The sequence below is a fragment of the Paenibacillus sp. CR_12 genome (assembly GCF_041953985.1).
Taxonomy (GTDB): domain Bacteria; phylum Bacillota; class Bacilli; order Paenibacillales; family Paenibacillaceae; genus Paenibacillus_AQ; species Paenibacillus_AQ lautus_A.
In genome coordinates, this window is the sequence record NZ_JAVFHO010000013.1 from 57672 (window position 1) to 115342 (window position 57671).

Consider the following 57671-nt stretch of genomic DNA (forward strand, 5'->3'; position numbering starts at 1 on the left):
GGACGACTCCACGTTGGTCAATTCGGCAGCTTCGCCGATTGTCATATGCGCCTTCAGCTTTTTATCCCTGATGCTGTCAAGCCCGGGATTCTCAAGCAGGGCAAGCGTTTCGTCCGCAATGGTCTTTTCCTGCTGCAGTTTGACCTGCTCCCCGTTCACGAGCCAGAGGGCTTCATCCATCTCCCTCTTCTGGATATGGCGAATCACATCATAGGTTACGGCATAACCGAACCCGGGGAACATGGCCCGCAGACACCGGAAGTAGGCGAGATGCATCTTCGTGTATAGACGGTACCCCTTCTCGTTCCGCTCAGGTGAGGGCACCACTCCCCAAGATTCGTAATGCCTTAAAGCACTCGTACTGATATGCAGCTCTTTGGCGATGTCTTTCGGCTTGTAGTAATGCATGCCGTCCCCTCCCCGACCACGATTGAGAACCTACTTTACCAGAATCGCGGGCCATTGGCAAACCTTAAATTAAAACATTAAAGCGCTCTGATAAGGTTTGTGCAGCATCAACAAGAGTGCTGGCGAATTCGCCGCCCGGCAGCTTCCCACTTGCATCAATGTAGTATATTGGTTGGTGTAGAGGCAAGTTGAACGTATTCTTAACAGCGGGAGGCTGATCAATGATGAATATGCACATAACCGAGGAAGTTCCACAGCTTAAGGAATATATCGATCTCCGATTCGATGCAGGGCTGCCTGAGGTCGAGGAATCGATCGCAGAGACGGCTCTCAACCGCAGCCTGCTCTCCGTCCTTGTCCGGGACGGCAATGACCGGCTGATCGGTATGGGAAGGGTGATCGGCGACGGCGCTTTGTATTTTCAACTGGTAGATGTTATGGCCGCGGCATCCTATCGGGATCAAGGGCTTGAAGAAACGATCGTGTCCGAACTGCTCGCCCGCCTGAAAAAAATAGCGCCAAGCGGAGCCGAGGTCACCGTCATCACGGACGTTCCCGGAATCAAGCTGTATCAACACGCCGGCTTCAAGCTGCTGTACCCTGAACGATACGGTATGGCCGGATCTGTGTGAGAGATATCCCAACAAGCGGCTTAAGACGGCAATCCTGCCGCATCTTCACGTTAAAGGTCTCCGCACGGGGGCCGTCGGTCCGCACACATGGCTGGATTAACTACTCCATATTTTCATTTATTTAATTTCACCGTCATCCCTGCCACCGCCACACGGACTCCCTCCGGCAGAGGCAGCTCTTTCCGAACGTCGACGTCATGCGACATATGGGTATACACCGTTTGGCGAGGTTTCACCTCGGCGAGCAGCTCTGCCGCTTCCTTCATGTCATAGACGGAGCGGGTCTCGAATTGGGCGGTTTCATGAACAAAGCTGGTTCCCAGAACCAGGAGATCCACGCCTTTCAGCGGCTCCTTTTCCTTCGGGCTGAGATCAATCGAATCCGAATTGTACACCCATGTGTACCCGTCCTTCTGGAACCGGTAGGCGTAGGAGTACCCGTTTTTGCCATGGTTTACTTTCCAGCACGAAATCTCCCAGCCAGCCAATGTAAATCCATCATCGACTGGCGTCATCTCCATCTGCCGCGGAAGCCACGGATACTGGCGGACAATCTGTTCCAGCACCTCGGCTGGGGCGTATAGCCGGCCTTTTTCCCTCTGCCATCTGCAGGCATCGCTCCATTCCGGAAGGCCTCCGATATGATCAAAGTGGGCGTGCGTAATCAGCATGTCGCTCATTTTTCGAATCCCGAGCCCCTCCATCATGCCGCGCCAATCCGGACCGCAGTCGATCATAAAGGACGTTTCGCCGCACTCCACCATCGCCGAGGAGCGCAATCGCCGGTTCACGCCCGTACTCCTCGCTTCCGTGCATACCCCGCAATCGCAATATACCCGCGGGACGCCCATCGCATCCCCGGTTCCCAGAAAAGTTAATGTATCTCCGCTCACACGCATCCCCCATTATTATGTATTGATTCCTTCACGGTTAAGCAAACCTTGTCCCTTTATTGTATTAGCGCACGAAGAAAAAAACAAAGACCGCCGGGCTCATCCCGGACGGTCTTTCGTCATTCCTGCCATACGATACGTTTATGATAGCAATTCATTAAGCAAACGAGGGCTTATTATCGTCAACAGCTCCGCTGATGACCTTGACGTACTTCTTATCCACGCCTTCCACGGAAGGACCGACATATACACTGCTCTTGCTTGAGCGTCTGACCGAGCGCTTCCGGGATTTCAGCGTACTCATCATCGGTACGGGCCCCCGAACCACCCAGCTGCTGCCATTGGCGGACCCCTGCGGATGACCTGACGTTCTCTTCTTCTCATTCCTGCTCACGACGAATCCCCTCCAACTAAATGCCTGATGGTACGAAGCAGCTCACGATTCTGTTCCACAACCTCCGCGAGATCTTCATCCGTAAGAATCTCATGTCCCGTAAAATGCACGGACAATACATGATTTACACCTAAAGGATAGCAGAACACATACACCTGCGCAACTTCCTCTTCGTGATAAAATGCCCATTTTCCACTATTATAGACATCAATCACGTAAATCGACTGGTTGCTTGGCGAATGATCCTTTTTCCCATCGAACGGGAAATACCGTCCTTTACCTACATTACCCCCAATTTGGGCAATGCCTTCATCCCTTCGCCCCCAAAAGGCTGCGCCGGTCACCCGGAAATCCCCTGCAGCCGGCGGGAGCAAGGAGTTTCGGACGGCTTCACTCAGTGCATGATATTTTTCCGCTTCATCGCTCACATGCACGTTTCGGTTATATTCCCAGAAAAAATGCAGCACGCTTTGCTTGCGTCTCAGCTCCGCATCCTTCTGTTCAATCAATGTGCTCGGGTTGTTATAGAATCCTTCGGTTTCGATCGCGCTCAGAATATGTCCGCAGGCGACATCGACGGCAGATTTGTAATCATCGTCGCTTCGAAGCTCGTATTCGAGCAGCGTAATGCCCTGCAGGTCGGAGAGTAGGTGATAATCCTTAACGATCACGTCTTGAACGGAACTGCTGTCTGCCTCTACCTGATCCGGAATGATGCAGTATACCCTTCGCCGTCCGAGCCTTCCCCAGTACAGCCCCATCTCAAACAACGTGTTGTCGCGGGTAACAAATACATGTTTGCCTCGAATGAGCGCCACATCATCCGGAGAAAAGACGAACACACCAAAATCACTGGACGCCAGCTGCTTCTCCAAAGCTTCCATCGTATACATATTCGCCCCGAACGTACCCCCGTACCAAGGCGTCACTTGGGCGGAGCGTTTGAGCTGTTCGTGGATCGCCCTTGCATACTTGATGGCCTCTCTGGAAGAACCTATGAATAAATTCGGCTTCGGTATGGTCATAGGCACATCCTATTCTCCCTTTGTTATACATTTTAGTCTTATTCGACCATTATAACAAAGTTGCCTATTTTTGGGTGAAAATTATGGCAGGCGCATGTTGGTATAGTATATGCTACGGTTTCAAAACAGACCCCATAAATAACCATGCACCCGTGTCCCGATCTTCAATGGCAAAGAAAAAAGGGCGGTTGATCTTCATGGCGATCGGCTCGGTAGGCTCGGCGCTTTCCGTTATTCCCACCGCTGTCACAGCTGCGGCCTTTGTCCCTTTTTCGCTGACATCGACAATCGTATGGTGTGTGACATGATCGATCCAAAATCCGTCTCCTTGTTCGGCCAATTTGCTAAAATCAGCCTCGGCGGCGTCGAATGCCTTGACCATGCCGAGGCTCTTAAGGGCATCCGGAAGCTCGAAGCTCTGCTCCGCCTTAAACTTGGGCAGACTGAGCTGAACCGTTTCGAACGAGTAATCGCCTTTCCAGACGGACGCATCCTTCCACAGCTGCCGATGCAGCTTATCGATCGTGGAGGATTCCTTCGGCAGGATGACCAGCATGTGCATGCGGCCATCTCCATATGGAATGCGGATGGCCTGCCAGGACTCTCCTTCTTTATAGCTGTATCTATCTTCCCTCTTCATCATCGGGACTTGTTGAGTGGTGCCGTCAGATAGCGTAAATTCTTCATCCACGGTATTTGCCGGATCAAATTCATCCGTCCACCCGCCGTTGAAATATATGGCATTGATCAGGACCGCAACGCCGCCTGGCGGCTCATGATATATCTTAGGGATCATGCCGCTGGTTTTGTCTTTCACCCATTGGTTAATTGCATGCATCGCGTCCTCCCGCTGAAGGTCCGTCTCCCTGACCTCCGCACCGTAACTGTCCTTTACGGCTTCCGCATAAGCCACCTTCAGCTTAAGACCTGGCCGGTGCCAAACGGAATTGGCCACGTTCAGCACGACGCCGCCTCCGTTCTCCAGCAAGGAGCGCAGCTGGCGGTTGCCTTCATTGATGCCTGCATCATTCATGCCCCTCCAGCCCAGCATATCGGCCATCTCGGCAGCCGTATCGCCCGCGGTCCCGTTATAAGCCAGTGCCAAGGCCTGCGTGATGCTGTATGGAGAAATAATCAGGTTATCGCTCGTGTACTCAGGGTTATCCGATAACGCCTGGTGCAACCGTAAACCAAAATCATTCTGCGCTTTCACCATGCCGGCATCCACCTTGCCTAATACCTCTTTGCGTTCCTGCGCCGACAATTCCTTCACATTGGTCTGCTTATGCGCAATGCCCTGCGATTCCCCCGGCTGGATCCCGCTGTCCTGAGCGCAGGCGGTAAGCCCAACAAGCAAGCATAGGCCTGTGAGTATCTTTTTTTTCCGCATCACCTTGTCCCCCTTCAATGCCAGATTTTTGATCTATCTGCTATTGACGGAATCGACACTCCTAATGTTTCATATAAAGGATCATTTATCCAAATTCAGTTGGCAATCCACTTCATCACCGCTACAATGAATAGATGAGTTCCAGCAACATACCTAAAAGACATGCAAAGCGAAAGGAATTTCTACATATGCAAAAAATTCGTCTTGAAGGCAGCAGAGTGACGCTGCGATCCAGGAAACCCGAGGATACCCCTGTTCTATATAATCTGATCTATGGCACGAAGAACCCGGAATGGAAAAAATACGACGCCCCTTATTTCCCGCTCAAGCAGATTTCCTACGAAATTTTTGAAACGCAGTGGAACGCCGACTTCGAAACCGATCAATTTCCGAGCGATCTGCTCATCGAAGTCGAGGGCACAACGATTGGCATCGTCACGTTCTATTGGGAGCATGAGGCCTCGCGCTGGCTGGAAGCCGGCATCCTGATTTATGACCCGGGCCGTTGGAGCGGCGGGTACGGTACGGAAGCACTGTCGTTGTGGGTGGATTGCCTGTTCCAAAACCTCACCATCGCCCGTGTCGGCATTACGACCTGGTCCGGCAATCCGCGAATGATGCGCTGTGCGGAAAAGGTGGGCATGCAGCTCGAAGGCCGTATGCGAAAGTGCCGGTATTACGACGGCGTCTATTACGACTCCATTCGCATGGGCATTCTGCGAGAAGAATGGGAAGCGCGCAAAGCAACCGTATAGAGCAAGATGGTACGGAATAATCCGTATACGTGGCATATTTGCAAAATAGGAGGCGTCATTCAGACGAATGCTAATGTTCTGTACGTACAAATAAGCGAGCCGTTCAGGATATCCTGAACGGCTCGCTTTATCTCTTTTTTGTCGCCGACGGGCCATGGATGATACGCAACTCAGCACGCGACGCCCCCTCATGAACCTATCAATCGCTCCCTATACCACCAAGCATCACAGCCCTGCCAGCACCTGATACCAAACCCCTCGCTTCGAATACAGCGTCTCGCGCACCTGGTCCCATCCGCCCAGATACTCGATGTCGAACAGCCCCGGCGGGTTGGCAAACCGCTCCTTCGTCTGTTCATGCACCGATTCCTCGACGGGACGGAAGCCATGCTTCACGAAGATGTTCTGCGCCTCCGGCGTACGCAAGTACTCCACAAAAGCCGCCGATACATCCTCAGTGCCGTGTTTCTTCGCAAACCGCTCCACGACTGCGGCCGGATTCTCGATCAGCATCGTATGCTGCGGTACAACAATGTCATACTGGACGCCTTGGGCAATCCGGGCTAGCAGCTCGTTCTCATACGTAACGATCACATCCCCGACCCCGTATTCAAAAGCCGCCATCGAAGCCCGCCCGCTTTTATCGAGCGACTCCACATTGCGGTGAACCGCTTCAAGGAAGGCTTTCGCTTCGGCAGGATCACGCTTTCCATTCTCTTCCGATTGTTTCAGGCCGGCGCCGTAAATCGCGTTGATGTCCCACTGCGCCCCGCCCGAGGTCTTCGGATTCGGATACAGCACCTTGACGTCCGATCGGGTCAGATCGTCGAAATCCCGTATCCCTTTCGGGTTACCTGCGCGGGTACCGAGAACGACAATCGAGCGTGTCACCATGCCGTTATAAGGCTGGGATTTCCACTCCTTGTCGACGAGCCCCGCCCTGACGAGTTTATCGACATCCCCTTCCATGGCAAGCAGCGTGACGTCAGCCTCAAACCCGCCCGTAATGGCGCGCGCCTGTGTTCCGGAAGCCTCGTAGGATTCCTGAAAACGAATGGTTTCTCCCGTCTGTGCCTTCCACTCGGCTTGAAAAGCGGGAATAATCTCGGACAAGGCATCCCTGGCTACGCTGTACGCGCCCAGCACGATCGTTCGCTCGCCCGGCTGCGACATCGCATCTTCATTGACGGGCTGATCATCGGCACATCCTGCGATAAGCAAACTGAAGAGAAGCGCCATGCCCACTTGCAGGAATGAGGTTCGTTTCATATTCAAGATCCGCATGAATCCACTTCCCTTCGTTATTTTAGAATCATCAGATCATAATCGGCATCGGATCGACCTTCAGGCGATTTTCCTCGATCCAGCTGTGCTCGTCGTTAAAGAGGTATGCCCGGTGAACGAGGACTCGGACCTCTTGGCCCGGCTGCAGCGTTTCCTTCTCCAGCGACCGGTAGGTGATCAGTTTATGTCCCTTGACCTCCACCTCCACCAGCCACTCGCTGCCGCGGAAATGCAGATGACGGACGATCCCCGTCTCCGTGGCGGACAGTACGCTGAAATCATGCTCGCTTCCAATCTCGATATATTCCGGGCGAATTAATGCGCGCGTCGCATTCTTGTTAGCCGCTGCCTCAAATCCCTTCAGTTCGGCAGCGCTTGAAATCACGGTGGACTCGCCTATGAAGGAAGCGACAAACGGCGTCTTCGGCTCCTTGTAAATATCCCACGGCGTTCCCTTCTGCTCGACGCGCCCCTGATTAATGATCATGATTTCGTCCGCGACTTCAATCGCCTCATCCTGGTCATGCGTAACAAAAATCGACGTGATGCCGACCCGCTCGATCAGCTCGCGAAGCCAGGAGCGCAGCTCTTGGCGGATCTTCGCATCGATGGCGGCGAACGGTTCATCCAATAAGAGCAGCTGCGGCTCGGGCGCAAGCGCTCTGGCAAAGGCTACGCGCTGGCGCTGTCCGCCCGATAACTGGTGCGGATAACGGCTCTCGAAGCCTTTCAAGCCCGTCAGTTCCACCAGCTCCATCACCCGGTCTTTGATTTTGGCCTTGGCGGCCTTCTTCACCTTCAAGCCGAAAGCGATGTTGTCAAACACGGTCATATGCTTAAACAAGGCATAGTTCTGGAACACAAAGCCGATGCCGCGCTCCTGCGGCGGCAGGTCATTGACCACTTGGCCATGAAAGGAGATTTGTCCGGAATCCGGATTCTCAAGCCCGGCCAGCATGCGCAGGATGGAGGTTTTACCGCCTCCGCTGGGCCCCAGAAGCCCGATCAGATGTCCCTTTTCAATCTCGAAGCTGACATTCTTGACGGCGTGAAACGTACCGAAATGCTTGTTCAGATCGCGAACTTCCACATGCATATCAATGCACATCCTTTCTTTTTTTGGCCCATTCCATCAGCAGCAAGAGACCTACGGAGAAGGCGGCCAGTACCAGCGCCACTCCATTCGCCGCAGCCACGTTGAAATTCTCCACGTCCTGATACACAAGCGTCGTGGCCGTCTGGGTTTTGTTCATGATGTTGCCGGAGACCACCAGCACGGCGCCGAACTCGCCCAATGAACGGGCTACCGTGAGCACCAGGCCGTATACGACGGCCCACCGGATGGAAGGCCACGTTACTTTCACGAACGTGGTCCACCCGTAAGCCCCAAGCGTCGCGGCCGCCTGCTCCTGATCGTTTCCGATCTCCTGCAGGACGGGCATGACCTCGCGAACCATCAGCGGGAACGTGACGAAGAGCGTCGCAATCACCATGCCGGGGAACGCATACACCACCTTAAACCCGATCCCTTCAAAAAAACCGCCGATGATGCTGTCGGGTCCCAGCAGCAGCACAATCATCAAACCGCCGATGACCGGCGAAACAGCGTAAGGCAGGTCGACAATGCTGTTCAGAATGCCCTTGAGCTTTCGGCTGAGCCAATTTGCCCGCACCAGATACAGCGCCATCATGATGCCAAACAACGCATTCAAAAAAGTAACGAATACCACAATCAGACCCGTCATCATCAGGGCATGCAGGGCTTCCGGCCTGAGCAGCCCCTCCGCAAACCCGTCCAGCCCCTTATCGAACGCACCGATCGCAATTCGGGACAGGGGAATGATCAGCAGGATGATAAATACGGCATACGTAAGTCCGATCCATAATCGTTTCAAGCTCGTCTCCCCCTCTGCTGCACGGCATTGATTACCCAGAGGATCATGAAGGAGAGCGTAAGAAGCAGAATCGATACGGCAGCCGCTCCGGCCGGATTATCGCTCTCCACCTCGCCAAAAATAAATACCGATGCGATCAGCGTCCTGCCCGGAATGTTGCCGGCAACCAGGACGACGGCGCCGAATTCAGCCAATGCCCTAGAGAAGGCCAGCATCCCTCCGCTGATGATTCCCGGCAGCATCGACGGCAGGATGACTTTAAAAAAGGTTCTCGTTCTGGAAGCGCCCATCGTATATGCGGCCTCTTCCTCCAGCGGATCCAGCTCTTCCAGCAGCGGCTGAACCGCCCGGATTACAAACGGGAACGTGACAAACAGCATGGCGACCACGATCGCGGGCTGATGGAACACGATTTCAAAGCCGAGCTTCTCCGCCAGGCCTCCAAGCAAGCTCCCCGGCCCAAGCAGCAGCAAAATCATCAAGCCGCCAACGGCCGTCGGCAGCGCAAAAGGCAGATCCACCAGACTGTTCAGCAGCGTCCTTCCCGGAAATCGATACCGTATGAGCACCCAAGCAATCATCGTTCCGATAAGCACGTTGATGAAAGTAGAGATTAGGCCCAGTTTAATGGTAAGCAGCACGGCCTTCCAGGCGATCGGATCCATTACGCTTTCCGCAAAATGGCCCCATCCCGCAGAGAATGATTGCACATACACCCCAAAGATCGGCAGTACGATCAAGGCAAGAAAATAAAGCAGTACGGTGCTTCGAAAACCCCAAGTCCAACCTTTATGACGAATCCATGTTGTCATCTCGTATCCCTCCCGCCTCCGGATGGCATTCCGGTCGACTCCTCCACAAACCATCTTTATATTTCCTATTTGTATACTTGGTTTTACTTTACACATACTTTACCAAAAGCTGAATCCGATCGTCAATCCATCTTTTGCACTTTATCGGGTAAAATAAAAGAAATGGAAAAAGTTGAGGAGGTTATTGAGATGCTGTATACCGGTGAATTGGCTACGCAAGGACGCGATGAGATGAGGGATATTACAAGGGAGATCCACTCTTTCGTGAAACAAAGCGGAGTCCAGCAAGGAACGGTCCTGATTTATTGTCCGCATACGACGGCGGGAATCGCCATCAACGAAAACGCCGATCCCGATGTGAAACGGGACGTGCTGATGTCTTTGGATGAGGTCTATCCATGGAATCATCCCAAGTATCGCCATGCGGAGGGCAACACGGCCTCCCACCTTAAATCGATCACCTGCGGCCCTTCGCAGACCGTGATCATTCAGAACGGGCACCTGCTTCTTGGACGTTGGCAGGGGATTTACTTCTGCGAATTCGACGGACCGAGGCAGCGACAATATCATGTGAAGATCATGGAAGGATAAAACCGGGAACGGATGCCGACAGTCAAGCGAATGAAATGAAAGCACAAAAAGCAGACAGGTGCATGCAAGGGAGCGCGGACCTGTCTGTTTTATGGTTCATTAGGTGATTGACGTTTCAACGCTAGGCCGTTGTAACGGATTGAAGTGCCAAGCTGCGCGTCTTGGCAGCATGTAAACATCAGACCCTGCTGTACAGACTCCGGCATAACACTTTGATATGGGTAAGAGCGGCTGGTTTAATCTCATCAAAACCGATTCTGTCCTGAATATAATACGATATAAATCCATGCAGCGACAAAAACAAAGTCAGCGGAACGGTTCGCCGTTCTTCCTCGCTGTAATTCTCCTCCAGCAAATACTGACGGACCAGCATAGCAAACATTTCAAAACAGCGTCCCTGCTCAGAGCGACAGTAGGACAGCAGCTCTTCGTCCCGAATCATGAACATGATTTCGTACTGGTAAGGATTATCCAGACCGAAACGAACGAATTCCAGCATCAGCTGCTCCAGCTTCGATACCCCGTCACAGGGAGGCTTTACCGAGACCTCCAACAGCAAATCATTTAGATCATTAAAGTCCTTCATGACAATGGCGTAGAATAGCTCCGCCTTTTCCTTAAAGTGATAATACAAGGAGCCGTGGCTATAACCCAAATGCTGCCCGATGCTTCGCATCGAAATGGCCCTGTATCCTTTGGTTATGAACAAATGCCTGGCTGCTTCCAGTATCCGCTCTCTCGACAACTCGCGTTCGACTGCTCTTCTTGCCATATTATTTTATTCCCCTTCAATAAAATAAAGCCGCTCTCCCTCCGTGATCAAGGACTGCCCCTGTGTCAAATCCACCATCCAAGTCATAAAGCTCTCCGCATCACCATCGAGCGGCAAGCAGGTCAAAGTCACCGTGTCGGCAAAGTTTGTCTCTCCCATGCGTACGTTCCGGTTACGAAGCTCGTTCTCCACCTTACCCAGCCAGGTATAATCCAGCTCCACGAAAATCTCCCGGTGAAGAACCCTTGTAATCGGTCGGCCTGATTCGATCGCAGCCACGGCTCCGTCGGTGTACGCCCGGATTAATCCGCCCGCACCCAGCATAATGCCGCCAAAATAACGCGTGACCACGATAGCTACATTCTTCCGCCCCTGATTGCGGATCACCTCGAGAATCGGCTTGCCGGCCGTTCCGCTCGGTTCCCCGTCATCCGATTGCTTCTGAATCTCATCCCGCTCGCCAATCATGTAAGCGGAACAATTGTGCGTAGCATTCCAATGTTTTTTCTTGATCTCTTCAATAAAAGCGACGGCTTCCTCTTCGGTCTCTACCGGCATCACATGCCCGATGAAACGCGATTTCTTGATGACGATCTCCTTGGAGCCCGCCTGACGCACCGTTTTGTAACGATCCAGCATGAAACAACAACCACCTCTATATTGCCAAGAAAGCAGTCCACGGCAATGATATGCCAGCGGACTGCTTCCTTCAGCGTCTTACGTCTAATCCAATGAAAGTGTCGGGTTATTCGGAAAGTCTAGCTTCCAATTCGGCCTTCTCTTTCTCGTACCCAGGTTTGCCGAGCAGCGCGAACATATTTTTCTTGTACGCCTCTACGCCCGGTTGGTCAAACGGGTTGACACCCAACAGATAGCCGCTGATACCGCAGGCCTTTTCGAAAAAGTATACCAGATATCCGAACGAATAGGGAGTGAAATCTGGAATTGTCACAATCAAATTCGGAACTTGTCCGTCTGTATGGGCCAGCATCGTGCCTTGGAACGCCTTTTTGTTGACAAAATCCAATGTTTTCCCGGTCAGGAAGTTCAATCCGTCCAGATCGTCCGGATCCGATTCGATCGTAATATGCTCGGATACGTTCTCCACCTGAATGACGGTTTCGAAGATGTTGCGGCTGCCTTCCTGGATGAACTGACCCATGGAGTGCAGATCGGTAGAGAAATCGACGGATGCCGGGTAGATCCCCTTGTAATCCTTCCCTTCGCTCTCGCCGTACAGCTGCTTCCACCACTCCGATACAAAATGCAGGGAAGGCTCGTAGTTCACCAGGATCTCGATGCCTTTGCCTTTACGGTAAAGCGCGTTGCGAACCGCTGCGTATTGGTAAGCTTCGTTCTCGGCAACGTTCGGGCTGCTGTACTCCTTGGAGGCGTCAGCCGCGCCCTGCATCATCTCTTCGATGTTGATGCCTGCCGTCGCGATCGGAAGCAGACCTACTGCGGTCAGCACGGAATAACGTCCGCCCACGTCGTCAGGAATGATAAAGGACTCGTAGCCTTCCTCGGTTGCCAGCTTCTTGAGGGCGCCCTTCGCTTGATCCGTCGTAGCGTAAATGCGTTTGCGCGCTTCTTCCTTGCCGTATTTCTTCTCCAGCTCCGCACGGAAAATACGGAAAGCGATAGCCGGCTCCGTCGTTGTGCCGGATTTGGAGATGACGTTGACGGAGAAGTCTTTGCCTTCGATCAATTGAAGCAGATGCGAGACATACGTGGAGCTGATGTTGTTGCCCGCAAAGTAAATTTCCGGCGTCTTGCGCTGGTCCTTCGACAGCTCGTTATAGAACGAATGCGACAGCATTTCGATGGCCGCGCGCGCTCCCAGGTAGGAGCCTCCGATTCCGATTACGATCAGAACGTCCGAGTCGCTTTGGATTTTGGCGGCCGCTTTCTGGATGCGGGAGAATTCCTCTTTATCGTACTGAGTCGGCAGGTCGATCCAGCCCAAATAATCGGAGCCGGCTCCCGTACCGTTATGTAACTGTTCATGAGCTGTGCGGATCGGCTCAGCGAAATAATCAACTTCGTGCTGATTGACAAAGGTCAGTGCTTTACTGTAATCAAACTTGATTTTTTTAGACATGCCTTAAACCTCCTGTGAATTTAGAAATAGGATACTTTAATTTAATAAAGACCGCAAGTTTCACGGGCCAACTGTCATCTATTCTTCATGCGCGGGACTCCTTCCCGCTTCCATTCCCTGCAAAGACTGGCTTCGTTTCGGGAACCCGTGCTAAGATAGAGTGGATCAGGAATCCATAATCGAAGGTGATATAGACTATGAAAAAAATCGGGTTTATCGGACTGGGCACCATGGGAGCTCCCATGGCCTCCAATCTGCTGAAGCAGGATTACGATGTGACGGTATATAACCGCACCCACGAGAAATGCCGCCCGCTCGCCGAACAGGGAGCCTCCATCGCGGAGACGCCTCGGGAAGCGGCCGAAGGGCAAGATCTTGTCATTACGATGGTAAGCAACGACCAATCCATCCGGGATGTATTCTACGGAGAGAACGGCCTGCTTGGCTCCCTGACGAGCGGGATGACCGTCATTGACTGCAGCACGATCTCCGAAAGCCTGGTTAAGGAAATTGCCTCCGCCGTTTCCGGCCTCGGCGCTTCCTTCCTGGATGCCCCGGTAACCGGCAGCAAGCCTGCAGCGATTGATGGCACCTTGGTCTTCATGGTTGGCGGTGATGCCGCCGTCATCGAAGCGCAAGCCGACGTTTTTGACACCTTGGGCAAAAAGGTCATTCACATGGGGCCTAACGGAAGCGGCGCCGTGGCCAAGCTCGCGCACAATACGATTGTGGGCATTAACAACCTGGCGCTGGCCGAAGGCTTCGCCATCGCCGCGAAATCAGGCATACCGGCAGACAACTTCCTGGAGCTCGTGCAGCTGGGATCGGCCGGCAGCAAAGCGGCGGAGCTGAAGGGACGCAAAATCATCGAAGGCGATTTCAGCAACCAGTTCTCGCTGGCGCTCATGCTCAAAGACCTGAAGTTGGCCTCTTCGCTCACCGATGGCATCGGGATGCCGTCGCCCATGCTGAACCTGGCCAAGAGCCTGTTTCAAGCCGGTGCCAGCGAAGGCTATGGCGATGAGGATCTCTCCGCCGTCGCGAAGTGCTATGAGGCTTGGATCGGCCAGAAGATCGGCGGCCAGCAGCCATAATGCCAGACAAGCCATGCATCTATAACGGCTCCTTCTTTTTAGTTTTCGGTTCATCCGGACTAGGAGGAAGGAGCTATTTTTTTGGCCATTCCATCATTTTCCCCTCGGCAAGAAACTTTTTGCGTTTCACTTCCGTCTACTATGCAAAAGGAGGAATTTACAACATGAAATGGACCAAACGATTAAAAACAATGGCAGCCGCTGTCGTACTAACCGCTGTTCTGGCCCCTGCAATAGCCGTTTCGCCAGCTTCTGCAGCAGTTAAACCATCCGCTACCATTAACAACGTAACCGCAAGCGGCGACGTGCTGATCAGGCAGGGCACCACCTTTGTTACCCTTACCGATCTCAAGCCTCTGGGGAACTACGTCATGAAGTACGACAACCAGAAGAAACAGGTGACCATTCAAGGCGATAACCGAACGGTGATTCTCGCGGCCGGAAGCACCAGCATGGAAGTGAACGGCGTTAAGAAGGCGCTCCCTGCAGCCCCGCTGCTGCATAACGGCAAGACCTTGATTCCCCTAAGGGCCGTTGCCCAAGCCTTCGATGCCAGCGTCTATTGGAACGGCTCTTTAAAAACAGCCTATATCAATAAGGCAGATCCCGATATCATCGCAGACTTAAAGAGCTCCGATCTGGCCACCGCCCGGAACGCTGCAGCCAAGCTTCCTTATACATCCGAATTGAAAAAACCTGAGCTGGACATGCTGCCCGTGGAAATGCAAGGCGTGGATTATTATTTTCCCAAAGGCCAATCCCAACGCTTTTTCCTGGTAGATAACGATATCGCCAGTTATTTCGAAATCCGCTGCGGCGTCAAATACTTGAAATGGCAGGGCAAGCTGGATTATTCCGCCAAGGCACCGGCAAACCAAAAGCTGTTCTTCCTGCCTGCGTTGAAAGCGGAGATCGGCAAGCAGCCGGATACCGGCAATTGGACCCTTGCCAAATTCGTATTCCGCTACCCTTCAGGCGTCACCAGCTACCGCCTGCTCGATCGCGGCCAAGAATGGGGCGAAGGATACGTAGAGCTTGACAACCGGGCTCCCGGATATAAAGGCGAGATCGTGACGATCCCCGAGGAATAAGTCCATTATATCAACCGCCGTTAACGGCCTGCGTTGACATCCGGCATTGACAGTAAAGGCTCAGAGCCATCGGCTTTGAGCCTTTTTGGCGTATTCACGGATATGAATGCTTTAGGCGCCGCCTGCTACATCGTCGGATAAGAGCAGCAATAATCCGTCACGGTGCGGATTTCCAGCTTGAAGCTTGAATTGCCCGGCACGTTAAAGGTCGCGGGCTCTTGAATCTCCAACCACTCTTGCTCCCCGGGCAGCAGAACACGCAAATCGCCGGACAGGATTTCCATAATTTCAGGGCCGTCCGTGCCGAATTCATAGCTTCCCGGCAGCATGATGCCGAGCGTGACCTTTTCCCCATTCTCCAGCAGCACCGTGCGGCTGGTTACCTTCCCCTCATAGTACACATTGGCTGCTTTCGTGACGGTCGCATTCTTGAATTGAGACATCGATAACTCTCCTCCTCCAAAATATGTATGGCGCTTGATATATGGACGGCACCCGCATGATGCGGGTGCCGGAAAATCAATATGGAGTTAAATCAGGGTGTTGTTACAGCAAGCCTTTTACGCGGCTAACCACGTTCTCAACGGTAAATCCGTACTCGGCAATGACGCGGTCGCCAGGAGCGGAAGCGCCAAACGTGTTGATGCCGAGAATGTCGCCTTTGTCGCCCACGTAACGCTCCCATCCGAACGGATGAGCCATTTCAATGGCAAGACGGGCTTTAACGTCAGGAAGCAGCACGGAATCTTTGTAAGCCTGATCCTGGCTGTCGAACAGATCCCAGCTTGGCATGCTGATGACGCGTACGGCAATGCCTTCTTCGGCCAATGCCGCTTGTGCTTTAACGGCAAGCTGAACCTCGGAACCCGTTGCAATGATTTGAGCCTGCACGTTTCCATCTTTCGCGTCGGAAACAACATAAGCTCCGCGTTTGATGCCTTCACGTGCATGGTCCGCCGTGCCAGCGAGGATCGGCAGATTTTGACGAGTCAGCACCAAGGCTACCGGACGATCCGTGTTCTCAACCGCATAAGCCCATGCAGCGGAAGTCTCATTCGCATCTGCCGGACGGATAACGGTCACGCCTGGAATGATGCGCAGGGAAGCCAATTGCTCGATCGGCTCATGCGTAGGGCCGTCTTCGCCGACAGCGATGCTGTCGTGTGTCAGCACATACGTAACCGGCAGCTTCATGATCGCAGCCAGACGAATGGCCGGACGCAGATAATCGGTAAATACGAAGAACGTACCGCCGAAAATTTTCAATCCGCCATGGAGAGCGATACCGTTCATCGCGCCAGCCATCGCAAATTCGCGAACGCCATAATACACGTTGCGGCCTTCATAGCTCTCCGCGGTGAAAGATGCCAGGTCGTTCAAGTGAGTCATGGTGGAGCTTTCCAGGTCAGCCGATCCGCCAAGCAGCTGCGGTACGCCTGCCGTCAAACCGTTCAGCGCTTTACCGGAAGCCACGCGAGTGGAAACCGCTTTGTCGTCCGCGCTGTATTTCGGAAGGTCTTTGTCCCATCCTTCAGCCAATTCGCCGGATTCGCCGCGCTCGAATTGCGCAGCCAGCTCTGGGTAAGCCTCTTTGTATTTCGCGAACTGGTCCACCCACGCTTGATATGCAGCAATGCCGCGTTCTTTCACTTTGCCGAAATGCTCGCGCACTTCCTCCGGCACGTAGAAGTCCTCTTCATATACCCATTTATAGAATTCCTTGGTCAGCTTCGCTTCGTCGGCTCCGAGCGGAGAACCGTGTGTACCGCCATGGCCGCCTTTACCTTGTTTGTTCGGGCTGCCGTAACCGATGACCGTTTTCACTTCGATCAGCGTCGGGCGGTTCGAATCGCCTTTCGCTTCCTCGATCGCTTTCTCGATCGCAGGCAGATCGTTGCCGTCTTCTACGCGCAGCACTTGCCAGCCATATGCTTCAAAACGCTTCGCCACGTTCTCGGAGAAGGCCAGGTTCAGCTCGCCGTCAAGGGAGATATCGTTGGAATCGTACAGCATGATCAATTTGCCAAGCTTCAGGTGACCTGCCAGGGAAGCCGCCTCGGAAGCCACGCCCTCCATCATGTCGCCGTCGCCGCAGATCGCGTACGTATAGTGATCCACCACGTTGAAGCCGTCTTTATTGTAAGTCGCGCCCAAGTGAGCCTCGGCCATTGCCATACCTACAGCCATGGCCACGCCTTGTCCGAGCGGACCTGTCGTTGCATCAACGCCGGCCGTGTGGCCGAATTCCGGGTGCCCCGGCGTTTTGCTTCCCCATTGACGGAACTGTTTCAGGTCCTCAATGGACAAGTCATAGCCGCTCAGGTGGAGCAGACTGTAGAGCAGCATGGAGCCATGTCCTGCAGACAAGACGAAACGGTCGCGGTTAATCCACGCCGGCTGGTCCGGGTTATGATTCATCGTCTTCGCGAACAGCTGGTAGCCCATAGGCGCGGATCCCATCGGCATGCCCGGATGACCGGAGTTGGCTTTTTCGATCGCGTCGATCGCCAATGTCCGGATCGTTGCGATGGACAGGTTGTCGATCGTTTGGTTATGTTCAGTTGTCATGATTCGTCCTCCTCAAATCTTTTCCATAGTAAGCTTCGAAAATGAAGGCTTCTTACGTCCCTCCAGCCCCGATTCGCTTGGTATCAGAGCAGTTAGGAATGTTGAGAATATCATTTTGACTCTTATTGTATCACCACACGTCTTTCATTTCCATAACGTAATTGTCAATGTTGTGTAAAAGTCGTCAGGACTGCCGACATCCCTCTTGCATTATTTCCCTTATTAGTCCGGTTATAACCGGATTCGACATCCGTTAAACGATTTTGAGGACATCGGCGGCATGGAAAAAGTTACTGCATTCGGGCAAAGAAAAAGCTTCGGCCTAAGCTGCACATCGACAGCCGGACCGAAGCTTGCGGGGCACATCAACGCGTGCCGCGTTTTTTGGCTTTGAGGAGGCGATCCATGGAGGAGCCTCCTTCCGGAGCCGGGCCGGTCTCCCCGGGCCGGCCGCTGCCGTCCCCCTGCGCCTTCGGCGGCGGGGGTGGCGGCGTGGGCGCGCTTCCCTTGCGCGCGCCCTGGCTTGCGGCCGGCTTCGCCTGCGCCGGCCGCTCCTCCCGCAGCGGGGCATTCACCCGCTGCGTATCCCGCGCCTCCGGCGGGGCCTTGCGGCCCCCTGCCGGAGCTGCGCCGGGTGCCGGGGCAGGGCTTCCGCCCCCGGCACCGTGGCCCGCGCCGCTGCGCTCGCGCGCGGGCGGGGCCTGCGGCGGCGGCTGCGCGGAGCTGCCGCCGTAGAACTGGGCGGCGCGGGCTTTGCGCGCAGCCAGCCGCTCGAGGCCGGCGTCAGGCGCGGCCTCGCCGGCAGGGGCCGGCCGCCTGCGGAGCAGGGCGGCCATCCGTGCGCCGATGGCGCCCCATGGCAGAGCCAGGCGCCGCACGGCGATGTCGGCGACCCACAGCAGCAGGGCCGCCGCCAGCAGCGGGTAGCTCCAATCATGGAGCTGCATCCGCGAGGTCGCCTCCCGGTCGAACACTTCGGCCGGGTCATCCCAGGATAACACGCGGCCCCCGGTCGCTTCGGCCAGCCGTTTCATCGCTTCCTCGCCGCTGCCGGAAGATAGCCGGTATTCCGGCGAATACGGCACAACGAAGCCGGTACCCGGCGCAGCTTGCAGCGGCTCTTCCCCGCTCGCGTCCTCAAGGGACATGAGGAAGGCTCCCGGCTTGGAGACGTTGACGAGCCCGGTATAACGGCCTGGCGCCTCCTGAATGAGCTCCACCGTCTGCTCGCCGGCCTCGTCATCCCCGATCACCGCATTCAGTTTCTCCGGCGGATTCTCCCCATTGGCGATGACCTGCAGCTTTACCTGGTTGCCGGCCGTCTCGGTAGTGACTTCATAGGGCGACGACGTAAACTGCGGGAACGTCCACTTCACGATTTCGGTCAACGTATCGGCGAACCCGGACCATGACACCCACTCCTTGGACCACTTCCCGCTTAGATCGCTCGTCCATGCCACCGTCCGGCCGGATCCGTACTGCCATCGCGACAGGATCGGGTCCGGCTCCGGACTGGACAGAACCGTCTGGGCGGAAGACTTCGGCGTTGCCGCGACATAACCATACAGCCCCGGAACGCCCTGCTGGAACAAACTCGCCCAATCGCCCGGGTTCTGAACGGCCGGGACAAAGGGTTTATCCACGATATAGGATTTGGCCAGCATCACGGCCTCCCGGCTGAATACCGCCGGCAGCGTGGTTTCATCCTCAACGAAATAATAACGGCCCTTGGCCGCATCCGCCAAGGATTGAAGCAGGTTGGTGTCCGCATCCATCCCGACCGCCACGGAAGACATCGTGATTTTGTTCTCCACCATCGTATCGGTCAGATCCTGATATCCGGAATTCATCGCGGACTGACCGTCGGTCATGAGAATGATATGCCTGCGCTGGGCGTCAATCTTCAGCATTTCCTCCAGCGCCGAGGAAACGGCAGGATAGATGTTGGTCCCTCCGGCACTCGGAATCGACTGGATGCTGCTTAGCACCTCTTCCTTATCGCCGAGCTTCTGCGGCGGTACGACCCACCACGGCTGATCGTCAAAGGCGACGACGCCGACCGTGTCCTTGGCTCTCATCAACTCCACCGTGCGCATGGCCGATTCTTTGGCCAATTCGATCTTGTTGCCGTCCATGCTGCCCGAACGGTCGATGACCAGTATGAGGCCAAGCGATGGAATCTCCCGCTTGCCTTCCAGCTCCATCGAGACCGGCAGCGCCTTTTCGATCGGGGTTTTAAAATATCCGCCCATCCCGAAGCTGTCCTCGCCGCCCGCCATCATGAACCCGATGCCGAAGCTACGGACAGCCTGCTCGATCAGCTCCATCTGTTTGCCGCCGACGTCGCTGCCGGAAACGTTATTAAAGATGATGCTGTCGTACACGGCATACTTGGCCGGTTCCAGCGGGAGCAGCTCCGGCGGAATCACTTCGGTGCCGATCATGCCGGACTCGAGCGCTGCCGTGATATTGCCCGACGTGCCCGGAGTTCCCTCCACGATCAGCACGTTCGGCGGACCTTCCACCCGGGTAAAATCGAATGCCGCATTATTGGCCGAGGCTTCATCCCCGTCCATGAAGATTTCGGCACGGTAACGGTGGAGTCCCGGGTTCTTGGCCAGGCCCTTCACGGCGTACCGGTTCTCGCCTGGTGTTACATCCACGCGTTCCCGGCCGATCTCGCGGTTATCCTCGTAAATGCGCAGTTCGCCGGAGGTCTTGAACGTGCTGCGAACCATGACCTCCACATAGAACGACTCCGCCTGATACAGCTTGTCCGGAACATTCAGCTCCTCCACGGCAGCATCCTGGACGGCCTGCTTCGGAGTCGGAAGCACGTCAACGGCTATCCCCCGATCCTTCAGAAGCCTTCCCGCCGCCGCCATGCTGCCCACATTCTCCTCCCCGTCGGAGATCAACACGATTCGGGAATCGCTCCTGCCCTCGAACAGGCTGCCGGCCAGCTGAAGACCGGATTCCAGCCCGGTAAACCGCTGCTCCAGGAGCGCGTTCAAGGAAGCGCCCGCATTGTCCGCAGGGGATAGACGCCGTTCCACGGCGCCTTCAAGACCCGTAGAAACAACGGCGGTGCCATCCTTTTCGCCTTTTGCCGCAAGGGAATCGTTGATCCAGCTCGTGATCCGGGCCGAATCCCCCATGCTGTCGGAACGGTCAGCCAGATACACGACCTGTTTATCCCTGAGGACGGTAAAGCCATGCAAACCCGAAATCATAAGGATTAATAATAGAATGACGCAGGTTCTAAAGAATAACGCCAGTTTTTTGCGAAAACCGCTTAATCGGAAATCCGATTTGTAGGCATAGTAGAGAAATAAACCTGCCGGAATCAGCAGCAGCAACAACCATGGTTGGCTAAATTGAACGCCCACGTTGGTACACCCCCCATTCCGCTGCGATCACAGCCAGTGCCAAAGCGGCCAGCCATGGCATTAACGAGCCGGCACGGTTCGTCGTTTCGTTACTCCCGGATGTGCCGGAATCAGCTCCCGCTTCAGACTCACCCGCGTTCGTTGCCGCTTGACTTACCGCCGGGCCTTGATCGCTGCTCCAATCCGCCTCGTACGGGTCTGCAGTTACAGCAAGCCAATAATTAAGCTTCTCGCCCGCTTCATTCTGCTGTTCAAAAGCGTACAGCCCCGGATAATCCGGCACGAGCTGTACCGGCGATATCCCTTGCTCATTCCTCAGGACATCCGCAGCAGGGAGGCCGTCAGCCAGAGCAAGACCGCTCTTGGGGATCCATTTGGCCGCTACCGTATCCGCTGCAATCGGGATATCCGCTTGCGCGCCGGCCATATATCGGCCAAGCCCGCTTCCCTTGCCTGAGGTCATCCACTCCAGCGCATTGCTGACCATGACCGGAAATTCCGGCGATAACGGAAGGTCGCTATCCTGAAGCAGGAAATTGAAGGATAATCGAGGCCGCCCGTTTTCGCTTCCCGCATAGACGATCGGTTGATCCCCCAGCTTGATGACGGGTTCCCCCCAAGCAGGGGCCTGATCCACCAGCGTACCGAAATAGACCCCGGACAAGGTGACATAGGCAGTCACCGGATGCTTGGCAAGCACGGCGCGTCCTCCTTGGTTGCCGACCTTGTCACCTTCTCCGCCAATCGTCCATAACGGAGTCTTGGCCATCAGATCCGCCCACTTCCCTTGCCGGAACCCTTCCGGCACGTTCCCGTCGATGACAAGCAGATCAAATTCGCCTTCGGGCACGGGCGGCACATCCGCAGCTGCGCTGCCCTTACCCGCCTCCTTATCCACACTGCCGTTGTCCTCGGCGGTCTTAGCTTTGGACTCGTCCAAAGCTACCCGGGTGACTTCGGCACCGCTCAGCTGAAGCGCCTTCTCCAAGAACAGATTGCCTGAAGTCAGCAGCAGGACGCGCGAAGATCCGTGCCCCAAACCGAACGCAAAGGAATGATTGTCTGCCGTATACCCGTCATCCTGAGATAACTCAAGTCGGTACACTTCAGCAAACGGCAGATTTGTAAAGGATTCGGTTAATCTCTTCCCCGGCTCCAATACAAGCATCCTGCTGGTCAGCAGCTCTTCATCTCCGTAAAGATTTACTTCGGCCGATACAGATGCCTCGGCATTCGTGCTGAGGACGGCGACCGCCGCATAAGATGAATCCGCATTATCTCTAGGTGAAATGCCGAATTGATCAATGGACACGTTATGCGGGAGCTCGCCCTGCACCTTCTCAACGGAAACCGGAACCTGAAACGCTATGGGGGCCGTGTCCGGCTTCCAGTAGCTGTCCGTAAAAATAACGACCTCTGCATCATGCTCTTCCCGCGTCAGCGCCGAAGCGAGCGATAAGGTTTCCCTGTAGGACGCCTGTCCGTAATAGGGACGTAAACCATCCACGGCCTTATCGATGGCGGCGCGGTCGCTTTCATGGGATACAAGCGTCATGGGACTTGCTCCTACGGACAGCAGGGTGATCTCGCTCCGTCGCCCTCGGTCCTTCACATATTCCTTAATTCGTTGCTGCATCCATTCCAGCCTGGTTGCGGCTCCGCCTTCAGCGGACGGCTGCATCTGCGCGCTCATGCTGCCCGAGGTATCGGCAACGATGACCACATGGGCGCTGCCTCCGCCGGACACCTGCATAAAGGGCTGCATCAGTGCGAAGACCATCAATGCCGCAGCAAGCAGCTGGAGCCACAGCAGAAGCCGATTCTGCAGCTTCTGCCACGGCCTGTTGGCCTCCAGGTTCCGGAGCACCCGCTCCCACAGCAAGTGGCTGGGAACGGTTGTATCCACATATTTCCGCTTGAACATATACATGAGCACGATGGCCGGCAGCGTTAAACCGAACCATAGACTCAGCCAAGATTGAATCCCCAACGTGTCCCCTCCTTACTCCCATGGACCCTGACTAACGAGACATGCCTGTACTTTCCCCGAGCATCGGATGAAGGCCTATCCATCTCTTCCTATTTTTCGAACAAGATTTCAACTTGTTCGTTTCTTGAGATCGCAGACAGGTCCTGGTGAAGCCGGTTAAGCAATCGCTTGTGTATCATCTCTGTTTCCTGTCGCCAAACCTCCGAAAGCATGAGGAATGCTGCAGATGCATGGACAGCACCTCTATAGGAGGTCCCGCTCTATCCAGTAACCAGACCAGCTCCCGCAAGCACCCCGAACATCGCGTCCGTAAGCGGCATATCCGCCGGAATGAGCACGTAAGACATGCCCCGTTCCGCGCAAACGCGGGACAGCATCGTCCGGTATCGCTCCAGCTCCTCTTTGTAAGCATCCAGCACTTTGCCCGTCAGCGCCACTTCCTTGCCGCTCATCGTTTCGCTGTCCACCAGCCGCAGATCGCCGGATAATTTAGGCTCCAGCTCCTCCCGCGACAATACATGCACCAGCACCACTTCCTGTCCGGTACCGGACAAAAGGGAAAGCGACCTGAACAATTCCTCCTCGCCGCCCTCCAGCCAAAAATCGGAGAACACCCAGGTCATTCCCGGCTGCCGGGGTAGCGCGCCAGGAACCGCAAGCGCTGCGCCCAAGCTGCCCTCGCCTCCCGTTTCTGCCCCTTGCAGGAACGAAAACAGGCGATGAGCCGAGCCCTTTCCTCTCATGATCGGAAGACGGGCGTTAATCGAACGGCTGTAACAGGCAACCTGCAGCCTGTCGTAAGACGACAACGCCATGTAGCCGATGCTTGCGGCGAGTTGACGCGCTAGCAGCCATTTAGGGCTGCCCTTCGTTCCCTCCGGGTCGGCGGTGCTTGGTTCCGTAGGCGATGACATGACGGCCCCCATCGATGCGGAGCAATCCACGAATAGGCTCACGGTCAGCTCCTGCTCGTCCATGAATTGACGAACGAAAGCTTTTCCCGTACGGGAATAGACGCCCCAGTCAAATCTGCGGACATCATCCCCGGGCGAATACACGCGGTAATCGGCGAATTCGAGGGACGAGCCGAGCCGGCGGGATCGCCTCTTTCCCTGCAGCGTTCCGGCGACCCGGCGTTTGGCATCCAGGCTCAAGCGCTCCAGACGGGGAAGCCATTCCGGAGGAAGCAGGTGCGCGCCCCCGCTCACGCGGATGCCTCCAGCGCTTGCAGAACCTCCCGAATGACATGGTCCGTGGTAATGCCGAGCGCCTGCCCCTCGAAATTCAGGAACAAGCGGTGTCGCAGCGCTGATAAAGCCACGGCGCGAATATCGCCCGTGGATACATGCATCCGCCCGCTGCACAAGGCCCGGACTTTGCTTACCGAAATGATGGACTGAATGCCGCGCGGTCCGGAACCGAACTGGACGTATTTACGTACAGCCTCCGGTGCGGCCGCCTCCTCCGGATGCGTCATCATCAGCAGACGAACCGCATAATCCAGAATCTCTTCGGCAACCAACACTTCCTTCGCCCCGCGCTGGATTTCCAGCAGCTCGTCCCCGGTCATTTGCCGTTCCACCTGGAATTCGTGTGAGGACGTCGTCCGCTTTACGATTTCCTTCAATTCGTCCGCGCTGGGATACGATACTTCGATCTTCAGCAGAAAGCGGTCAAGCTGGGCCTCCGGCAATGGATACGTCCCCTCGTTCTCCAAGGGATTTTGCGTGGCCAGAACGAAAAAAGGTTTTGGCAGCTGATGGGTTACGCCCCCCACGGTGACGGTCTTCTCCTGCATCGCCTCGAGCAAGGCGCTCTGGGTTTTGGGCGTGGCGCGGTTAATCTCATCGGCCAGCACGATGCTGCTGAACAGCGGACCCTTTTGAAAGGTCATCCCGGTGTCCCCATGCTGCCCGAACGACAGGATATTGGTGCCCGTTATATCGCTCGGCATCAAATCCGGCGTAAACTGTATGCGGGAAAAGGACAGGTCCAACGCCTCCGACACGGTGCGGACGAGCATCGTTTTGCCGAGACCCGGAATCCCTTCCAGGAGGGCATGGCCCCCCGCAAAGATACACCAAAGCATCTGCTCCACAACATCCTGCTGTCCGACAATCACCTTGCCGATATGTTCGCGCAGGCCTGATATTTTCTCCATCCATTCCTGTGGTCTCACTGCAATATCCGACATGGACGAAACCTCCATCTTCTTGGTAAAGTTCAAGTTCTCATTCTAGCTTCGGCGCTCGGCTCTTCGATCCCTTACGGGTTCGGATTGATCTGTATGAAATATTCCTCAACCAACCCTTGCATCTGGTCCGGCAGCTGATTGCGGTCTAACGTTTTGCGCGCTTCGGTCTCATAATCGCGGTACACTTCCTCATAAGGCCTGGACATGCCCGGAACCGTCGGCGATACGCCGCCCTTCTGTATATCTCCGCCGCTGCCCTTGATCTCGCCGGAATCGTTCTGCACATTGCCGCTGCCCTTATAGTCCCTAGGGATGGTCACGAGCTCACGGCCGCCTGATCCAAGACCGGCTCCGCTGCCTGTGCCGCTTCCCGATCCGCCGCTGCCGCCCGAGCCGGAGCCTGCTCCTGAGCCCGAGCCGCTTCCCGATCCGGAACCGCTGCCTGTGCCGGAGCCTTGACCTTGGCCTGCACCGGAGCCGCCTTCACCTGGGGCTCCCTCCGAGCCCTCTCCTTGTTCGCCCGAGCCTGCACCGGAGCCGGCCTGAGCCAAGGCCTCGGCACTGCCGCCGTTACTCCAGGCATCGGATACCGACATCCCTGCAGCCGCCATCTGATCGGCCAAGCTCAATCCTTGCGAAGCAAGGGAGGACGCCAGCGAGGACGCGGACTGCGACTGGCTGTCCGACGCGGCTTTGGCTTGCGCTGCTTTCGCCAGCTCCTCGGCCAGCTGCTGGAGCGCTTCTTCCAGCTCCTTCGGCAGCTTGCCCTCCTTCAGCGCATCGGCCGCTTTTTTGAGTTCCTGCTCCAGCTTCCCGTCTTCCATCTGCTTGGCAGCTTCCTCAGCCAGCTTTTTCAAAGCATCGGACAGCTCGTTCTTCTCTTCCTGGGACATCTTCTTCACCTGCTCGGTGAGTTTCTTCATTTCCTGCTTCAGCTCATCGGCCATGCCCTCGGCAAGCTTTTTCCCCACCTGGGACAGCGCCTTCTCCTGCTGCATTTGCTTAGCCAGCTCCGACAGCGCCTTCGCTTTTTCCTCCTGCTGTTTCGCCAGTTTCTCCAGCTCTTTCATGGCTTCTTCCAGCTTCTCCAGCGCTTGCTCAGGATGCTTCTCCTGCTCCAGCGCTTTTTTCAGGGCATCCAGCTTTTCCTGGAGCTTTTTTCGATCGGCAGGATCCAGCGTTTCCTTCTGGAGCTCCTCCGCCAGCTGTTCGGTTTTGGCTGCCTGCTCCTTCATCCAGCTCTGCGCCTCTTTGGCAGCCTCCACCTTCTTATCCATCGGGTTCGGAACGAACACCAGGATGAGTACGGCAGCAAGCGAGGCACCGCAGATCAGAAGCTGTTTTTTTCGGTTAGGGGAAGGCAGGCGCTCCGGCAACCGTTCCGCAAAACGCGCACCGTAACGCTCCGCCTGCTCGCGCTGCCATTTGGCGGCCAACGATTCTTCCTCCTTGAACGACAGCGCCGTAACCATCATATCGCTTCGCTCCGCTCCGTCCGGAACATGGTCCATCGCTGAAGCCGCTTCTTCGATCGGCACCCGATGCAGCCATCCCCATAACAAGCCTATGAAGCCCGCCCCCACGGGAACGGCCACGGATGCGACGGGAAGCCAGGCTATAGGCACGAATCTCCCAAGGACCAGGAGCAGCAGCAGCACGGCCAATCCTGCCATAAGCCCGTATAATGCATACGTGATGACGCGGAACCGCTGCAGCCGCCGTCTTGCGGCTTCGATAAAACGCATGATGTTGTCCATTGCTCTCCCTCCTTACCGTACTCCTTGCATGATGTTACGCTTCGTTCCCCGCCGTTTCCGGCTCCTTCGGCAGCTGGGTTTCGTTCTTATCCTTGCGTTTGCGCCTTGCGACAGGACGGATATTCCGTACGGCAACCCACAGGGCAAGAACGATCACCACCGAATAGACGATGAAAAATTCCAGCCACAATTCGATCGGGGCTTTGCTGTTCAGGCTTCCTCCTCGCAGCAAGAACGCGTCCTCCGAAAAAGACGGGTTGAACAAACTCATCATCGCCCCGGCCGGGTTCAGGCCCAGCACATAACCGACCCAAGAATAGCTGCCCGGTACGATCGGCTGCCCGCTTTGATACATATTCCGCTGTTCGATTCCCATGAAGAACAGGTACAGCAGGCCGGTAACAAGGAATATGATCAGCCCGGCCCCGTAGGTAACGATAATCGCGACGATGGTTCTTTTGAATAACGTGGAGAACATCACGCCGAGCGAACCGAGCAGCAGCATCACGAATAAATAAAAGGCAAACACGGAAACGAGCTGCTTCGGCGAAATCCCGCCGTACAGGAACACAATGCTGTAGATCGGCAGCGTAGCCAGCACGATCAGCGTCATGAAGCTGAGTGCGGATACCAGCTTGCTCAGCACGATCGTAGCCGAGCTCTGCTGCGTCGTCAGCAGCATGCTCAGCGTTTGCTTCTCCCGCTCGCTGCTGATGACGCCCGCCGTAAGCGCGGGGGCCATGAACGCGATAAGGACAAGCTGCGCAAAACTCAGGACATAGAACATCATCTGGCTCATCTGCGGATCGAATCGCTGAGGCCCCTGCTGTCCCAAATATAAGAAGAGATAAATGAAGCCCATGGCTATGGCGCCTAGCGCCAATACATAAAACAACACCGACAGCATGGAACGCGTAGAACGCATCCGCAGCCGGAATTCCTTGTCGATGACCGGATTGATCAGCTTTCTGCTCCAATTCATTCGCGGGGCCCTCCTTTGGTAATTTCGAGGAATACATCCTCCAGATTGCTCTGCGCTTCCTGAAACGAGACAATCGGAATTTCCCAGGAAACCACCTGCCGAAGCAGGGCGCTTTGCTGCGCGTCATCCCCGCCGTAATGAACATGGACGCCGGTGTTATCCGTTAATACCGACGTGACGAACGGTTCGTCACGCAGTTTCTCGGCCAGCTCCTCTTCACGCTCCAGCGTGCGGATATGAATGACTTTTTTCACGCGAAGACGGCTCTGAATATCGGCCACCTTGCCTTGGGCAACCATCTCGCCGTGCTCAATTACCCCAATCTCATCCACCATCTCGGCCAGCTCAGGCAAAATATGCGATGAAATGATGATGGTCTTGCCCATGAGCTTCAGTTCCTTCAATATTTCGCGCATCTCGATCCGCGCCCGCGGATCCAGCCCCGAGGCCGGCTCATCCAGGATCAATACCTCCGGATCATGCACCAGGCACCGGGCCAGGCATAAACGCTGCTTCATCCCCCGCGAGAGACTGTCAACGTACGTATCCGCCTTGTCGCTCAGGTTGACAAGCTCCAGCAGCTGCGGAATAAGCTGCTCCCGCTCGGCGCGCGGGATGCCGTAACTTGCCCCGTAGAAATGCAGATATTCTGTAGACTTCAGCTGATCGTACACGCCGAAGAAATCGGGCATATAACCGATCCGCTTGCGGACCTCCTTGGGATGCTGGGTCACGTCATAGCCGCCGACTTTGGCAACGCCCGAGGTAGGAAGCATCAGGGTAGCCAATATGGACATCGTCGTGGATTTGCCTGCTCCGTTAGGACCGACAAATCCGAATACCGTCCCTTTTTCGATATGAAGACTGATATCTTTCAGCGCATGGAACGCTCCGTATCTTTTGCTCAGATTTCTAATCTCGATCATTGAGTGGCCTCCCCTTTCACAGACAGCTCCGGCATCATAAAGTTGGTCTGATCCTTGGCGGTGATCATGAATCGGATGCGATTCCCCACGATATACTGCTCCGGATTCTGGTTAATGGTATGCACATTGTTCGCGTCTGTAACAGGCTCCCATTCGCTCTTCTTCGAGTTCCAGATCTCCATCGTGACGTTGTTGTTGAATTTGGTGCCTTTGATGGACAATTCGGAATACTTCACTTGGCCTTCGGATATGAGCGGGAATTCGGCGATCAGATTGCCTTGTCCCATTTCAACCCCGTGCGGATAAACCCCGAACATCGGCGAATTCACCTGCGATATCTCTGGAGACAGGAAGCCGTAAGGAATGTTGATTTCCCCGTTCAGTCCCCAATCCATTTCCACCGGCTGTATCCAGAAATTGAGCTGATCACTGTCCACCTCGGCGCCTTTCAGCGTATAATTCGTCAAATGGTCTTTGCTCCATCCCAGAATGTAAGCATCCTTGTTGACCATTCCCTTCGAGTATCCGTAGTTGGACAAAATGTCGCGCTCCCGTTGTTTCGGATCATTCTGCGAGTATGGGTACAGCATCCCGGACAAGTCACCGCCCGTAAATTTGATGATTTGTTTCGGATCCTGAGGAATGGCAGCCGCCTCGCCCTTCTTGATATCTCCCAGCTTATAGGCACTGCCTCCGACAACCAGCACCACCTCAGTTAAATCGTTAATGGTGTCATTGGTGATCTTACCGTTTAATCCCCCTTTGGCATCCAGCTTTAAATCCATGGCAAGACGTCCCATCTCCTCCGTACCCTGATGGTCCACCCATACCTTGGCCAACGACCATTGGGACATGTCCCGAAGCTCCAGCGTCGTGGACTCCTGCCCTACCCGGACAAAACTTTTATTCTCGGCGGTTCCTCCAAACGAGTTCCGGGACTGCCCCGTTTTCAAATACGTATTCTCCCCAAATTCCAAGGCATAGTTCCCGCTTCGAGGCGTGAAGAATGCAGAAGCGGTCGATTTCACCGCATCTCCCTGGCCATTTAGTTCAATCAGATTGATGGTATGCGCGAGCTCGCGCGTCTTGTCCGACGAACCGACCGCATAGACGGAAGCGCTCGCGATGACGGCAATGATCGGAATCAAGAACCACGCCCATTCCCGCTTGTCCGCCTTCTTCAATATATAGTAGAGCAGCGGTGCGACGACGACCGCATAAATAATGAGCATCCACAGCAGCAGCGTGAAGGAAGGCATCTTCAGCGACGGGAAATACTCCAGAACATAATTCAAATTGTCCATGAGCGAATTGTAATACATGCCATTCTGCGAATTCATCATCGGCAGGTTATTGCGCAGTACCGATGCCCACGCGTCCGGATGGCCTGCCCAAGAGCTTACCGGCTCCATCGCCAGATCGTAAGCGGCATATTGAACGCTACCCTGTCCGTAAGCCTTCGAGGCAAACAAAGGTTGTCCGTCCGCGGCAATCCCGATTTGGGCGCCTTCCACGGCTTTCGCCGTAGAAATGGTAAATGGCCCATCCAGTTTCAGCGGTTTCCCGCCAAGCTTCTCCAGTTCATCCAGCGAGTTCACGGTCGCGGTGCCATTCGCAGCGACCGGCGATATGTCGGCAAACGGCGCCGCCGTTTTGGCATACCCCGCGCCCCCGGCCAGAACCAGGGTGCCGCCGCCATTGACCCAATCCGTAATCGCCTTTTGTTGAGGCTCAGACAGCGTATCGGATGCATAATTGTTCATTACGATGACGTCCAGCCCGTTCAGCAGCATCGCATCCGTAGGAACGTTAGCGTCTTTAAGCGGGAACACGTTCACGCTGCTGCCTTTGCCGTTCAGGACGTTCATGAAATTCATCGTGTCCGGATCATCGGACAAGACGGCCATGAGCGCGCCTTGATACGGAGAAGCCTGCACGTAATTTTTGCCTGTGGCAAACGGTACCTGCTTCCCCTTCGTATAAGAACCTTCATAGAAAAGGATTTGGTTATTGTCTTTATTCAGTACGGCTCCAGGAATGCCGATCACGACTTCCTTCGGCGTATCCTTCGGCAGGTCCACCTGCTGAACATAAGAAGTCTGATACCCGAAGCCGTTGTAGTTCTGAATCTGCACGACCACATCGCCGGATATATCCCGGTCGCTCGTTAGGGTGAGTTTGAGCGGGTTCCATTTCTCATGTTTGATTTTGCCTTGGTAGCCCATTTCGGATTGAATGCCAATCTTCGCTCCGTCGGCGTAGACGTTTCCTGCCGGAATCGACAGAGATAACGTTGCCACAATCAGTAGCGCCACCATCGGCAGCAGCATCCACGTTTTCTTTGTATAAAACGACAACTGATGATTCCCCTCTCCAAATATAAATTGCTGTTCAAAGACAAACGATGCATAGGTTTAGAAGATGTATGTAAAGACTCTCTTCACAAGCTCAACTATATTGACGAGTCGAATTTATAAAAAGTTTGACGTTTACTTCCATAAAAAGCTCAAAGGAACCATTTTTTCAGCTTTTGGCAAGAAATTCGTGTTATTGCTTAAGTCAAATATAAAATAAAATCCCGCTCCAAGAAGAGGAGCGGGATCAAGGGGTAATCCATTGCAGCGTTAAAGTGTCAGGCTGCTCCATTATACTCTCTATGATGAATCGTCGGAATGACCAGGATTAGCTGAATACAACCGTTTTGTTGTTATGGACCAGAATCCGATCCTCGACATGCCATTTGACGGCTCTTGCCAGCACCACGCGTTCGATGGTACGTCCGATGCGCTTCAGCTCATTGACGTCGTCACGGTGGCTTACGCGCTGCACGTCCTGCTCGATAATCGGTCCGCCATCGAGCTCTTCCGTTACGTAGTGGGCGGTTGCCCCGATAATCTTGACGCCGCGGTTATATGCTTGCGCATATGGCTTGCCGCCGACGAAGGCCGGGAGGAAGGAATGGTGGATGTTGATAATCCGATTCCGGTAATGATCGATAAAGGTTGGCGAAATAATCTGCATGTAACGCGCAAGGATGATCACGTCGATATCATCGCCGATCACGTCCAGCTGACGCTGCTCCGCTTGAGGCTTCGTATCCGCCGTAACCGGAATGTGGTGATACGGGATACCGAAGGATTCCACGTATTCCTTCATATCCAGATGGTTGCTGACCACCAATGCGATATCCGCATCCAGGTCGCCAGCCTGCCATTGCCACAACAACTCTACAAGGCAGTGATCCTCTTTCGAAACAAAAATCGCCAGGCGTTTCTTGCGGGCGGCATGGTAGATATTCCACTCCATGCGGAATTGATCGGCTACTTCCCGGAAGGATTCCTCCAGCTGGGGAAGCTTCGTGTTCAAGTCCTCCAGATCGAACTCAACCCGCATAAAAAACATGCCGCCGGCCGGGTCCATCGTATATTGGTCAGACTGAACGATATTCGCGCCATGCTGATACAGGAACTGGGATACTGCTGCCACGATTCCCGGTCCATCCGGACAGGAGATCAGCATGCGGGCACGATTAGGGTACTGACCTGCCGCAGACGGCAGATCCTTCTTGATGTGAATTTCCATGAGACTCGGTGATCCTCCTTTTAAATCTGCAATGAACATGAACGGCATCTCTCAAGAAAAACAATCCGCAGCATGCGGACGTTTTCTTGAGAATGCCTCAGTTTCTTACTAATATGCCATTTCTAATGAAGCTTAGGATGTCAGGGAAACACCAGACAACCAAGCGATCAGGCGCTGATTGATCTGCTCCTCCGACAGGTCGGACAGCAGGCCGGCCGCCATGACCATATCGTACAGGCGCTCCATCGGTTCGCGCGGATCGGCCTTTTTGGCTTTGGCATCATTCTTCAGCAGCGTCCAGGTATCCAGTACAAATGAACGGGACTCGATGCCTTCCTTGGCAAAGAAAGCACCCAGCTCTTCCACTTGCTGCGTGAAAGCTTGGCCGAAACGGCCTTCCACATCCCCGCGCAGAAGCGCAATCTCGATCTCGTACATCGGACGCTGGGTTTTTGGATCTTTACCGATCCACGGCGTTTCGAGAATGAACGGTCTGCCCTGGAGCTTCTCGTGATGAACCACTCTCTGAATGGCTTCATACCCGATCCATCCGGTTCCAATCGGCGTATGACGGTCTTTGCCCGCTCCGCGCGGGTTCTTGCTATCGTTCACGTGGACGACCGTTAAACGGTCGAGCCCGATCAGCTTGTCGAACTGCTCCAGCACGCCGTCCAGATCATTCACGATATCATATCCCGCGTCATGAATATGGCAGGTGTCCAGGCAAATGGCTAATCGGTCGTTGTACTTCACCTTATCAATAATGGAAGCAATTTCTTCAAAGCTGCGCCCCATTTCGGTACCTTTGCCGGCCATCGTCTCAAGCGCAATCTTCACTTCGGTCTCATCCGTACCGCCGAGCACTTCATTAAGACCTTCCGCAATTCGGTCGATGCCGTATTCCGCATCCTTGTCGGTATATGCGCCGGGATGGAGAACGATGTTCTTCACGCCTACCGCATGCGTGCGGCGAATCTCCTCCTGCAGAAAGCTCACCGCCAGTTCAAACGTATTCGGCTTGTACGATCCGAGGTTGATAATGTACGGCGCGTGGACCACGATTTCTTCAATCCGGCTTTCCTTCATGGCGGCTTTGCCTTCTTCGATAAACATGGAGTCGATCGGCTTGCGGCGCGTATTTTGCGGCGCACCGGTATATATCATGAACGAGCTTGAGCCGTAAGACGTGGCTTCAGCCGTCGCAGTCAGCAATCCCTTGTCCGAAAACGACACGTGGGAACCAATTTTCAACATGCTGCATCCCCCTTTTTTAACACACAATTACACCTATTTTAGCTTGTATATCGAAATAAATCTAGAAATGCGTTATAATTCTCATGAAAGTGTCATGTGACAATAATCATTGAGGTGATATACAGATGAAGAGCACAGGGGCCGTCATGGGCTATTTGTCGTCCAGTGCGCCGCCGTCATGGTTCATGAACTCCATTGCCTTCTGGGGATGGGTCATGCTCGGGCTGATGGGCATCGGCGGATTTTTTATGTTCCGCAAGTTTCTGAAAGTGCTTCCCAAGGCCGACGGCAAATCGAAGCTCGATTGGCAAAATTACTGGGTAGAGCGAAGCCGTCCGCTGTGGACGGATGAATCCAAAGCATTTCTGGACGAGCTGGTGCAGCCTGTTCCGGGACCGTTCCGGGATATCGCCAAACACTCCATTGCAGCCGAAATCGGCAAAATCGCCGTCGAATCCGGTGCAACCGAAGTCACCCGGGATCACTGCATTAAAGGTTACATCGTGGCTACGCCGAAGCGGGATTACAAATTCCTGATGAATTTCCTCCAGAAGAAGGAAATCGACTATAAGCCTTACCAGCATTTGATCAATAAGTAGAAGTCTGTTGAGTTTAATGGATCGGCCAGACTTACAAAAAAAGAGAAACAAAGCCCAGCCCGTGGTGCATGGCGGTTGAATTCCGCACATGCCCCACGGGCTGGTTTGTTCCACATCAGGATATAATCCGAACCGCAGGTATCATGCCATTCTTGACTAATTTGAAGACGGAAAGATGCGGCGTTCCGCCTGCCCCATCCTTATCCCTCCAAACAGAGCCGGATTAGATCGTCCACATGAGCAGTAGCCAAGCATTCCACCGTGTCGGCGGCCCCGTAATAGATTTTCACTTCTCCATCCTCCTCCAGCACCATGCCGCCGGGGAAAATGACATCATTGCGGAAGCCCCCATCCGTCTCGTACAGTGCCTCAGGCGCAAGCAGGGGCGATGCGCTCATGCCAAGGATCTTCTTCGGATTGTCAAGATCGAGCAGCATAATGCCGGCAGTATACCGCTTCTTCCAGGTCGGCTCCCAGCCGTTCCTCCCTCTAGCGGAATCAATATCCACCGCATGGAACGTAGTGAGCCAGCCCTTATCCGTCTTAACGGGCGGTGCGGCTGGACCGATCTTGTCATTGGCGAACGGCACCTGCTCCACCGCCAACAGGAGCTCGGAACGGCCCCAATGGATCAAATCCGGCGACTCCGAGATCCAGGTGTCGAACCGGTCCACTCCGCCGCGGCTATACACCGTGAACGGCCGTTCCAGCCGGACGTAGTTGCCGTTGATCCGTTCCGGGAATAGCACCATATTTCGCAAGTCTGGCGTTGACATGCTCAATACTTCAAAGGATTCAAAATCGTCCGTTACTGCAATACCTCCCCGGATGCCGTGCCGGGTATCTACGGCGAAGCACATGTAGCAGCGGCCGTCAATGACCGTCAGACGCGGATCATAGGCGCGCACGATCTCTTCGTCGTGCAGCTTGAAGATCGGCTTCGGCCCCGCCGTCCAGTGAATGCCGTCGTCGCTGAAGGCGATGCCGAGATCCGTCGTATGGCTCGGCTCGATCGTCTGCTTCTCCAGCGAACCGTAGTCGTTGCGGAATACCATACAATAACGGCCGCCGAACTTGGCGACGCCAGCGTTGAAGACGAGCGCGGTCGGATACGGCACGCGAGCCGCGTCCAGTACGGGATTTGCCGGATGACGGCGAATGATCGGGCTGGACGCCAGCGCTCCGATGATAGGTATATTTGTGGTTTTCATCAATTAGCATCCTCCTAAAAGTTTTGTGAGCATTGCTCCAGGCATCAGCTTCGTGCAAAACTCGCCTCGGAAGCAGGGGCTTAGTAGTCTTGGTGCGTCATAGTCATCATGCGAGGGCGCAGTCATTACGATTTTCCTCTAAACAAGGCGTCCGTATCCTGCGAACGGATCGTCAATCGTGATGCGCCCTGCCTGACAGTCGCCTATGCCGCTGTAGAGATCGACATTGCCGTCCGGGCGCATCACAATGCCCGAAGAGAAGACGCAGTCGACCAATTGCGGCGCCTTGGCGGGTCCCGGCGGATAGCAGGAACGGCTTCCGATCAGATGATGGTTAGAGGATTCTCGGGTTGTCGGATCGAAGACGAAGGCCATGTTCAAATACACCTTCACTTCCCCTCCGTGCTCATCCTGATCCAGGTAGCAAATGTGGCCGATGATGCCGATTTTGCCGCTGTCCAGCAGATAGGCCTGGTTCACGCCCCCCCACTCGCCTTCCCCGAAAATGCCATGAATGTAAGGTGCGTTCTCGATGACGTCCGCAGTCAAATCTTCCAGTCTGTCAACGACCGTAAAGCCGATCATGGATTCGCTCCCGTATTTGCCCCTCATCTCGGCGCTGCGCGGACGCGAGAAAACGCCGATCCTGCCGTCCGACAACGGAACAAGGCGAATATCCTTCATTTTGTTAGGTCCAGTCGTGAAATAGTACAAATTATGGAGGTCGGTGCCCCGAAAGAAATAACCGAAAAATGTGCTGTATCTTCCACTTTGGTATTGCACATGAGTCCCGCCCATTACGAGCTCATCACCGATCTCGCTGATGTAAGGGTCCTCCAGCGTATAGATCATGCTGTCTTCCACCACGCTCCATTCATCCTGTCCCGTTTCCTCGAACAGGCGGACCCAAGAGCGGGCCCATTCCTCGCGGCGTTCTACCCGCCCGAACAAATAGCGCTTCCCATCCCGTTTAAATGGAATCGAAATATTGTAGACATCAAAACCATCCACGCCATGAAATTTTAAGGTTGCACTTTCATAGATCGTTTTTGTCGCTTCAAATTCAATTCGTTGCTTCTGCAAGGTCAAAATTCCTCCACACCTTCCTTTTGTTTTTCAACTCGTTTATTTAATTGAAGCTTGATAATCCTGAAATTGCTTCTGGTATTCAGCAACCACTTTATCCAGACCGGCTTTCCTCATTTTTTCCAGTGCAGCCGGGAAGGCCTTATCGTATTCTTGAACCCCCATATAAATCGGAGTGATGCTTGCCGAAGCTTCCGACAAAATATTGGTGTATTCGGCCCTTACATTCGTCGGGTCAAAAATAAAATTCGCCGCGATACTGTTGATTGCATTCGGATTTGGCTCAAACAAGACTTTGTTGTTATCTGGAATGCTGTTCTCCAAGTCAAATCGCATGAAGTTTACATTGCCGTTTTGCGAATCAGAACCTCTATACCCCGGATTATTATTGTTATTCGGATCCTTGATCGGCTTAAAGCCCGTCTCACCGTCCTTGGTGTAGTGCTTGCCTTCAATGCCATATTGTACAAGATCATAGTTTTCTTGGCTTGCCAGCATCCAATCGATGAATTTGACGGCCGCTTCCGGATTTTTGCTATTTACCGGTACGGCATTTCCGTTCTTGAAGGTGAGCGGACGCATATATTCTTTCTCCGGGTTAAACCATACAACGCCGATATCGTTTACAGTGGCTTCTGGATTGTACTTCTTGAGCCCGTTCAAGCTTCCGCCAGTTCCCAAACGGACGAACCATTCACCGCTGTCGAGTTGTGCATCTACCTGCTCCTGCTTCATGACCAGGATATCGGGATTGGTAATGCCCTTGGTGTACAGCTCGCGCATGAAAGACGCATCTTTCTTGAACTCTTCGGTCTCAATCCAAGACTTAACCTCACCGCTTTGATTCACATAGAAGAACTTATCCTTCACGGTAAACGGGAACGTGTCATAAGTCCGGTGCAGGATGGACGTATGCAGGTAGATCGGGTCAAAGTCAGCGCGAGTGCCAAGATAGGGCTTATTGCTTCCCTTCCAGTTCTTCATGACAATCTCCCAAGCGCTGATCAATTCATCTGGTGTCGTCGGCTCTTCGAGATTATTCTCGGCGAGAATGTCACGACGAATATTGAATTGACCTTCACTCGCCATTTCGACCCAATAAGAGGGAACGGCATAATACTTGCCGTCGATTTTAGCTCCGTCGAAGATATCATCCGGAATATATTTCTTCAGATTTTCTCCATGCTTTTCGATCGCATCCGTGATATCCGCCAGTGCACCGCGGTTATAGTAGCTCGAGAACGGCGTGCGGTCCTGCATGACGTGGAACAGGTCGAAATCTTCCCCAGTGGAGAGCATTAAGTTCAGCTTCTGATCCCACGCATCCCACGGTATATATATTTTTTCCACCTCAACGCCGACACCGTCCGCAGCCAGCTTCTCATTGACCTTTTGGAACACTTCCTTGTAGTCTTTCGGCTCTGTGCCTGGAACTAAATATTTGATTTTGACCGTATTGGCAGGCTTCTCATTATTCTCTGAATTGGAGACTGAAGAATTGTCTCCCTTACCGCATCCAATTAACGTCGAAAGCACAAGAACCACAGCCAATAGAAACACACCATACTTTTTCATATTAAATATTGACCTCCTTCTATAAAGTGCTTAATTTATGTTAACCCCGAAGGGGAGTAAATCAGCCTTTGACAGAACCTATAACTAGGCCTTTCACGAAGTATTTTTGCAAATACGGATAGAGTAAGACGATCGGCCCGATCGTCACGATCGCTGTTGCCATCTTGACCGATTCTGAAGGAAGCGTGATGTCGCTTGTTCCAGCCAGCATCGTCATCTCGTTCAGCATGCTGATCTCCGATTGCATTTGCAGCAGCATAAATTGCAGCGGGTACAAATCCTTGCTGTCAATCAACATGATTGCATTCCACCAATTGTTCCAGTAATCAAGTCCGTAGAATAGCGCAATCGTCGCCAATACCGGTTTGCATAAAGGAAGATAGATCCGGAAGGCAATCGTAATATCGCTGGCCCCGTCTATGTTTGCCGACTCTCGCAGCGAGTCGGGAATCCCGCTCATGAAATTCCGCACAAGGAAGAGGTTGAACGGGCTGAACAGCAGCGACGGAATGATCAAAGCAAAGATGTTATTGGTCAATCCAAGCGACCGATTCATCAGATACCAGGGAACAATTCCCGCCGAAAAAATCATGGTAATAAAGAAATAAAGCGCCAATGAATTGCGGTATTTCACATTTTTGTTCGCCAACGTATAGCCAGCCATGGAGGTAATCAGAATCGCCAGCACTGTACCAACAATTGTGACGAAAATGGAAATACCGTAGCTCTGCATGACTTGGGAACCCCCTGTAAAGATTAGCTTATAGGCATACAAAGAGAACTCCTCCGGGAAAAGGCTGTATCCGTTCTTCAATATGGCATCCTCATCCGTGACCGAGATCATCAGAACCAGAAGCATTGGAAGCAAACAAAGCGCCGAATAAATCGTAATGAGAGCATACATAATCGTCCTGCTGAATGAAAACGTCTTCACTTCTATACCTCCTAAAACCTTTCTTCAGGAATCTATCGCCGAAACCGGATTCTAATACAACGCGCCATCTTTAAAAAATTTGCGGGTAATGGCATTCGTGCCGAAGACTAGAATAAACCCGATGACGGACTGGAACAATCCGACAGCCATAGCTTCGGAAGGGTCGCCAATCTGACGCAAAGAGCGGAATACATACGTATCAATGATATCCGTGGTCGAATACAAGGTGCCATTGTCGCCAATCAAGGCGTAGATCATCCCGAAGTCGCCGTACATGATTTTGCCGACCGAGAGCAGCATCAGTATAACCACCGTAGGCATCATCAACGGAATCGTAATGCGCATGCACATCTGCCACCGGTTAGCCCCATCAATCTCGGCAGCTTCATACAACGTCTCATCGATCCCGGTGATGGTAGCCAGATAAATGATGGCGCTCATCCCTGCTCCTTTCCACACATGCATGACGGTAAGAACAGCCGGCCATACCTTCGGCTCGGTGTACCAGTTGACCGAGGCGAGGCCAAGCTGATTCAGCAATTTGTTCACGATCCCCATATCCATAGAAAAAAAAGCATACAGCACATAGCTGATGACGATCCAGGAAATGAAGTTCGGAAACAACATCATGGATTGGCTGATTTTGACGAACAGCTTCTTGCGCAGCTCGTTCAGGATCAGTGAGATGGCCAGTGCCGTCAGCGTTCCAAAGAGAATAAAGAGCAAATTTAGAAAGATGGTGTTAAAGGTGACCGTAAACGCCTTGCTCGACCCGAAAAAGAACTCGAAGTTCTTTAATCCTACCCACTCGCTATGAAATATGCCCTTTGTATAATTGAATCGTTGGAAAGCAATCAGTATATACGGATACGTCAAATACCCGAAAATAAACGTGTAAACCATCGCCGGAAGGACCAGCAAGTAAGATGTTCCATTCCTACGGATATCAGAAAACATGCCGAATGCCGGTCGCTGTCTCTTTTCCAATTTCTTATCCTCCTTCTTTGCAGTGTACATTTTTGGGCTGCGTTGACGCTTGCTCTAACTCTATAGCAGCGGGTCAGCGTTTCCAATTTCAAATACCGGATATCGCTTTCACGATTCGATTAAAGGGCTTTCAAATTTCGAATTGACTTTTCATTGCACAAGAATGGAAATTTTCGATATAAAACATAGGCCTTTCAAATTATCGAAACGGCTTTCATTTTTGCGAGAAGGAGTACCTTTTTAGCCAGATATGTCCTATAGTGAAGAGGTTATATTAACGGCATTGGGAGGAATTCTTCATGCGGAACACCATGAATCGGCTTGTTCGATACAAGGCGTTTCAAAAACTTACAATTTCATATTTCCTGCTCGTTCTACTAACCGTCAGCCTGCTGTCCGGCGTCCTCTTCCTTCTCTTCTCCAAAAGCGCCGTCAAGGAGATCGACCGCAATTCCAAAGCCATGTTATCCCAAATCACTTACGCCTCGGAGGTCGTCTATAACCAAGTCATGACAATCGGTAATGCGCTGCTCATCCAGCCGGAAATCACCTCATTCCTGAATGACACGTTGGAGGACAAGACGAACAATTATCGGATATTCCAACAAATGAACCAGATTATAAGTGTGTACCCTTATATTTACAGCGCCGGGATCTACCGGCCTTCTACGGGAACAGCCGTCGATACTGCCGGGCTTCCATTCGACTCCTCGCTCATCACCCTTAGCGCGGAGCGGTACATGGAATTCTATCCACGTAGCTTGACCGTTGCCGACCGCAACAACGATGCGCCGCTTCAGCTCCTGACCTTTCTGCTTTACCCGGATTTTTCATTTAAGACCTCCGACAACCCGCTTATCTATATCAATGTGGAAGAAAAGTCGATTCTGACGACGATCCGCAAAATCAGCAAAGCGGATTCCGCCAACAACGTTTTTGTCATCAACAAAGAGGGCAAAGTGCTCTCCCATACCGATTCAAGTTTATTTCTGAAAGATTGGTCCGAGGAACAGTATGTGCAGCAAATTCTAAATCAGGACAAGGAAGAGAACAGCTTCACAACAAATATTCTAAATAAAAAGCATCTGGTCACTTATGTGAAGTCGGAGAAAATGGACTGGTATTTTGTAAGCGTTTCCCCTTACTCCGGACTCATCTCCAACATTGACCGTCTCCGCAACGTTACGCTGCTTGTGACAGCCGGAATTGTACTGACAGGTCTGCTGATCTCTATTTTTCTGACCAAGAGCATTTATAGACCGTTATCGACGCTGTTTGAAAGGATCATGCCGGACACGGATTCTCCAGTCTCCGATTCGCCGTTCATAGATGAATATAAGATGATGACCGAGGTTTTCCATTCGTTGGAGGAACGTGAAAAATCGATGCAATTCGTGATCAACCGCTCTTCCCGAACGATTCGTGAGCATTACTTACTTTCGTTACTCTGGGGTCATCCGCTGGAACATTCTGTTCCGAGCGAATTAATTCGGGATATCGACAAGAAAGTATCGGGGCCTTATTTTTGCGTGCTTGTATTCAAAATCAATGCGCTGGAACCGACAAGAGGGAGGATGGAGACGGAACAGCAGCCGCTGCTGCTCTTCGCTCTAGGCAATATTGCAAAAGAGATGCTGGAGCCTATCGGAGCATGTGATTACCTGTTTATGGGGGGAAATGAAGCCGTCGCAATCCTTCAGTGTACGAACAACCAACATCCTGAGGAGCTCGAGGCTGCCTTGGGCAATATTCAGAGTTTTCTGAACCGTTACTTCAAGGTGACGGTATCCATTGGCATAGGGGATATAAGTTACGGCAGGAAAAATATTTCTTACTCCTATACTTCGGCGCAGCAGTATGTTAAATACCGGCTAATCTACGGGAAGGAATCGATCCTGGATGCCGTAACAACACGGCCCCATATGATGACGGCCTTAAGTTATCCCAGCGCCTTCGAGAAGAAGCTAATCGATGCTGTGCAGTCCGGGAAGCCGGAAGCAATCCGGGATGCAATCGGACAATTCGTGGAACAGATCTCTAACGGTTCAATCAATCAGGTCATTACATACAGCACCCAGCTCATGCTATCCTTACTTAAACACTTTGACTATTTGCAGCATGTGCCGGATTCCAATTTCAACGAGTATCTGGATGCAGTGACCGAAATTGAATCCGCCGAACATCTGACGGAAATCAAGGAAACTTTCAATCGCTATTGTTTTAATATCTGTACACTAATCGAAGAGAAGAATCTCTGGATGAATGCCCAGAAGCACAATGATATCATTGAAAAAGTGCAGAATTACATCCAAGAACATTATGCCGAGCCAAACTTATCTCTGGAGCTGGTGTCCAACATTGCCGGCCTGTCGCCAAGCTATTTGGGTAAGCTCTTCAAAAAAGCAACCCGTCAATCGTTCAGCGAATACCTGAATCACACCAGGCTGGAGAAAGCAAAGGATTTGCTTGCTTCCACCCATGAGACTGCAGCCAAAATCAGTGAATCGGTCGGAATGTACAATATCACTTACTTCTCCACTCTATTCAAGAAAAAATACGGCCTGACTCCTTCCGTCTTCCGTGAGCAGGAGGCGATAAGAGGCAATGAAAGGGCTGGAGAATAAACAAATTTGAGCTTTCGGTTTGCGAAAAAACGGGTGTTGCGGCTAAATTTCCAGCTCCAGCTATGACAGTGACCTCAATGAGTAGAGTGCTCTTCTCAAGGTACACTGCAACAATAATTCATTTTTACCTATAGATGATTCTACACAAAAAAGCATCGACTACACGCCATACCAGCATCGCTGGACGAGTTACTCTTGTTGGAGCTAAGCCTCTTCTGGGATTGTCCGTCTGGCTTCTGGCAGGGGGTAATTACCTTATCCAGTTAAATTAAATAGATACACCATTATCCTAACAAGCAAAGGACCTAGCACTATAAACCCGAATATCAGAGCAATAACTTTCAGAGTTCCTGATATTCCTTTTGACGAGTTCAAGGTGTCTAGTTTATTATTGATTTCTTTTAGCTCTTTCAATATGTATTGTTAACTGGAAGATATCCAAACCAAATAATAAAGTTGATTATTTATTACTTCAATATCCGCAAACGCCTTTAATTCTATGCTACCATGCGTTTTTGTCTTTATTAACTCGAAAAGAAGAGAATAAGCCAATTTGGGATCTGTGGTTTTATAGCCGTTACAACTTTGGAGGATAGCAGGATAAATCTCACTAGATATATATTCCTGAGCTTCGAACATTGACTGGAAAGCCTTTTTTTCTTCATACCAGATTACAGGTACAGATTTATTTCTTATGTAGATTTTATTCCCTTCTGCGCTTTTCGATACATATTCGCTGTATACGTCTCTTATATTTTTTTCATCATTGTCCATAATAATTCTCCTCTATTTATATTCGATAAAGAAAGAAAAGGACGTAAAATCCGCCCTCTTCTTTGATATTTATTAATCTACCTTACAAGAAATGCTGAAACTTCCCATTGGTTTATGAGCTGCTGTACCAACTGCACCTAAATTGATTGTAACAACGTCTCCAGAATTCAAGCTGGCTGCTTGTCCTCCCATGTAATTATACTTTGAAATACTTCCATGGAACAGGTAATCGACAGATTGTACGTGAGGCGCATAGACACTACTACCAAATAATGTTCTAAAATAACCCAAATCTGTATTAGTTACAGAGCCACCAGTACCCGAGACTGTGACAATTGGGCCAAAAAAGCTTCTACCCATAGGAGTAAATTCAAAACCCCACTGCATAGTGTTTGACACTGCGCTATATTGTGTCATAGCTCTTGAATATCCTGACGAACCTGGTCTCCAACCATTGCTATTACAGCTAGGAATGCTAGACACACTTGCATTCGCCTCGAATTCTTCTTTAGTTGTTATAGTAACAGCTGGTAATTCATCAAGATCAATACCAACATTCTCTTCATATGATTGATGTGTCAACTCATCGGCTTGAACGGTGGCAATGCCCCAAAGATTAAATAACAACGCTACGGTCAATAAGAATGATGTTTTCCTCTTAAAAAATAATTTCAAATAAATCCCTCCATATAGTTTTTTTGTATGTAATGTATTTATATGTAATTATAATATAATACAAAATTATGTAATTTTCAATTATAATTTGGAATATTTTGTTTTATATTACTGGTTTTTATAATTTATTGTCGATTTATCGTAAAATCGTTGTTTTATTTAGATTCATAAATGTATAATGGTGTTTTCCCTTTATCTCACTAATCGTAAATAGGTATACATTTGAGCAATAAGATCTTTTATCTCTTTCCTTTGGCGCAGAACAAAGTTGCGGTATAGTTCTTCTTTTAAGAGACCCTCACCGACCATCCCAGAAGGTATCTCAATTTCACTAGCAATATCAGCAATTTCATTTCCCATGACTTATGTTTATTCCTTGTATTTACAGCACAATTAACCACTACATTAATCCTATCAAGAGCATCGCGATTCATATAACCCCCACTCTTTTTCTAATGAATACATTTTTATAATTATAAGCTATCGATAAAAATATTTGGAATAATCAAGCCGTTTACCGTTAAATTTCGGGCAGGTATAAAGTAAGACTGGCCCTTAACAAAACTGATCGATTACCTTTTCAGCTAAGGTTCTGATGTACCATTCCATAAAGTGTACCTTTTTGACACACATTGAACGCTATAGAGTTAAGAACATAACGATGGATTATTATGATATTATCGAATCGAGAACACTAATCGTACGCATTACTGATTAATTTAGCGTTAAACCCAACAGTGTCAAGAATTTGAAGCATTGTTCCTCGTTAGACAAGTATCTTGCTGGTAAGCGATAAGCCCTTAGTTTATATGCACTATTCTATATCCCTTTTTCAAATCGTAAATCGAATCGTAAGAGCCAATGCAAAAATGCTTAATAAACCCAGTAACATCAAGGGTTTACAGTCTTTTTCAAGTTGACTAATTGACTACAGATCAAATAAGAAAACGTTGATATATAAGGGTTTTTAGAATTCAAAACTCGTATCGTATAAATAACATAAATCTGTGAGTGGAAGACTAAATATTTAGATTTCGCCTCATTATAAAAAATGCTATTAATTTTTCCCTAAACGTAACGTACCGAACGCTTACACCTAGAACTGTCACAAAATGAAAAGAGCACCTATCCTCCATAAAAGAATAAACACTCCATGCACTAAGGCCGTATTGTAGGAAATCAAAAATGGCTCCCTACAACCTTATCAGTAGTTTCTAACACAAGCACATAACAAAAGAGGCTCTTAACATAAGTAACAATAGGTGTACATACTATTACTAACTCTACTATTCATCTTATTGTTCCTGGACTTCACTGGGTCACTGAATCATGGTGCTTAGTGCACTTACGATTATCACATGTGTTATTGGATTAATCCGATATAAAGTAACTAAACTAAGATAACGTCTATACTTTAAGCCATTTTCTTGTCTTCATTTCAATGTCTCAGGCTCGGCAACTTTGAGCTTTCCAACATCATATAACTTAGCAATGAACTTCTCATTTCTGTTTAGTTTATAATTCGGAATAACCTCTTTCTTTATGGTATCCAACTCTGCTACTACTGCATAATCCTTGTAAGTTCCCACCACAATGTACTTTGGATTTCCTTCTACTATCATAAATTTTGTCTGTGCGTTTGCATTGGTTTTCCCAAGCAATGAGAAATTAGGAATTGTTGCTGCGATGAGTAATAAATACAAAGCTAACCTAAAGTTTTTGTAGCCCAACCGCTGTCTTATCGAATACAACAAGCCCTTCAAAGAATTACTGTTTCTTTCCTCCTCCATTTTAACAGCAGCTTCGAGCTTGTTTCTATATCCCTTTGTTTTTCTGTGTGTTAATAGAGGCATGCCAAAATTTATAAGTGATATCACTGCTAGAAAAAGCAAAAACATAAAGAATGATTGTTCGTTCAAACCAATTAACATCATAAAAAAGAAATACGATATTCCTAGCCCAGTTATATTGTCGATTATTGATGAAACTGCACTATTAAGCGATTTAAGTTGATTGAGATAAATAGAAATTAAGTCAATAAATGCAAAAAGAAAAATACCAATGACAAGAGTTAATCCGATTACCCTTATAATCATCGTTGGATTCAATTCGATGTAATCCACTGGCATTAAGAAGTACCCTTTATATCCCTTTTCATAATAATATGCTATTGCGTACCCGACTGCAGTTAATCCCCCTATTAAGATACCTTCACTCATGAACGAGATCTTACGTTTATTCTCCTGTTTCTCTTTGACTTCCTCAGACACTTTCATATTCTCCCCTGTCATCTATACTAAGACGCACTTCCATATATTACCATAAACTCTAGAAGGCTGTCTAAGGCTTAAATTATCAGAATGTATTATTCCAGCCCATAATTGTTCTCTTATAGGTATCTGTTTAACCGTACGCGAATTGCAGACAGTTCTACACATCCAACAACAAAAAAGAATCAGCACCTATAAGTGCTGATCCTCTTCAATGTTACAATATATTCAGTTTACTTACCGTTTAATCTACTTAACAGGGCAATAACTTTTAGAGTTCCTGATATTCCTTTTGACGAGTTCAAGATGTCTAGTTTATTATTGATTTCTTTCAGCTCTCTCAATATTTCTCTATTTAGATCTTCAGACACATCAAAGTCCTCCTTATACACATGAATCAAAAAACACAAGATGTTTTTCATTTAATCGTTAACATATACAAAGCTAGTCATGTATAGTTAATTGGTACATTTTACCATAATTATCACACCAGATGTTTTTTATAGATCTAGTAAAAATAAAAAACCAAAGGCCCCTCTAAAAATTAGGGTACACCTTTGGTTTTCTGCAATAATCCGAATTCCCTCTAAACTTCATGGAATAATGGCTTCGCAAATCTTACTTCTACTATAATAATCCCGTATTAATATACCTCCCTGCGCAGGGTAAACGTCCATCCGGCAATAATAAAGGCATCCCCTTCCGTCAAAGGGTATTCTTTATAAGGCACCATGGATTCTCCCTTCAGCATCGTTCCGTTTCTGGAACCCAGATCCTTCAGGACGTATCCACCGCTTTCGCGAGAGAGCTCGACATGTGCCCGCGAAGTCCCCACACCTTCAGCTACGAATTGGGCGACGTCGGGAGAGCGGCCGATGATGAAATGGGGCTGATGCAGTTCAATTCGCTTCGGGACGGCTGCATTCGGTTCGGTAAGCTCAAGATAGTCCCTGGCCGAATGTTGCCCGGGCGGACGAACGGCGGTCTCTGGACTTAACAGCACGGTAGCTCCCCCACCACCAGAGGACGAAAGCACCTCCGTCCGTTGGGACAGCTGGGCATAATAATCCCCTTCTTCCCTATAAGAATCTCCTGCCCCGGCGTTAGGAGAACGCGAAAAAGCCTGGTCCCGAAAAGACTGTACGGAAGATCCCGCTGAAGGCTGATCCCGCTCAAGGTTAAATGGAGATTTAGGAACCTGCCATCTCCAATGCTCATTCCCCTCACCAAGCTCTGCTTCTGCCGCTTTCCCTGAGTCCGCTGCCTGTCTTCCCGTAAGAAGACCTGATAAGGGATCTGCCTCAAAACGCGGGACGGACTTCCACTTGGCATGCTCTTGCGGACTCAGCTCTGTGGATTCAAACACGGGCAATGAACCGGACCAATCCTCCGCTCTCCGTGAGAGCAGCCGGAGTTTGCCCGTGTAGCCGAGCCAAGCGATCACGGCAAGCAGAATCGTAATCCCTACCGATAGCCCCAACATCAGCGGACCCGGTTGATTCATGTACAACATTCTCCAAGCTCCCGCTGCGGCGAGCAAACATCCTAGCAAAATATAAGTCCGAACCGGCGAAGACCTGCCATGCTCCGCTTCATCAAGACTTGGATCATCTGTGCCAGATGACCACGCAGGAAGACCTGATGGGGTGCGACCGGCGTGAGAATTACCTTCTTCGTTTCGGCCGCTTTTCCCAAACATCTCGTTGGTACGTTCCGTCAGGCTTCGAATTAAACTCTGTTTATCCGTGTTGCCGTCATTCTCCGTCTGCAATGCCGCACTCCGGCTGTGAGCCGGCTCTGCAAATGAGAAGGCAGGCCTGGAGACGCTGCTGTTTGAGGGATTATCGGTATAGGGCAATCTTTCATTCACATGTGCAGGCACTGCCATCTTCGCTTGCGTTCCTGATTGATCGCTTTCACCATCTTCTCCTGCAAGCAGTTCAATGACAAGCCGCTTAAGTCCCGGCAAACTGAAGCTCTGTTCACTGCAGAAGGTCATCAATGCTTGTATCCCTCCTCCTTTCAGCTCCGAGACCGATAAGAGAAGCCTTGTCATAAGTTCCTTAAGCGTTACAGGGAGACGGTTACTGCTTGTCTCGTTAACGGCAAGGGGAACATAGGTTAAATATAATGTGCCAAGATGCAGGGAGCCTTCAACAAACAGAAAATCCTCATGAAGTATGTAATTCTCGGGTTGAAGCATATACAGCCTGCTGTCCTCCAATGCGGTAGCGATCTGCAGCAGCAGCCCATAGTACTCGGTCAACGTCATGCGCTCGCTCTTCAATGCCTGAGACAGCATCTTTTTGCCGGTGATATCATATTCCAAGGTTACTTTGTAATCGACTTCTTTCATATGCAGCTTCAAAAAGTGCGGGATTCTCGAAGAACGGATCATGCCCAGCTGCACATGATTCAGTTCTGCTGACTGGATCCCTTCATCCCGGTCCAGCACCATGATCGTTCCGCCGTTCTGCATAAAATCCGCCTTTAATCCGAACATAAGCGCCGCCTCCTACATGTGCAGTACTAGATACGTGCTGATCATGCCAGGAAGGACAGCCATCATAAAGGGAAATCGCAAGTGCTCCTCCTGGCTGTTGCGCCACGGCAACCAGCTCTTCATGACAAAAACTCCGGCGATACTGCCAACGACATGGCGAACTCTCTTCATCGTCTCCCGCCGCCAGAGCAGAATGAGCAAACCGATGGCACCGGCAAAAAGGACAGAATACATAATGCCCTGCAAGGTAAACCACAAGCCGGTCCAGGCGCCGATCCCACCGAACAGCTTAACGTCCCCCGCTCCTACAGCCCCTATAAAATACATGATCAACAAGATGAGAAACCCTGCTCCAAGACCCTTCAAAGAAAAGAGCAGGCCTTCCCATCCGTCCAAAGCGCCATGAAAGATCGGACCGGACAGCATAGCCGATACGGTTAGAGCATTCGGTATCTTCATGGAACGAAGGTCTGTAATAAAGGCCGCAATCAGATAAACGGCACAAATACCAAAGGCAACGGCCACACCCATCAACCTCCCCTGCGCGACTATTCAAAGGAATAGCCTGAATAGAACTTTAACTATTGACGCACAACGAATTGCTTTTATTGGAAAGACTTTTCTTGGATATTACTTTAGAACCCTATATTTCATAACCTTGCTCTTGAACCTCTCATGAGCCCGACCGCGCTACCACCGTAAACGGCACCTCGATCCGCTGCCCGTCGGCCGTCTCAACCACGAACAGCCAAGTCCCCGGCGTTGTATTAAATCCCACGTTCCATTCCCAATCGATATAGCCGTTATCATCCGCGGTCTTCCAACCCAAATATTTAGCCGTGCTCTGGCCGCTCTTATAATAGACTGATAATTGAGCGCTGGCCCCTGGCTCTACTTTCACCTTTACCTTAGCCTGCTTGCTTGCGACGGCCGGATTCGGCTTCTCCAACAGCTCAATGGCTCCGTTCTCTGAGCCGTCCCCGTTCCCCGAATCGCCCCCGCCTTCTCCGGTATCTCCAATCCACAGCCTCTCCTTGGCCTTCGCTTGCAGCACGATGCGTTTGTTCAAGAAAGGAACCCGGATTGGAAGGGCATAATTCACCTCAATGCCAAAATAAGGACTCGTGCCGCTCTTCAAATTGGGTATGTGAACATTCGACACATGGATTCGGTCATAATCCAGAAGGCGGTCAGGCATGAACGGCTTCATCATCGGCTTAACCACGGGGTCGAGTACGGCTTCCACGGTTTGGTTCTTAAGCTGCTGCAGAGGCTCCTCACCTGAAGCGACGGCTTCCACGGTTTGGTTCTTAAGCTGCTGCAGAGGCTCCTCACCTGAAGCGACGGCTTCCGTGATCCACTCCTTAGCAGGAGAAGGAAGCGAGTCGCTATAATTCGATACCCAATCAGACAGCGACAATTTGGGTATTTCCCAATGGGACGTGCTGGGCGTGCCTTCGATTGTTCCCATACCCCCTGCATTCGCCTGCACGGCTAGAGAAACAGGATACATATGGGCCGCTACGGTTTTGACGGTATCGGAAACGGTGCTTTGGAGCGCCGTCGATATCAACGTCATCTGCACGATATATATGAGAAAAATGACAAAAAACATAAACATCGGCAGCACAAGCGCAGCTTCCACGACCATGCTTCCTTGCTCCGCCGACGCTTTGCTCTTACGCAAAGGCTTTCGTAATACCGATAAACATTTCATTCAAGTAACCCCTAATCCTAATAGGAAAAATCCGCCTTGCGCTTGACCAAGTACCGACTTCCTTGAACTTCATCCCCGTCGCTTCCGAATGCAACGCCGATCGACTTCGTCACTCCCGGAAGAAACCATAAACGCATGGCCGTCCTAACTTCCCCTGAAGCGTAAGTAAATCGCTCCGCAGGATTGATGCCGGTGTTTAATCGTATCAGCGCCAGCATGCGTGATAACTTCTTCTCGTTATTGCTGTGAATAAACAAAAATATTCGTAAATGATCCCTGTAGGTAAGCTCAACGGGTACATACTTGGAAAGCTGAACGCTTCCCTTCTGACACAGCTGGATCATATCCTCGATAGCCTTCTCGATCCCATACAGGATGGCTGCCGCCAAAACCGCCAACGGATTTCCTAATTTGCTGTTGACGACGAATCCTTCCATCGTCCGAATCGCGAGCCTGGAAGCGAATATTTCTGCATAAGCCGCCGAAATATTCCCGGCGGGGTTGTGGAATCCGTACAGAATATATTCCACTTCCTGATTCCCGATAGCGAACTCCTGCACTATCTCCTCTCCCGTGCTGGACCCGTCAACGATTCCGGATAAGTTCCCGACATCGAAATGCTGATAATAATGAACGGCGTACTCATTCTGAAACAGTTCATCCCTAACACCGCCAAGCACGTTCCCCATAAATCCAAACATACCGTCCATATTATCCATTGCTTGTTTGCCGGCATCATACGGATCGTCGTCCAGCGGCTTTCCCTTACTCATGCTGTCTGCTTCCGCATTAAATTGAAGGCTTTCGTCATAGTACTGCTGGAGTTCACGAAACTCATCCATAATGGCTTGATTCTGCCCATTCAGCCCGTTGATCGCCTCGATGGCTTTGGATGCCTGCTTCAGCTTCTGATTGGCCAGCTTCTCCATCGCCTTCCGTTCCTTATCCGATGTGCGAAACTGCTCCAATGCCGCCTGCTGCCGATCCATGATATTTCCGCTGCCTGATACCCCATAATTAGAAATGTAATTCTGCAATTCGCGGCTAGCTCCGATCACGGCTCCCTTCATCCCCTCCCCGCCCAATGAAGACTGCAGCGCGGCCACAGCTCGGACAACCTGTTGATAACGACGCTCCTGGTTTTCAATTTCTTGCCGAAAGCCGTTTAAGAAGACATCGCCATGAATTAACTTGTCCGCTTGCTTCCGAATGGATTGGATCATCTCCGCTTCCGACCCGGAGGAATCGGCTGACCCCGGCGTTATGTCATTCGTCACTTGGTCATACCCCGCATTAGATGAACGGTTCTCGGATTCCTTGATGACCTGCTTCATCTCCTCGTTCAAACTCCTGGCTTCCTCCCATAATTGCTGCGCGTCCGTTAGGAGCTTGCCATTCTCGCGCTGAAGCCGTTCGGCCTCTCTCGATATCTGCGAGCCGATGGAAGACATTCCGCTCCGGTAAGCCATGAGCAGAAGCGTATACTGTTTCTCTTTTGGGGGCCTGTCCGCGTCCTCCTGTTGTTTATCTTTATAATCCTCATACTGCGATGCCCCGTCGGCAGCGGTTTGGATGCTGTCCCCGAGCGAAGTATCGTTGATCGGTTGTCCAGGCGGATCCATGACCAGCTTCGATAGCCGGATCGCATGCTCTCCTGCCTTGCGCTGCTTTGCCAGCATCTCATCCAGCGCCGCTTCCCGCTTGTCATACAGCCTGCGCAGCTTCTTAAGCACATCGACCGTATTGGAAGCTTCCTTCATGGACTGCGATAAAGGTTTGAACTTGCCCACTAATTCCAAAGTGAAATCGATCGGCGCTTTATACTTCATGTCCTCGATGATCTGCCGGTTGAAGATGTCATAAGTGCCCAATGGACGCTGCAATTCAAGCCCCGAGCTATCGAGTTCCATCGCCATTAACCGGAACGCATCGCTGCGATCTCCCGGGTTCAAGCTGTCATTCAGCACGTTGCCCATAATGAGATCCCCGCTGGTGCCCCCATGGGCATACAGTCCGTATTCCTTCTGCAGCTGCGGATCGTAGGATGACATCACGGAGCGTACGGCTGCTCTTGTCAGCCTCTCGCTGTGCACCTTCATGGCCGCGATACGCGAGAAATCAATGAATATGGCTACAAACATAAATACGGCTGCCAGGGCGATAATCAAAAAAACAGATACAGATCCATCGGACGATCGGCCCACCTCTCTCCTTCTCCGACTAGACCGCGCTTTCCCATGCTTCGTCATGACTATCGCGAACCTCCGAACTTTTGTAGAACTTCCCCTGCGGCTGCCTTATCCGTTCCGTTTCTCCCGCCTTGAAACTTCGATCCGTAATATCGCATCAAATCCACCGTGCGGATAAATTCAACGGGATCAACCACAATCGATTGTGAGTTGACCTCGATCTGGCCGCCATCGTCCAGCATTCGGCTGATTGGCGTCAGAGAGACCTGCTCGTTTAACGACGTCGTTACTTTTCGTATGAGCAGCTGATTCGTATAACGAATCTCTCCAACCATGCTGGAAGGCACGGCCGTGCCGCCCTTGGACATCTTAAGCTCGGGCAATTTCCCTGCGCTCTCAGCCTCCCCTTGCGGCAGTGTAATCGACCTCGTACTGTCTCCCCCCGCCAAACCGAATAAGGTCCCGACAACGTTATCGTCGGTTAACCGCCAATATAACGCATCATGGCGTCCCTGTTCCACGGATCCCGAGGCAGCGATCTTATGGCTGTTGTCCCAGATATACGCGGTCCTTTCGGAAGCCGCGGCCGATGCCTGAACCAGCATGGACTGCTGATAGATATACAAGCATAGGAACAGAAGCAAAACCGTCACCATCAGCACGATGGGAAGAACCAGGGAGGCTTCAACCGTGAAGCTCCCCGTATCGTCCTTCCATCTTTTCTGGAGCCTATTATTCAAGGAACTCTTTGCTCTTGTTGTTCACGTTTTTAAACAAGTTGTTCACCAAGGCCGTAATCTGATCTTTAAATATAAGCGCGATAATCAAAATAACGACGAGGATCAGGATCATCTCAAGCGTTCCGATCCCTTCCTCATCCTTCCAAAAAGCTTTCATACCATTCTTCGCCATGTTTAACATCATATTTCGTACACCGGTCCCTTCTACATGTTCATCATCATAAATGCAGGCGCTCCGAGCAAAACAATCACGATCATGAAGATGACCACCATTGGCAGCACCAGCTTCGAGGAGGCCTGCTCGCCCCTTGTTCTTGCAATGGCCTTGCGCTTCTCCCACAGCACGCGGGACAAATCCCGCAGTGCCAGGACAAAGTCGTTCCCGCCGCGCCGAAAATTAAGCAGGACGGTTGTTGTAAATATCGATACTTCCTGAACGCCGCACCGTTTATTGAACTGCTCGAAGGCTTGCTGGAACGGATGGCCTCCCTCCCATTCAAGCACCATTCTCTTCAGCTCAGCATACAGGGGATGGCTCTCGTCCTTGTTCCGTTCCACGCAATGAATGATCGCCCGCTGCACCGTCTCGCCGGCGCCGACAAGCAACACAATCTTGTTCAGAAGCTCCGGCAGCTCCATCACGATATCCTGCTCACGCAGCGTGACCTTTTTATGGAGATCCTTCACCAAAGCGACGGGCAGCAATGCCCCCAATCCGAATCCAGCCAGAAGTCCGATTACTTCCCCGGACAGCAACGACCACAAGCAGCCGCCGATCAAAATAAGCCATGTATACGCAAGGGCCTCGGCCATAAATAACAACGTCATTTCCGCGCTGTGCCGCAGACCATGGATCTTCTGAACGGAGCCCTGCATCCGGTAGAATACAATCGGGAAGCGCATCGGAACCTTCCCCCGCTCCAGCAGGAACAACACAGGCGGCGCTAACCGCTGCAGCCTGAGCCCATCCATGGACAATCTGCCAAGACGATGGTATCGTTCGCCGCACGTTCGATTCAGCACCACCCAACCACCCACAAGCAGAACCGTCAGCGCGCCGGACATCCATGTCAGCATCCCCGCCTCACCTCCTTACACCTTGATATCCATCATTTTGGTGATCCATAAGAAACAGCCTCCTAAAGCCGCAAGTGCAAGAGTAGAGATCATGATCCCCGATCCGCTGTACATGGGCTCCATATAATTGGGGGATGTCATATTCATGAACAGCAGCAGGAGGAACGGGGCGGCAAGAAGCGCCTTGGATTCGAACCGCTTCTGTGCAATCATCACGGATATCTCCTGCTGGATATCCAGCTTCTCCCCGATGACGGAGGAGGTTCTGCGCACGACTTCGACCAAATCGCCGCCTGTGCGTTTGCAAGTCGAGAAGACATCCGCAAAATTCGTTAGATCCTCCATCCCCGCCCTTCTTGCAAAATCCTGCAGTGCCACTTCGATAGGCTCGCCGTACTCCAAACGGGACACAATGACTTTGAGTTCGAAGATCAGATCGCTGCTGCCTCCGGGATCCAGCAGCAGCAAGTCCTGAACGGCATCCCTGAACCCGTTCTCCACGGAGCGGCCGGCCGACAGGGACGAGGACAAGGAATAGAGAGCTTGCTTGAAGTGAAGATTCAGCGTCCTCCGTCTGCGATCCAGCATAAACCGCCGCCATAATTTAGGGATCATCAGCCCTCCCGCTCCCAGCAGCAGCGACAATATCAGATTGTGATAAAACAGATAACCGATGAAGCAAAACAAAAGGCCGCCAAGGATCACACATGCCGTTCTGTGACTCATCGAGAGATGATAGACACTGTAATCCGGAAGGGCGTGGGTTCGGGCCGCGGCTGCATGCTCGGGTTTACCGGCGATTTTGCTCCTCTTGATCACTCGGCCGCCTTGGCCCTCTTTGGACATCCAGGCAGAACTGCCGGAGCGTTTCATTTATGTCACCTCCATCATCTTCTGCAGCGGCCAAGCCGTAATCCCGGCCATATGAAGCTTGTCCGCCGATTGAAGCGGATTGCCGCAAGGCTCCAGGCGCCCAATCACCCGGCCGCCCGATTCGCCCGTTTCACGGAACCGGTACAGCGGGTTCAGCACCACCTCGCCGTCGCTCATTCCAATCACTTCGCTAATCTCCGTTACGCGTCGCGATCGATCCCTTAACCGGGATAAATGCACAAATATATCAATCGCCGAGCTAATCTGCTGGCGGACCACGCTGATCGGAAGATCCGCACCGCTCAGTACCATCGTCTCCAAACGGCTGATCATGTCCTGCGTGCTGTTGGCGTGCCCCGTCGACAAACTTCCGTCATGCCCTGTATTCATGGCCTGCAGCATATCCAGCGCCTCGCTGCCCCGCACCTCGCCCACCACGATCCGATTGGGACGCATCCGCAGCGAGGAACGGATCAGATCACGCATCGCGATCTCCCCCCGGCCTTCCGTGTTGGCATTCCGGGTCTCCAGCGACACGAGGTTCGGGACCGTCACGATCTTCAGCTCCGCCGAGTCCTCGATCGTAATGACACGTTCATCAGGCGGAATATATTGCGACAGCGCATTCAGGAAAGTCGTCTTCCCCGACCCCGTCCCGCCGCCTATAAAAATGTTATACTTGCCCTTGACCAATATCCGAAGCTGCTCTGCCGCCTCCTCCGTCAGCGCTCCCCTTCCAACCAAATCATCCATCGTCATCGGCGATTCCGGAAACTTGCGGATCGTCATGGTCGGCCCTTTCAGCGCGATGGGCGGGAGCACGATATTCACCCGGGAGCCGTCCTTCAATCTCGCGTCAACGATGGGCGTCGATTCATTCACCACCCGGTTTACCGTACCCACAATACTCTGAATGATATCCTCCAGCCGGCTCCGGGACTCGAATTGGAGCGGCAGCTTCTTGACCTCGCCGTCCTGCTCGATGAATATATCCTGGTAGCTGTTTATCATAATTTCCGTAATCCGGGGGTCGTCCACCAGAGGCTGAAGCACATCCAGCCCGCGAAAAGAATCGAATACCCTCCGCACCAGCCTCCGCTTCTCGGCTGCGGTCAACTCCATGAGCTCGCGTCTTCTCCACACCATTTCCTCGATGCGGGCCATCAATTCCGAATTGTTAACGCTCGCACTCATATCAAGCTCGGACCGAACCTGATCCCGAACCGATTTAAACGGATCCTCCATCATCACTTCCCACCGCCCGCATGAACCGGCATGATACCCGAGCCCTCCAGCAGCTGCTGGCAGAGCTTCAATACCTCCCTTTGATAGATCGGCGAGGACAACAGCAGATCTTCCCGATGGAGCTGCTTCCATGAAGGTATATAAGGCAGCACGCCGTCTACGCTCATATCCTTGCGGGGAAGCCCGTTAACAAGCTGACCCGTGTACCGGTTGACGATGAAGCGGCTCCGTTTCCTCACGCTTCCGAACAGGGCGGGGCTCTTAAGCTCCAATTGATCCAGCCATACGCCGCTCTTATGCATGCTGATCAAATCATCCAACAGCACCCAGATCAGCAGTCCGGCCTGTTCGAGAACCGCCTGCAATCGTTCCCCCGAGTCCCCCTCGGTATCCACCACAATGGCATCGTAATGATGGCAAGATATCAGGGAGGTCAACAGCAGGGATGTATCGTCCACGGTCATTTCCGATATTTCCTTAACGTTGAAGCTGGGCTCAAAGGAATCGCACTTCAAGCCATGATGCCTGATGATATAAGGAGCTATCGACAGCTCCGTCTCGGAAGCCGATTCTTGGGAGGCCTTAACGTCATACAGTAATCGCGAAAAGCTCCCCTCCATGCCCACGGATCCGGACGGAAACAACGCACTGCTGTTCACGCTCTCCAAATTGAGATAGAAAACTCTCAAACCGAGCACGCCAAGCTGCTTCGCCATGTTCATGGCGATCGTTGATTTCCCGCTCCCGCCCAGGGGAGATACGATGCCGATCACCGGTGTTGATCCCGAATTCAATTTCTCCAGCGTTCCCCCG

The 57671-nt window shown here is 52.0% G+C and carries 51 protein-coding genes (2 of these 51 cut by a window edge); 7 read left to right on the forward strand and 44 right to left on the reverse strand.

Annotated features, from left to right (window positions below; translation table 11 throughout):
• On the reverse strand, positions 1 to 408 hold the 5' portion of the coding sequence (locus RB297_RS29540) for a TioE family transcriptional regulator (protein ID WP_096776464.1). 354 nt of this gene lie to the left of the window's left edge; the window shows 408 of its 762 coding nt (coding positions 1-408); it begins with the start codon at positions 406 to 408; its stop codon lies off the left edge, out of view.
• A gap of 221 nt (positions 409 to 629) precedes the next feature.
• On the opposite strand from RB297_RS29540, the gene RB297_RS29545 reads away from it, so the two are divergent.
• Positions 630 to 1040: a GNAT family N-acetyltransferase gene (locus RB297_RS29545; protein ID WP_192570721.1), complete on the forward strand. Its 411-nt coding sequence runs from the start codon at positions 630 to 632 to the stop codon at positions 1038 to 1040.
• A 113-nt stretch (positions 1041 to 1153) separates the two neighbouring features.
• Here the strand turns inward: RB297_RS29545 and RB297_RS29550 are convergent, their stop codons facing one another.
• From RB297_RS29550 to RB297_RS29565, 4 genes are all read right to left on the reverse strand, one after another.
• Complete coding sequence (locus RB297_RS29550) at positions 1154 to 1939, reverse strand: MBL fold metallo-hydrolase (RefSeq protein WP_375122031.1); 786 nt, start codon at positions 1937 to 1939, stop codon at positions 1154 to 1156.
• Positions 1940 to 2090: 151 nt separating this feature from the next.
• Positions 2091 to 2327: a hypothetical protein gene (locus RB297_RS29555; protein ID WP_009589256.1), complete on the reverse strand. Its 237-nt coding sequence runs from the start codon at positions 2325 to 2327 to the stop codon at positions 2091 to 2093.
• Positions 2324 to 3352, reverse strand: coding sequence for a TIR domain-containing protein (locus RB297_RS29560; protein WP_375122052.1), 1029 nt, complete (start codon positions 3350 to 3352; stop codon positions 2324 to 2326). Before RB297_RS29560 ends, RB297_RS29555 begins: the two co-directional genes overlap by 4 nt.
• 112 nt (positions 3353 to 3464) lie before the next feature.
• The gene (locus RB297_RS29565) at positions 3465 to 4742 is read right to left on the reverse strand and encodes a serpin family protein (RefSeq protein WP_375122032.1); all 1278 of its coding nucleotides are present in this window, start codon (positions 4740 to 4742) and stop codon (positions 3465 to 3467) included.
• 188 nt (positions 4743 to 4930) lie between these two features.
• Here RB297_RS29565 and RB297_RS29570 point away from each other — a divergent pair, with 188 nt between their 5' ends.
• Positions 4931 to 5497, forward strand: coding sequence for a GNAT family N-acetyltransferase (locus RB297_RS29570; RefSeq protein ID WP_096776468.1), 567 nt, complete (start codon positions 4931 to 4933; stop codon positions 5495 to 5497).
• Positions 5498 to 5722: 225 nt separating this feature from the next.
• Here RB297_RS29570 and RB297_RS29575 read toward each other — a convergent pair whose 3' ends face one another.
• The 4 genes from RB297_RS29575 to cysT are packed head-to-tail and all read right to left on the reverse strand — an operon-like array spanning position 5723 to position 9488.
• Positions 5723 to 6781 carry a sulfate ABC transporter substrate-binding protein gene (locus RB297_RS29575; protein WP_096776469.1) on the reverse strand — a complete coding sequence of 353 codons (1059 nt, stop codon included), beginning with the start codon at positions 6779 to 6781 and terminating at the stop codon, positions 5723 to 5725.
• Between the two features lie 31 nt (positions 6782 to 6812).
• Positions 6813 to 7877, reverse strand: coding sequence for a sulfate/molybdate ABC transporter ATP-binding protein (locus RB297_RS29580; RefSeq protein ID WP_015737200.1), 1065 nt, complete (start codon positions 7875 to 7877; stop codon positions 6813 to 6815).
• Between the two features lies 1 nt (position 7878).
• Positions 7879 to 8676 (reverse strand): sulfate ABC transporter permease subunit, encoded by a 798-nt coding sequence (locus RB297_RS29585; protein WP_096776470.1) that lies wholly within the window; start codon positions 8674 to 8676, stop codon positions 7879 to 7881.
• Positions 8673 to 9488, reverse strand: coding sequence for a sulfate ABC transporter permease subunit CysT (gene cysT, locus RB297_RS29590; RefSeq protein WP_036662786.1), 816 nt, complete (start codon positions 9486 to 9488; stop codon positions 8673 to 8675). Before cysT ends, RB297_RS29585 begins: the two co-directional genes overlap by 4 nt.
• 189 nt (positions 9489 to 9677) lie before the next feature.
• Here cysT and RB297_RS29595 point away from each other — a divergent pair, with 189 nt between their 5' ends.
• Positions 9678 to 10079, forward strand: a complete 402-nt coding sequence (locus RB297_RS29595) for a secondary thiamine-phosphate synthase enzyme YjbQ (protein WP_015737203.1) — start codon at positions 9678 to 9680, stop codon at positions 10077 to 10079.
• Positions 10080 to 10257: 178 nt separating this feature from the next.
• Here the strand turns inward: RB297_RS29595 and RB297_RS29600 are convergent, their stop codons facing one another.
• The 3 genes from RB297_RS29600 to RB297_RS29610 all read right to left on the reverse strand — a co-directional run bounded on the left by RB297_RS29600 (position 10258) and on the right by RB297_RS29610 (position 12952).
• Complete coding sequence (locus RB297_RS29600; protein WP_015737204.1) at positions 10258 to 10851, reverse strand: TetR/AcrR family transcriptional regulator; 594 nt, start codon at positions 10849 to 10851, stop codon at positions 10258 to 10260.
• A gap of 6 nt (positions 10852 to 10857) precedes the next feature.
• Positions 10858 to 11490 carry a YigZ family protein gene (locus RB297_RS29605; protein ID WP_375122033.1) on the reverse strand — a complete coding sequence of 211 codons (633 nt, stop codon included), beginning with the start codon at positions 11488 to 11490 and terminating at the stop codon, positions 10858 to 10860.
• A 106-nt stretch (positions 11491 to 11596) separates the two neighbouring features.
• Complete coding sequence (locus RB297_RS29610; RefSeq protein WP_009589268.1) at positions 11597 to 12952, reverse strand: glucose-6-phosphate isomerase; 1356 nt, start codon at positions 12950 to 12952, stop codon at positions 11597 to 11599.
• Between the two features lie 197 nt (positions 12953 to 13149).
• Between RB297_RS29610 and RB297_RS29615 the strand changes: the two genes are divergently transcribed.
• Positions 13150 to 14046 carry an NAD(P)-dependent oxidoreductase gene (locus tag RB297_RS29615; protein ID WP_332295660.1) on the forward strand — a complete coding sequence of 299 codons (897 nt, stop codon included), beginning with the start codon at positions 13150 to 13152 and terminating at the stop codon, positions 14044 to 14046.
• A gap of 164 nt (positions 14047 to 14210) precedes the next feature.
• Positions 14211 to 15137: a copper amine oxidase N-terminal domain-containing protein gene (locus tag RB297_RS29620; protein ID WP_375122034.1), complete on the forward strand. Its 927-nt coding sequence runs from the start codon at positions 14211 to 14213 to the stop codon at positions 15135 to 15137.
• A 125-nt stretch (positions 15138 to 15262) separates the two neighbouring features.
• Here the strand turns inward: RB297_RS29620 and ppnP are convergent, their stop codons facing one another.
• The 12 genes from ppnP to RB297_RS29680 all read right to left on the reverse strand — a co-directional run bounded on the left by ppnP (position 15263) and on the right by RB297_RS29680 (position 33779).
• Positions 15263 to 15580: a pyrimidine/purine nucleoside phosphorylase gene (ppnP, locus tag RB297_RS29625; RefSeq protein WP_015737208.1), complete on the reverse strand. Its 318-nt coding sequence runs from the start codon at positions 15578 to 15580 to the stop codon at positions 15263 to 15265.
• Between the two features lie 103 nt (positions 15581 to 15683).
• Positions 15684 to 17705 carry a transketolase gene (gene tkt / locus RB297_RS29630; protein ID WP_090909014.1) on the reverse strand — a complete coding sequence of 674 codons (2022 nt, stop codon included), beginning with the start codon at positions 17703 to 17705 and terminating at the stop codon, positions 15684 to 15686.
• Positions 17706 to 18070: 365 nt separating this feature from the next.
• A complete protein-coding gene (locus RB297_RS29635; RefSeq protein ID WP_375122035.1) occupies positions 18071 to 21094 on the reverse strand; it encodes a VWA domain-containing protein in 3024 nt (1007 codons plus the stop codon).
• Positions 21078 to 23084: a vWA domain-containing protein gene (locus RB297_RS29640; RefSeq protein ID WP_375122036.1), complete on the reverse strand. Its 2007-nt coding sequence runs from the start codon at positions 23082 to 23084 to the stop codon at positions 21078 to 21080. The genes RB297_RS29635 and RB297_RS29640 overlap by 17 nt, the downstream gene beginning before the upstream one ends.
• Before the next feature lie 260 nt (positions 23085 to 23344).
• Positions 23345 to 24292 (reverse strand): DUF58 domain-containing protein, encoded by a 948-nt coding sequence (locus RB297_RS29645; RefSeq protein ID WP_096776478.1) that lies wholly within the window; start codon positions 24290 to 24292, stop codon positions 23345 to 23347.
• Positions 24289 to 25278, reverse strand: a complete 990-nt coding sequence (locus RB297_RS29650) for an AAA family ATPase (RefSeq protein ID WP_090909010.1) — start codon at positions 25276 to 25278, stop codon at positions 24289 to 24291. Before RB297_RS29650 ends, RB297_RS29645 begins: the two co-directional genes overlap by 4 nt.
• 71 nt (positions 25279 to 25349) lie before the next feature.
• Positions 25350 to 27035 (reverse strand): phage tail tape measure protein, encoded by a 1686-nt coding sequence (locus tag RB297_RS29655; protein WP_375122037.1) that lies wholly within the window; start codon positions 27033 to 27035, stop codon positions 25350 to 25352.
• Positions 27036 to 27069: 34 nt separating this feature from the next.
• The gene (locus tag RB297_RS29660; RefSeq protein ID WP_096776481.1) at positions 27070 to 28017 is read right to left on the reverse strand and encodes an ABC transporter permease; all 948 of its coding nucleotides are present in this window, start codon (positions 28015 to 28017) and stop codon (positions 27070 to 27072) included.
• The gene (locus tag RB297_RS29665) at positions 28014 to 28943 is read right to left on the reverse strand and encodes an ABC transporter ATP-binding protein (RefSeq protein WP_015737216.1); all 930 of its coding nucleotides are present in this window, start codon (positions 28941 to 28943) and stop codon (positions 28014 to 28016) included. Before RB297_RS29665 ends, RB297_RS29660 begins: the two co-directional genes overlap by 4 nt.
• The gene (locus tag RB297_RS29670; protein ID WP_096776482.1) at positions 28940 to 31300 is read right to left on the reverse strand and encodes a DUF7408 domain-containing protein; all 2361 of its coding nucleotides are present in this window, start codon (positions 31298 to 31300) and stop codon (positions 28940 to 28942) included. The genes RB297_RS29665 and RB297_RS29670 overlap by 4 nt, the downstream gene beginning before the upstream one ends.
• 325 nt (positions 31301 to 31625) lie before the next feature.
• A complete protein-coding gene (gene purU / locus RB297_RS29675; RefSeq protein ID WP_090909006.1) occupies positions 31626 to 32525 on the reverse strand; it encodes a formyltetrahydrofolate deformylase in 900 nt (299 codons plus the stop codon).
• A gap of 132 nt (positions 32526 to 32657) precedes the next feature.
• The gene (locus tag RB297_RS29680) at positions 32658 to 33779 is read right to left on the reverse strand and encodes a deoxyribonuclease IV (protein ID WP_375122038.1); all 1122 of its coding nucleotides are present in this window, start codon (positions 33777 to 33779) and stop codon (positions 32658 to 32660) included.
• 125 nt (positions 33780 to 33904) lie between these two features.
• On the opposite strand from RB297_RS29680, the gene RB297_RS29685 reads away from it, so the two are divergent.
• A complete protein-coding gene (locus RB297_RS29685) occupies positions 33905 to 34378 on the forward strand; it encodes a DUF2621 domain-containing protein (protein ID WP_009594427.1) in 474 nt (157 codons plus the stop codon).
• Between the two features lie 200 nt (positions 34379 to 34578).
• Here the strand turns inward: RB297_RS29685 and RB297_RS29690 are convergent, their stop codons facing one another.
• The 5 genes from RB297_RS29690 to RB297_RS29710 all read right to left on the reverse strand — a co-directional run bounded on the left by RB297_RS29690 (position 34579) and on the right by RB297_RS29710 (position 40171).
• Entirely contained in the window at positions 34579 to 35589 is a 1011-nt protein-coding gene (locus RB297_RS29690; RefSeq protein WP_096776484.1) for a glycoside hydrolase family 130 protein, read from the reverse strand.
• Between the two features lie 138 nt (positions 35590 to 35727).
• A complete protein-coding gene (locus tag RB297_RS29695; protein ID WP_255250643.1) occupies positions 35728 to 36672 on the reverse strand; it encodes a DUF1861 family protein in 945 nt (314 codons plus the stop codon).
• Between the two features lie 42 nt (positions 36673 to 36714).
• Entirely contained in the window at positions 36715 to 38250 is a 1536-nt protein-coding gene (locus tag RB297_RS29700) for an extracellular solute-binding protein (protein ID WP_096776486.1), read from the reverse strand.
• Between the two features lie 61 nt (positions 38251 to 38311).
• Complete coding sequence (locus tag RB297_RS29705) at positions 38312 to 39184, reverse strand: carbohydrate ABC transporter permease (protein WP_375122039.1); 873 nt, start codon at positions 39182 to 39184, stop codon at positions 38312 to 38314.
• 51 nt (positions 39185 to 39235) lie between these two features.
• Positions 39236 to 40171, reverse strand: coding sequence for an ABC transporter permease (locus tag RB297_RS29710; RefSeq protein WP_255250644.1), 936 nt, complete (start codon positions 40169 to 40171; stop codon positions 39236 to 39238).
• Between the two features lie 299 nt (positions 40172 to 40470).
• Between RB297_RS29710 and RB297_RS29715 the strand changes: the two genes are divergently transcribed.
• Positions 40471 to 42795, forward strand: coding sequence for a helix-turn-helix domain-containing protein (locus RB297_RS29715; RefSeq protein ID WP_096776487.1), 2325 nt, complete (start codon positions 40471 to 40473; stop codon positions 42793 to 42795).
• A 423-nt stretch (positions 42796 to 43218) separates the two neighbouring features.
• Here the strand turns inward: RB297_RS29715 and RB297_RS29720 are convergent, their stop codons facing one another.
• From RB297_RS29720 to RB297_RS29790, 15 genes are all read right to left on the reverse strand, one after another.
• Positions 43219 to 43569, reverse strand: coding sequence for a hypothetical protein (locus tag RB297_RS29720; RefSeq protein WP_096776488.1), 351 nt, complete (start codon positions 43567 to 43569; stop codon positions 43219 to 43221).
• Between the two features lie 72 nt (positions 43570 to 43641).
• Complete coding sequence (locus tag RB297_RS29725) at positions 43642 to 44244, reverse strand: hypothetical protein (RefSeq protein WP_096776489.1); 603 nt, start codon at positions 44242 to 44244, stop codon at positions 43642 to 43644.
• Between the two features lie 192 nt (positions 44245 to 44436).
• The gene (locus tag RB297_RS29730) at positions 44437 to 44604 is read right to left on the reverse strand and encodes a hypothetical protein (protein ID WP_176502526.1); all 168 of its coding nucleotides are present in this window, start codon (positions 44602 to 44604) and stop codon (positions 44437 to 44439) included.
• 1073 nt (positions 44605 to 45677) lie between these two features.
• Positions 45678 to 46514, reverse strand: a complete 837-nt coding sequence (locus RB297_RS29735) for a hypothetical protein (protein ID WP_141397996.1) — start codon at positions 46512 to 46514, stop codon at positions 45678 to 45680.
• A 233-nt stretch (positions 46515 to 46747) separates the two neighbouring features.
• Complete coding sequence (locus RB297_RS29740; RefSeq protein WP_375122040.1) at positions 46748 to 46885, reverse strand: hypothetical protein; 138 nt, start codon at positions 46883 to 46885, stop codon at positions 46748 to 46750.
• Between the two features lie 272 nt (positions 46886 to 47157).
• On the reverse strand, positions 47158 to 49017 hold the full coding sequence (locus RB297_RS29745) for a DUF6382 domain-containing protein (protein WP_375122041.1): 1860 nt from the start codon (positions 49015 to 49017) through the stop codon (positions 47158 to 47160).
• A 12-nt stretch (positions 49018 to 49029) separates the two neighbouring features.
• Positions 49030 to 49542 (reverse strand): A24 family peptidase, encoded by a 513-nt coding sequence (locus RB297_RS29750; RefSeq protein ID WP_096776492.1) that lies wholly within the window; start codon positions 49540 to 49542, stop codon positions 49030 to 49032.
• 148 nt (positions 49543 to 49690) lie between these two features.
• Entirely contained in the window at positions 49691 to 50734 is a 1044-nt protein-coding gene (locus RB297_RS29755) for a TadE/TadG family type IV pilus assembly protein (protein ID WP_483874350.1), read from the reverse strand.
• A 17-nt stretch (positions 50735 to 50751) separates the two neighbouring features.
• Entirely contained in the window at positions 50752 to 52938 is a 2187-nt protein-coding gene (locus tag RB297_RS29760) for an SNF7 family protein (RefSeq protein ID WP_255250645.1), read from the reverse strand.
• A 47-nt stretch (positions 52939 to 52985) separates the two neighbouring features.
• Positions 52986 to 53663: a TadE family protein gene (locus RB297_RS29765; RefSeq protein WP_096776494.1), complete on the reverse strand. Its 678-nt coding sequence runs from the start codon at positions 53661 to 53663 to the stop codon at positions 52986 to 52988.
• A complete protein-coding gene (locus RB297_RS29770) occupies positions 53656 to 53847 on the reverse strand; it encodes a Flp1 family type IVb pilin (protein ID WP_096776495.1) in 192 nt (63 codons plus the stop codon). Before RB297_RS29770 ends, RB297_RS29765 begins: the two co-directional genes overlap by 8 nt.
• Before the next feature lie 20 nt (positions 53848 to 53867).
• A complete protein-coding gene (locus RB297_RS29775) occupies positions 53868 to 54740 on the reverse strand; it encodes a type II secretion system F family protein (RefSeq protein WP_213579667.1) in 873 nt (290 codons plus the stop codon).
• 15 nt (positions 54741 to 54755) lie between these two features.
• Positions 54756 to 55613, reverse strand: a complete 858-nt coding sequence (locus RB297_RS29780; protein ID WP_375122042.1) for a type II secretion system F family protein — start codon at positions 55611 to 55613, stop codon at positions 54756 to 54758.
• A complete protein-coding gene (locus RB297_RS29785) occupies positions 55614 to 56861 on the reverse strand; it encodes a TadA family conjugal transfer-associated ATPase (RefSeq protein WP_375122043.1) in 1248 nt (415 codons plus the stop codon).
• On the reverse strand, positions 56861 to 57671 hold the 3' portion of the coding sequence (locus RB297_RS29790) for a P-loop NTPase family protein (protein WP_375122044.1). Its footprint extends 347 nt past the window's final position; only the last 811 of its 1158 coding nucleotides appear in the window; its start codon lies off the right edge, out of view; it ends in the stop codon at positions 56861 to 56863. The genes RB297_RS29785 and RB297_RS29790 overlap by 1 nt, the downstream gene beginning before the upstream one ends.

What these genes read in the sequence shown, in the direction of transcription:
- RB297_RS29715 (WP_096776487.1), top strand. Translation starts at nt 40,471, where the DNA reads ATGCGGAACACCATGAATCGGCTTGTTCGATACAAGGCGTTTCAAAAA.
- RB297_RS29745 (WP_375122041.1), bottom strand. Translation starts at nt 49,017, where the DNA reads ATGTTCGGATTAAAGGCGGATTTTATGCAGAACGGCGGAACGATCATG.
- ppnP (WP_015737208.1), bottom strand. Translation starts at nt 15,580, where the DNA reads ATGTCTCAATTCAAGAATGCGACCGTCACGAAAGCAGCCAATGTGTAC.
- cysT (WP_036662786.1), bottom strand. Translation starts at nt 9,488, where the DNA reads ATGACAACATGGATTCGTCATAAAGGTTGGACTTGGGGTTTTCGAAGC.
- RB297_RS29755 (WP_483874350.1), bottom strand. Translation starts at nt 50,734, where the DNA reads ATGAAATGTTTATCGGTATTACGAAAGCCTTTGCGTAAGAGCAAAGCG.
- RB297_RS29665 (WP_015737216.1), bottom strand. Translation starts at nt 28,943, where the DNA reads ATGATCGAGATTAGAAATCTGAGCAAAAGATACGGAGCGTTCCATGCG.
- RB297_RS29545 (WP_192570721.1), top strand. Translation starts at nt 630, where the DNA reads ATGATGAATATGCACATAACCGAGGAAGTTCCACAGCTTAAGGAATAT.
- RB297_RS29685 (WP_009594427.1), top strand. Translation starts at nt 33,905, where the DNA reads ATGAAGAGCACAGGGGCCGTCATGGGCTATTTGTCGTCCAGTGCGCCG.
- RB297_RS29700 (WP_096776486.1), bottom strand. Translation starts at nt 38,250, where the DNA reads ATGAAAAAGTATGGTGTGTTTCTATTGGCTGTGGTTCTTGTGCTTTCG.
- RB297_RS29785 (WP_375122043.1), bottom strand. Translation starts at nt 56,861, where the DNA reads ATGATGGAGGATCCGTTTAAATCGGTTCGGGATCAGGTTCGGTCCGAG.
- RB297_RS29660 (WP_096776481.1), bottom strand. Translation starts at nt 28,017, where the DNA reads ATGAATTGGAGCAGAAAGCTGATCAATCCGGTCATCGACAAGGAATTC.
- RB297_RS29605 (WP_375122033.1), bottom strand. Translation starts at nt 11,490, where the DNA reads ATGCTGGATCGTTACAAAACGGTGCGTCAGGCGGGCTCCAAGGAGATC.
- RB297_RS29775 (WP_213579667.1), bottom strand. Translation starts at nt 54,740, where the DNA reads ATGCTGACATGGATGTCCGGCGCGCTGACGGTTCTGCTTGTGGGTGGT.
- RB297_RS29720 (WP_096776488.1), bottom strand. Translation starts at nt 43,569, where the DNA reads ATGGACAATGATGAAAAAAATATAAGAGACGTATACAGCGAATATGTA.
- RB297_RS29580 (WP_015737200.1), bottom strand. Translation starts at nt 7,877, where the DNA reads ATGCATGTGGAAGTTCGCGATCTGAACAAGCATTTCGGTACGTTTCAC.
- RB297_RS29730 (WP_176502526.1), bottom strand. Translation starts at nt 44,604, where the DNA reads ATGGGAAATGAAATTGCTGATATTGCTAGTGAAATTGAGATACCTTCT.
- purU (WP_090909006.1), bottom strand. Translation starts at nt 32,525, where the DNA reads ATGGAAATTCACATCAAGAAGGATCTGCCGTCTGCGGCAGGTCAGTAC.
- RB297_RS29560 (WP_375122052.1), bottom strand. Translation starts at nt 3,352, where the DNA reads ATGACCATACCGAAGCCGAATTTATTCATAGGTTCTTCCAGAGAGGCC.
- RB297_RS29595 (WP_015737203.1), top strand. Translation starts at nt 9,678, where the DNA reads ATGCTGTATACCGGTGAATTGGCTACGCAAGGACGCGATGAGATGAGG.
- RB297_RS29565 (WP_375122032.1), bottom strand. Translation starts at nt 4,742, where the DNA reads ATGCGGAAAAAAAAGATACTCACAGGCCTATGCTTGCTTGTTGGGCTT.
- RB297_RS29655 (WP_375122037.1), bottom strand. Translation starts at nt 27,035, where the DNA reads ATGGACAACATCATGCGTTTTATCGAAGCCGCAAGACGGCGGCTGCAG.
- RB297_RS29650 (WP_090909010.1), bottom strand. Translation starts at nt 25,278, where the DNA reads ATGTCGGATATTGCAGTGAGACCACAGGAATGGATGGAGAAAATATCA.
- RB297_RS29770 (WP_096776495.1), bottom strand. Translation starts at nt 53,847, where the DNA reads ATGATGTTAAACATGGCGAAGAATGGTATGAAAGCTTTTTGGAAGGAT.
- RB297_RS29575 (WP_096776469.1), bottom strand. Translation starts at nt 6,781, where the DNA reads ATGCGGATCTTGAATATGAAACGAACCTCATTCCTGCAAGTGGGCATG.
- RB297_RS29780 (WP_375122042.1), bottom strand. Translation starts at nt 55,613, where the DNA reads ATGAAACGCTCCGGCAGTTCTGCCTGGATGTCCAAAGAGGGCCAAGGC.
- RB297_RS29550 (WP_375122031.1), bottom strand. Translation starts at nt 1,939, where the DNA reads ATGCGTGTGAGCGGAGATACATTAACTTTTCTGGGAACCGGGGATGCG.
- RB297_RS29680 (WP_375122038.1), bottom strand. Translation starts at nt 33,779, where the DNA reads ATGTTGAAAATTGGTTCCCACGTGTCGTTTTCGGACAAGGGATTGCTG.
- RB297_RS29570 (WP_096776468.1), top strand. Translation starts at nt 4,931, where the DNA reads ATGCAAAAAATTCGTCTTGAAGGCAGCAGAGTGACGCTGCGATCCAGG.
- RB297_RS29690 (WP_096776484.1), bottom strand. Translation starts at nt 35,589, where the DNA reads ATGAAAACCACAAATATACCTATCATCGGAGCGCTGGCGTCCAGCCCG.
- RB297_RS29610 (WP_009589268.1), bottom strand. Translation starts at nt 12,952, where the DNA reads ATGTCTAAAAAAATCAAGTTTGATTACAGTAAAGCACTGACCTTTGTC.
- RB297_RS29615 (WP_332295660.1), top strand. Translation starts at nt 13,150, where the DNA reads ATGAAAAAAATCGGGTTTATCGGACTGGGCACCATGGGAGCTCCCATG.
- RB297_RS29620 (WP_375122034.1), top strand. Translation starts at nt 14,211, where the DNA reads ATGAAATGGACCAAACGATTAAAAACAATGGCAGCCGCTGTCGTACTA.
- tkt (WP_090909014.1), bottom strand. Translation starts at nt 17,705, where the DNA reads ATGACAACTGAACATAACCAAACGATCGACAACCTGTCCATCGCAACG.
- RB297_RS29600 (WP_015737204.1), bottom strand. Translation starts at nt 10,851, where the DNA reads ATGGCAAGAAGAGCAGTCGAACGCGAGTTGTCGAGAGAGCGGATACTG.